Annotated in this window: 52 protein-coding genes and 1 tRNA gene (2 of these 53 only partly in view); 33 read left to right on the top strand and 20 right to left on the bottom strand. The window is 68.3% G+C overall.

Annotation, left to right across the window (positions count from 1 at the left end; all coding sequences use genetic code 11):
• The 3 genes from OG417_RS01765 to OG417_RS01775 form a co-directional block, all read right to left on the bottom strand.
• Window positions 1-1324, bottom strand: partial view of a glycosyltransferase family 87 protein gene (locus tag OG417_RS01765; RefSeq protein ID WP_329248704.1) — the 5' portion only. Its footprint begins 128 nt before the window's first position; only the first 1324 of its 1452 coding nucleotides appear in the window; its start codon is at window positions 1322-1324; its stop codon lies off the left edge, out of view.
• A gap of 11 nt (window positions 1325-1335) precedes the next feature.
• Window positions 1336-3543, bottom strand: a complete 2208-nt coding sequence (locus tag OG417_RS01770) for a transglycosylase domain-containing protein (RefSeq protein ID WP_329248707.1) — start codon at window positions 3541-3543, stop codon at window positions 1336-1338.
• 424 nt (window positions 3544-3967) lie between these two features.
• Window positions 3968-4366, bottom strand: a complete 399-nt coding sequence (locus OG417_RS01775) for a DUF5318 family protein (RefSeq protein WP_329248711.1) — start codon at window positions 4364-4366, stop codon at window positions 3968-3970.
• Window positions 4367-4551: 185 nt separating this feature from the next.
• On the opposite strand from OG417_RS01775, the gene OG417_RS01780 reads away from it, so the two are divergent.
• From OG417_RS01780 to OG417_RS01825, 10 genes are all read left to right on the top strand, one after another.
• A complete protein-coding gene (locus OG417_RS01780; RefSeq protein WP_329248714.1) occupies window positions 4552-5124 on the top strand; it encodes a PadR family transcriptional regulator in 573 nt (190 codons plus the stop codon).
• Window positions 5125-5170: 46 nt separating this feature from the next.
• The gene (locus tag OG417_RS01785; RefSeq protein WP_329248716.1) at window positions 5171-6250 is read left to right on the top strand and encodes an inositol-3-phosphate synthase; all 1080 of its coding nucleotides are present in this window, start codon (window positions 5171-5173) and stop codon (window positions 6248-6250) included.
• Window positions 6251-6949: 699 nt separating this feature from the next.
• A complete protein-coding gene (locus tag OG417_RS01790) occupies window positions 6950-8755 on the top strand; it encodes an ABC transporter substrate-binding protein (protein WP_329248719.1) in 1806 nt (601 codons plus the stop codon).
• Between the two features lie 183 nt (window positions 8756-8938).
• Entirely contained in the window at window positions 8939-10027 is a 1089-nt protein-coding gene (locus OG417_RS01795) for an ABC transporter ATP-binding protein (RefSeq protein ID WP_329248722.1), read from the top strand.
• A complete protein-coding gene (locus OG417_RS01800; RefSeq protein WP_329248725.1) occupies window positions 10024-11094 on the top strand; it encodes an ABC transporter ATP-binding protein in 1071 nt (356 codons plus the stop codon). The genes OG417_RS01795 and OG417_RS01800 overlap by 4 nt, the downstream gene beginning before the upstream one ends.
• Before the next feature lie 9 nt (window positions 11095-11103).
• Entirely contained in the window at window positions 11104-12090 is a 987-nt protein-coding gene (locus tag OG417_RS01805; RefSeq protein ID WP_329248728.1) for an ABC transporter permease, read from the top strand.
• Window positions 12091-12101: 11 nt separating this feature from the next.
• Entirely contained in the window at window positions 12102-13046 is a 945-nt protein-coding gene (locus tag OG417_RS01810) for an ABC transporter permease (RefSeq protein WP_329248730.1), read from the top strand.
• 81 nt (window positions 13047-13127) lie between these two features.
• Complete coding sequence (locus OG417_RS01815) at window positions 13128-14432, top strand: MFS transporter (protein ID WP_329248733.1); 1305 nt, start codon at window positions 13128-13130, stop codon at window positions 14430-14432.
• A 146-nt stretch (window positions 14433-14578) separates the two neighbouring features.
• The gene (locus tag OG417_RS01820) at window positions 14579-14722 is read left to right on the top strand and encodes a hypothetical protein (protein ID WP_329248736.1); all 144 of its coding nucleotides are present in this window, start codon (window positions 14579-14581) and stop codon (window positions 14720-14722) included.
• A 56-nt stretch (window positions 14723-14778) separates the two neighbouring features.
• Complete coding sequence (locus tag OG417_RS01825) at window positions 14779-15114, top strand: type II toxin-antitoxin system VapC family toxin (protein ID WP_329248739.1); 336 nt, start codon at window positions 14779-14781, stop codon at window positions 15112-15114.
• On the opposite strand, the gene OG417_RS01830 is transcribed toward OG417_RS01825, so the two are convergent.
• Together OG417_RS01830 and OG417_RS01835 are read right to left on the bottom strand one after the other, a co-directional pair.
• Complete coding sequence (locus tag OG417_RS01830; protein ID WP_329248741.1) at window positions 15115-16380, bottom strand: adenosylmethionine--8-amino-7-oxononanoate transaminase; 1266 nt, start codon at window positions 16378-16380, stop codon at window positions 15115-15117.
• A 24-nt stretch (window positions 16381-16404) separates the two neighbouring features.
• On the bottom strand, window positions 16405-17829 hold the full coding sequence (locus OG417_RS01835; protein ID WP_442875649.1) for a CCA tRNA nucleotidyltransferase: 1425 nt from the start codon (window positions 17827-17829) through the stop codon (window positions 16405-16407).
• A 245-nt stretch (window positions 17830-18074) separates the two neighbouring features.
• On the opposite strand from OG417_RS01835, the gene OG417_RS01840 reads away from it, so the two are divergent.
• From OG417_RS01840 to trxA, 8 genes are all read left to right on the top strand, one after another.
• Window positions 18075-18575 (top strand): NUDIX domain-containing protein, encoded by a 501-nt coding sequence (locus tag OG417_RS01840; protein WP_329248744.1) that lies wholly within the window; start codon window positions 18075-18077, stop codon window positions 18573-18575.
• Window positions 18572-20659: a DUF6049 family protein gene (locus OG417_RS01845; protein WP_329248746.1), complete on the top strand. Its 2088-nt coding sequence runs from the start codon at window positions 18572-18574 to the stop codon at window positions 20657-20659. The genes OG417_RS01840 and OG417_RS01845 overlap by 4 nt, the downstream gene beginning before the upstream one ends.
• Entirely contained in the window at window positions 20656-22422 is a 1767-nt protein-coding gene (gene murJ / locus OG417_RS01850; RefSeq protein ID WP_329248749.1) for a murein biosynthesis integral membrane protein MurJ, read from the top strand. The genes OG417_RS01845 and murJ overlap by 4 nt, the downstream gene beginning before the upstream one ends.
• Window positions 22423-22606: 184 nt before the next feature.
• Entirely contained in the window at window positions 22607-24178 is a 1572-nt protein-coding gene (locus OG417_RS01855; protein ID WP_329248751.1) for an AMP-binding protein, read from the top strand.
• Window positions 24179-24361: 183 nt separating this feature from the next.
• The gene (gene sigM, locus OG417_RS01860; protein WP_425551022.1) at window positions 24362-24982 is read left to right on the top strand and encodes an RNA polymerase sigma factor SigM; all 621 of its coding nucleotides are present in this window, start codon (window positions 24362-24364) and stop codon (window positions 24980-24982) included.
• Window positions 24979-25722 (top strand): zf-HC2 domain-containing protein, encoded by a 744-nt coding sequence (locus OG417_RS01865; protein WP_329248757.1) that lies wholly within the window; start codon window positions 24979-24981, stop codon window positions 25720-25722. Before sigM ends, OG417_RS01865 begins: the two co-directional genes overlap by 4 nt.
• A gap of 175 nt (window positions 25723-25897) precedes the next feature.
• Window positions 25898-26902, top strand: a complete 1005-nt coding sequence (trxB, locus tag OG417_RS01870) for a thioredoxin-disulfide reductase (protein WP_329248761.1) — start codon at window positions 25898-25900, stop codon at window positions 26900-26902.
• A gap of 41 nt (window positions 26903-26943) precedes the next feature.
• Complete coding sequence (trxA, locus tag OG417_RS01875) at window positions 26944-27264, top strand: thioredoxin (protein ID WP_329248764.1); 321 nt, start codon at window positions 26944-26946, stop codon at window positions 27262-27264.
• A 298-nt stretch (window positions 27265-27562) separates the two neighbouring features.
• Here the strand turns inward: trxA and OG417_RS01880 are convergent, their stop codons facing one another.
• Window positions 27563-28165, bottom strand: coding sequence for a GNAT family N-acetyltransferase (locus OG417_RS01880; RefSeq protein ID WP_425551021.1), 603 nt, complete (start codon window positions 28163-28165; stop codon window positions 27563-27565).
• Window positions 28166-29643: 1478 nt separating this feature from the next.
• Window positions 29644-29793 carry a hypothetical protein gene (locus tag OG417_RS01885; protein WP_329248768.1) on the bottom strand — a complete coding sequence of 50 codons (150 nt, stop codon included), beginning with the start codon at window positions 29791-29793 and terminating at the stop codon, window positions 29644-29646.
• Window positions 29794-31272: 1479 nt separating this feature from the next.
• Between OG417_RS01885 and OG417_RS01890 the strand changes: the two genes are divergently transcribed.
• The gene (locus tag OG417_RS01890; RefSeq protein ID WP_329248770.1) at window positions 31273-31443 is read left to right on the top strand and encodes a 4-hydroxythreonine-4-phosphate dehydrogenase PdxA; all 171 of its coding nucleotides are present in this window, start codon (window positions 31273-31275) and stop codon (window positions 31441-31443) included.
• Between the two features lie 1148 nt (window positions 31444-32591).
• On the opposite strand, the gene OG417_RS01895 is transcribed toward OG417_RS01890, so the two are convergent.
• The 3 genes from OG417_RS01895 to rsmG form a co-directional block, all read right to left on the bottom strand.
• Complete coding sequence (locus OG417_RS01895) at window positions 32592-33554, bottom strand: ParB/RepB/Spo0J family partition protein (RefSeq protein WP_329248773.1); 963 nt, start codon at window positions 33552-33554, stop codon at window positions 32592-32594.
• A 91-nt stretch (window positions 33555-33645) separates the two neighbouring features.
• Window positions 33646-34470 (bottom strand): ParA family protein, encoded by an 825-nt coding sequence (locus OG417_RS01900; protein ID WP_425551020.1) that lies wholly within the window; start codon window positions 34468-34470, stop codon window positions 33646-33648.
• A gap of 270 nt (window positions 34471-34740) precedes the next feature.
• Window positions 34741-35448 carry a 16S rRNA (guanine(527)-N(7))-methyltransferase RsmG gene (gene rsmG / locus OG417_RS01905; RefSeq protein ID WP_329262081.1) on the bottom strand — a complete coding sequence of 236 codons (708 nt, stop codon included), beginning with the start codon at window positions 35446-35448 and terminating at the stop codon, window positions 34741-34743.
• A gap of 227 nt (window positions 35449-35675) precedes the next feature.
• Here rsmG and OG417_RS01910 point away from each other — a divergent pair, with 227 nt between their 5' ends.
• Window positions 35676-36008 (top strand): DUF6458 family protein, encoded by a 333-nt coding sequence (locus OG417_RS01910; RefSeq protein WP_329248776.1) that lies wholly within the window; start codon window positions 35676-35678, stop codon window positions 36006-36008.
• A gap of 76 nt (window positions 36009-36084) precedes the next feature.
• Here OG417_RS01910 and OG417_RS01915 read toward each other — a convergent pair whose 3' ends face one another.
• From OG417_RS01915 to rpmH, 5 genes are read right to left on the bottom strand one after another with little or no spacing between them, the layout of a single operon-like run.
• Complete coding sequence (locus OG417_RS01915; protein ID WP_329248779.1) at window positions 36085-36585, bottom strand: Jag family protein; 501 nt, start codon at window positions 36583-36585, stop codon at window positions 36085-36087.
• Between the two features lie 43 nt (window positions 36586-36628).
• Complete coding sequence (gene yidC, locus OG417_RS01920; RefSeq protein ID WP_329248782.1) at window positions 36629-37693, bottom strand: membrane protein insertase YidC; 1065 nt, start codon at window positions 37691-37693, stop codon at window positions 36629-36631.
• Window positions 37694-37703: 10 nt separating this feature from the next.
• Window positions 37704-38000, bottom strand: coding sequence for a membrane protein insertion efficiency factor YidD (gene yidD, locus OG417_RS01925; RefSeq protein WP_329248787.1), 297 nt, complete (start codon window positions 37998-38000; stop codon window positions 37704-37706).
• On the bottom strand, window positions 37997-38356 hold the full coding sequence (rnpA, locus tag OG417_RS01930) for a ribonuclease P protein component (protein WP_329248790.1): 360 nt from the start codon (window positions 38354-38356) through the stop codon (window positions 37997-37999). The genes yidD and rnpA overlap by 4 nt, the downstream gene beginning before the upstream one ends.
• 12 nt (window positions 38357-38368) lie before the next feature.
• Window positions 38369-38506: a 50S ribosomal protein L34 gene (gene rpmH / locus OG417_RS01935; protein WP_285577321.1), complete on the bottom strand. Its 138-nt coding sequence runs from the start codon at window positions 38504-38506 to the stop codon at window positions 38369-38371.
• 314 nt (window positions 38507-38820) lie between these two features.
• On the opposite strand from rpmH, the gene dnaA reads away from it, so the two are divergent.
• The 9 genes from dnaA (at window position 38821) to OG417_RS01980 (ending at window position 51131) form a co-directional block, all read left to right on the top strand.
• The gene (dnaA, locus tag OG417_RS01940; protein WP_329248792.1) at window positions 38821-40566 is read left to right on the top strand and encodes a chromosomal replication initiator protein DnaA; all 1746 of its coding nucleotides are present in this window, start codon (window positions 38821-38823) and stop codon (window positions 40564-40566) included.
• Window positions 40567-41061: 495 nt separating this feature from the next.
• Window positions 41062-42183, top strand: a complete 1122-nt coding sequence (gene dnaN, locus OG417_RS01945; protein ID WP_329248795.1) for a DNA polymerase III subunit beta — start codon at window positions 41062-41064, stop codon at window positions 42181-42183.
• 55 nt (window positions 42184-42238) lie between these two features.
• Window positions 42239-43156, top strand: a complete 918-nt coding sequence (gene gnd / locus OG417_RS01950) for a phosphogluconate dehydrogenase (NAD(+)-dependent, decarboxylating) (protein ID WP_329248798.1) — start codon at window positions 42239-42241, stop codon at window positions 43154-43156.
• Between the two features lie 172 nt (window positions 43157-43328).
• On the top strand, window positions 43329-44450 hold the full coding sequence (gene recF / locus OG417_RS01955) for a DNA replication/repair protein RecF (protein ID WP_329248801.1): 1122 nt from the start codon (window positions 43329-43331) through the stop codon (window positions 44448-44450).
• Window positions 44440-44964, top strand: a complete 525-nt coding sequence (locus tag OG417_RS01960) for a DUF721 domain-containing protein (RefSeq protein WP_329248804.1) — start codon at window positions 44440-44442, stop codon at window positions 44962-44964. Before recF ends, OG417_RS01960 begins: the two co-directional genes overlap by 11 nt.
• A gap of 378 nt (window positions 44965-45342) precedes the next feature.
• Complete coding sequence (gene gyrB / locus OG417_RS01965) at window positions 45343-47244, top strand: DNA topoisomerase (ATP-hydrolyzing) subunit B (RefSeq protein ID WP_442875735.1); 1902 nt, start codon at window positions 45343-45345, stop codon at window positions 47242-47244.
• A 54-nt stretch (window positions 47245-47298) separates the two neighbouring features.
• Window positions 47299-49815, top strand: a complete 2517-nt coding sequence (gene gyrA / locus OG417_RS01970) for a DNA gyrase subunit A (protein ID WP_329248809.1) — start codon at window positions 47299-47301, stop codon at window positions 49813-49815.
• Between the two features lie 49 nt (window positions 49816-49864).
• Complete coding sequence (locus tag OG417_RS01975) at window positions 49865-50947, top strand: DUF3566 domain-containing protein (protein WP_329248812.1); 1083 nt, start codon at window positions 49865-49867, stop codon at window positions 50945-50947.
• 110 nt (window positions 50948-51057) lie between these two features.
• A tRNA-Ile gene (locus tag OG417_RS01980) sits at window positions 51058-51131 on the top strand.
• A gap of 6 nt (window positions 51132-51137) precedes the next feature.
• Here OG417_RS01980 and OG417_RS01985 read toward each other — a convergent pair.
• Together OG417_RS01985 and OG417_RS01990 are read right to left on the bottom strand one after the other, a co-directional pair.
• Window positions 51138-51479 carry a hypothetical protein gene (locus OG417_RS01985; protein WP_329248814.1) on the bottom strand — a complete coding sequence of 114 codons (342 nt, stop codon included), beginning with the start codon at window positions 51477-51479 and terminating at the stop codon, window positions 51138-51140.
• Between the two features lie 99 nt (window positions 51480-51578).
• The gene (locus OG417_RS01990) at window positions 51579-52514 is read right to left on the bottom strand and encodes a DUF1259 domain-containing protein (protein ID WP_329248817.1); all 936 of its coding nucleotides are present in this window, start codon (window positions 52512-52514) and stop codon (window positions 51579-51581) included.
• Between the two features lie 411 nt (window positions 52515-52925).
• Between OG417_RS01990 and OG417_RS01995 the strand changes: the two genes are divergently transcribed.
• Complete coding sequence (locus OG417_RS01995; protein WP_329248820.1) at window positions 52926-53279, top strand: hypothetical protein; 354 nt, start codon at window positions 52926-52928, stop codon at window positions 53277-53279.
• 196 nt (window positions 53280-53475) lie between these two features.
• Here OG417_RS01995 and OG417_RS02000 read toward each other — a convergent pair whose 3' ends face one another.
• Together OG417_RS02000 and OG417_RS02005 are read right to left on the bottom strand one after the other, a co-directional pair.
• Window positions 53476-53928: a hypothetical protein gene (locus OG417_RS02000; RefSeq protein WP_329248822.1), complete on the bottom strand. Its 453-nt coding sequence runs from the start codon at window positions 53926-53928 to the stop codon at window positions 53476-53478.
• 179 nt (window positions 53929-54107) lie between these two features.
• Window positions 54108-54707: a cation transporter gene (locus tag OG417_RS02005; protein WP_329248826.1), complete on the bottom strand. Its 600-nt coding sequence runs from the start codon at window positions 54705-54707 to the stop codon at window positions 54108-54110.
• A 643-nt stretch (window positions 54708-55350) separates the two neighbouring features.
• Here OG417_RS02005 and OG417_RS02010 point away from each other — a divergent pair.
• Window positions 55351-55932: a GrpB family protein gene (locus tag OG417_RS02010; RefSeq protein WP_329248829.1), complete on the top strand. Its 582-nt coding sequence runs from the start codon at window positions 55351-55353 to the stop codon at window positions 55930-55932.
• Between the two features lie 159 nt (window positions 55933-56091).
• Window positions 56092-56556, top strand: a complete 465-nt coding sequence (locus OG417_RS02015; RefSeq protein WP_329248832.1) for a nucleotidyltransferase domain-containing protein — start codon at window positions 56092-56094, stop codon at window positions 56554-56556.
• Between the two features lie 159 nt (window positions 56557-56715).
• Here the strand turns inward: OG417_RS02015 and OG417_RS02020 are convergent, their stop codons facing one another.
• Window positions 56716-56889, bottom strand: coding sequence for a hypothetical protein (locus OG417_RS02020; protein WP_329248835.1), 174 nt, complete (start codon window positions 56887-56889; stop codon window positions 56716-56718).
• 780 nt (window positions 56890-57669) lie between these two features.
• Between OG417_RS02020 and OG417_RS02025 the strand changes: the two genes are divergently transcribed.
• Window positions 57670-57671, top strand: a 2-nt sliver of a protein-coding gene (locus tag OG417_RS02025; protein WP_329248838.1) for a hypothetical protein. The gene runs 394 nt beyond the window's last position; a 2-nt sliver of its 396-nt coding sequence is all that appears in the window; only part of the start codon is in view: it crosses the right edge, with 2 bases visible at window positions 57670-57671; its stop codon lies beyond the right edge, outside the window.

Consider the following 57671-nt stretch of genomic DNA (forward strand, 5'->3'; position numbering starts at 1 on the left):
CGACGACGAGCGCGGCGAGCATCAGGACGGTGAGGAACCGGGCGAGCAGTGCGATGTAGTAGACGCTGTCGTTGATGCCGCCGACCGGCGCGTGCCCGGACAGCACGGCCGACAGCGTGTCGGACAGGCCACTTCGTGGTGGGGCCGGCCGGCCGCTCTGCTCGGCCGCCTGCTCCAGCGACCCGGCCATCAGGTACCACCAGATGCCGAAGAAATAGACGATCTCTCCGGCCTGCCACAACAGGTAGGCGGGCAGCTTGGGCCGGGCCAGCGCGATCACGGGCAGCAGCCAGAGGACGTACTGCGGCGACCACACCTTGTTGGTCAGCAGGAACGCCGCGAGCACGAGGAACAGCACCTGGGGCAGCCGAGGGCGCCGCGGCGCGAGCAGCACGAGCAGCGCGATGAGCAGCGCCAGCACGGCGAACCCCGCCTCACCCATGAGGTTCAGCGTCGGCACCTTGTCGACCGACGACAGGCCCTCGCGCCCGGCCATGAAGAAGATCGAACCCCAGTCGACCGGACGCTCCTGGTTGAAGGTGTAGAAGCGGCTCCAGCTGTCGAAGGCCGCCAGCATGATCGGCACGTTCACGACGAGCCAGGCGATGACGGCCCCGGCGAGCATGCGGCCGAACTCCCGCCACCGGCCGGCGCGCAGGCACAGCAGGAACAGCGGCCCAAGGAAGAGCAGCGGGTAGAACTTGGCGGCCACGCCGAGGCCGAGCAGCACCCCGGCGGTGGCGTGGTGGCGGCGCGCCCAGGCCGCGACCGCGAGCGCGGACAGCGCGACGGCGAGCAGGTCCCAGTTGATGTACGCGGACAGCAGCAGCGCGGGGGAGGCGGCGACGAGCAGGCCGGCGCGCAGGCCGTGCCGCCCCGAGGAGTACGCGGTGGCGATGACGGTGACGACGGCGCAGAGCATGAGCGCCACGGCCGTCAGGTCGTAGAACCACATGCCGCTCGAGACGGCGTCCGACCCGCCGAACCAGCGGGAGATCACGGCCATGACGTGCATGAACCCGCCCGTGAGCACGGGGTACTCGACCGGCTCAGGGATCTTGTCGAGATAGGGGATCTTGCCGTCGGCGAGGCCGCGCCCGAAGTAGAGCGGATAGATGTCGGTGTAGCAGGCGTTGCGCACCGTCGGCAGGAAGTCGAAACCGACGCCGCGGCAGGGCAGCTTCTGCAGGTACCCCAGGAGCGAGACGACGACGGTGGTGGCGAACAGCGCGGGCACCGCGTGCCAAGGGCCGGTGCGCACGGCGGCGGGGCCGGAGGAGCCCGCGGCTCCTCCGGCCCCGTCGGTGACCTGGGGCTCCTGCATCAACGGTCGGGCTATTCGTCGATCGGCCTCGCGGCGCGGGCGTTCGGCCCCTGTCCTCCGTTGTTGTTCCCGTCCGGCGGCGACTCGCAGCCGACGATGCGCTTGCAGGTCGGCGATGCCGGAGGCGAGGTCTCCGGACAGTTCGGCCGGTTCGGGTGCAGGGTGCAGTTCGGGTTCTGGTTGCCGCCGTCGCTGGGCTTGCAGTTATCCCTCGTCGGGTTCTGGTACGGCAGGCAGGTCGGCGTCGGAGTGTTCTCCGGCGTCGGCTTCGTGGTCGGCGGCGGCGTCTGCGACAGGTCGGTGTTACCCACGTACGCCGGCGGCGGGAAGTGCGTGACCTCGTTGTACTTGCTGAGGCTCAGCGCCTTCGACATGTAGTCGTGCCAGATCGTGGCCGGAAGGTCACCACCGTTGATCGCGGGGTAGCCGCCGACGTTCTGCAGCGGGATCGTCTTGGCCGCGTGTTTCTTGGTGCGGTCCTGGAACCGCCACATGCCGATCGTCGTCACCAGTTGCTTCGGAGTGAAGCCGGAGAACCAGGCGGCGACGTTGTCGTTGGTGGTGCCGGTCTTGCCGGCCACCTCACGCCCGGGGACGGCGGCGTTCTTGCCGGTGCCGCGGGTCACGACCGACTGCATGGCGTACTGCACGTCATGCGCGACCTCCGCGCTGAAGGCGGAGTGACGCTCGATCGTCGGTTGCTTGGTCTTGCCGGTCGTCGGGTCGACGACCCGTCGGATGCTGTGCGGCGTGATGTAGTTACCGTCGTTGGCGATGGTGGAGTAGCCGCTCGCCTGGTAGACCGGCGCGATATCGGACTGGCCGAGGAAGAAACCACCTTCACCGGGATGTCCGTCCTGCAGCCCCTGCTTCGGCAGTCCGGCCGACTTCGCGAGGTTGTAGACGTCCTGCCAGCCCGCCTTGTAGCCCAGTGGCACGTAGACGGTGTTGAGGGAGTCCGCCGTCGCCTGGACGAGGTTGACGTACGGGTTGGGCGCGTTGGCCTCGTCGTTGATGAACCTCGTCGCGCCGGGCGTGCCCGCCGCGACGCTGTCGCCGTCGGTGGTGAAATACTGCGGCGACTTGCCGTTCATGATCGTCTTGAGGCTGATGCCCTTCTTCAGCGCGGTCGCGAGCACGTACGGCTTGAAGGACGATCCGACCTGGGCCGTCGAGTAGTAGGCGTCGTCGACCTGGCGTTTGACGAAGTCCGCACCGCCGTAGGCGGCCAGGATCTCGCCCTTGGTCGGATCCATCGTGACCAGGCCCACACGGGTGTCCTTGGGCATGTGGCGGGCCTTCAGGTCGTTCTCGACGGTCTGCTGCGCCTTTGCCTGCAGCGTCTTGTCCCAGGTGGTGTAGACCTTCAGGCCACCGTTCTCGATCTGCTGATCGGAGTAGCCCATGCCGCTGAGGGCGTTCTTCACACGCTCGTACAGGAAGCCCTTCTGGCCTCCCAGCGCGTTGCCCTTCGACCGCGGCTTGACCTTCGGCAGGTGGTCCTTGTATTTCAGGTAGTCCGTCTGGGAGATCGCGCCGGACCGCACCATGGCCTGGAGGACGATGTCGTACCGGTTCACCGTGTCCTGCAGGTGCGACTTGATCGCCGGGTCGTAGTAACCCGGCTGTTTGGCCTGCGCGGCGAGGATCGCGGCCTCTGGCACGGTGAGCGCGCTGGCGTGCTTGCCGAAGTACGCCTGCGCCGCCGCCTCGACACCGTTCGCCCCACGGCCGAAGAAGATGGTGTTGAGGTAGTTCTGCAGGATTTGGTCCTTGTCCTGCTGCTTACCGACCTTGACCGAGATGAAGATCTCTTTGAACTTCCGGGAGATCGTCTGTTCCTGGTTCAGGTAGGCGTTCTTGACGTACTGCTGGGTGATGGTCGAGCCGCCCTGTGTGGAGCCGCCCTTGAGGTCGTTGATGAGCGCTCGGGTGATACCGGTCGGTGAGACCGCCGACTCGTGGTAGAAGTTCCGGTCTTCGACGGAGACCACGGCCTGCTGCATGGGCTTGGAGATCTGGTTGAGCTGAACGACAGTGCGGGAACTGCCGATCTTCATCATCTGCGACCCGTCGTTCCAGTAGACGGTGGCGCCCTGGTCGGTGCTGGTCTGGTTGACCGTGGGAACCTTCACCATCGCGTAAGCGACGCCGACCATGCAGATGCTGGCGAGCGTACCGATCCCCATGGTGGCGAGCACGAGCTTCCAGGAGGGCATGAAACGGCGCCAGCCGGTCTTGGGCGGCTCGCCGCCGCGCGGGCCGCGCCCGCCTCCGGTGCTGCCGTTGGCGGTGCGCCGCCGTCCCGGGCCACCCGGCCCACCCGGCCCGCCGGGGCGTCCTCCCGGACCGCCGGGGCGGCGCGGTGGTCCGTCACCGCGGCGGGGTGGGCCTCCGTAGCGTTCGAGGCCCCCTGCGGGCGATCCGCTGGGCAGGGATGGCATGTCCGACCGCCCGACCGGCGTCTGCGGTCGGGTCGGCGGGGTGGGCCGTTCTCGTCCCCGCTGCCCGTACTCTGGCCCGTAATCGCTTCCGTAACTCACGCGACCTCGTTCACTGGGGTACGGCGGTCAATCCGTCCGACAGTACTGGGGTGGGCAAGCGACCGAGACCACCACTCGGGGTTTCCGCGTCGGAACGCGGCTACGAGCGTGCGGTTCTGCCCTCGTCGGAGGGGGCCTCCCCATGCCCTAGTACGTACGAGAGAGTCAAGTGGTTCCAGCCACAACTTTGGCACACTTCGACCACATACGCCCGGAACTCCCCAAATTCGTGGGCCATCTGCTGGAGCTCCGGGGTGGCCTTGACGCGTCCGGCGTAGCGGCCCAGCTGGTCACCGTAGACGTACGTCACATGCGTGAGCCGCTCTTTCCGGCAGACGGGGCACACCTTCTCGGTCGGCTCCCCGTGGTACTTGGCGGCCCTCAGGAGGTATGGGTGCGCGTCGCAGGCGTCGTCGACGGTCAGCCCCCCGGAGAACAGGTCGGACAGGGTGGCCCGCCGGGCGAGCCCGTAGTCGACGACCATTCGCTGCGACCACATGCCAGCAGCGTACGACGCAGCGCAAGGCCGGCCCCAGCCCCAGGCTCGCTCCTCTCTCGCCCGAGTGACGGAAACCCCGTCCGCGTGGGCGCTTGCGGCCGCCTACCCGTCGCCGTATCGTTCTGATGTATCGGTTCGATACATTCGAGCGATACATCGAGGCGAGTGGTCGGACGGAGGGGTTCATGAGAGGCAAGGGTGGCGAGCTCGAGCTCGCAGTGCTCGGGCTGCTCCACGAGTCCCCGATGCACGGCTACGAGCTGCGCAAACGGCTCAACGCTCTGCTCGGCATGTTCCGCGCCTTCTCCTATGGCTCGCTCTACCCCTGTCTGAAGCAACTGCTCGAACAGGGGTTGATCACCGAGGACGACCAGGAGCCCGCCGTGGTCCGGCCGGCGGCGACCCGCCGTTCGAAGATCGTGTACAAGCTCACCGCCGAAGGAAAGGAGCGCCTGCAGGAGCTCCTCTCCGAGGCGGGCCCCGCTTCCTGGGAGGACGAGGGCTTCGGGGTGCATTTCGCCTTCTTCGCCCACACCCGCGCCGACGTACGGCTGCGGATTCTCGAAGGTCGGCGCAGCCGCCTCGAGGAACGGCTGGAGGGCGTACGTGCCGCGCTGGCCCGCACTCGGGAGCGAGTCGACAACTACACGCTCGAGCTGCAACAGCACGGGCTGGAGTCGGTCGAGCGCGAGGTCCGGTGGCTCAACGAGCTGATCGGGCGCGAGCGCGCACAGCAACAAGAGGAAGAGAACCGCTGAGAGACGCGAGCGCGTCCCGGCATCAAGAGAAAAAGGAGCACCCCGCATGGGTTCAGTGCGCGTCGCCATCGTCGGTGTCGGCAACTGCGCGAGTTCGCTCGTCCAGGGAGTCGAGTACTACAAGGACGCCTCGCCCGACACTCGTGTTCCCGGCCTGATGCACGTCCAGTTCGGTGACTACCACGTCGGTGACGTGGAGTTCGTCGCCGCGTTCGACGTGGACGCCAAGAAGGTCGGCCGCGACCTGTCCGAGGCGATCGTGGCCAGCGAGAACAACACGATCAAGATCTGCGACGTCCCGCCGTCCGGGGTGACCGTACAGCGCGGCCACACCTTCGACGGCCTCGGCGAGTACTACCGCGAGATCATCCAGGAGTCCGACGAGACCCCGGTGGACGTCGTGCAGGTCCTCAAGGACACCAAGGCCGATGTGCTCGTGTCGTACCTGCCGGTGGGCTCGGAGGAGGCCGACCGCTTCTACGCCCAGGCCGCCCTCGACGCCAAGGTCGCGTTCGTCAACGCGCTGCCGGTGTTCATCGCCAGCGACCCCGCCTGGGCCCAGAAGTTCACCGACGCCGGTGTCCCGATCGTGGGCGACGACATCAAGTCCCAGGTGGGCGCCACCATCACGCACCGCGTGATGGCCCGTCTGTTCGAGGACCGCGGGGTCGAGCTGCTGCGCACGTACCAGCTCAACTTCGGCGGCAACATGGACTTCATGAACATGCTGGAGCGCAAGCGCCTCCAGTCCAAGAAGATCTCCAAGACCCAGTCGGTCACCTCGCAGATCCCGCACGAGATGGCAAAGGCCGACGTGCACATCGGCCCGTCCGACCACGTGCCGTGGCTCGACGACCGCAAGTGGGCCTACGTCCGCCTGGAGGGCAGGTCCTTCGGTGACACGCCGCTGAACCTGGAGTACAAGCTCGAGGTCTGGGACTCCCCGAACTCCGCCGGCGTCATCATCGACGCGGTGCGCGCCGCCAAGATCGCCAAGGACCGCGGCATCGGCGGCCCGATCCTGTCGGCGAGCTCGTACTTCATGAAGTCGCCGCCCGTCCAGTACAACGACGACCAGGCCCACCAGGCGGTCGAAGACTTCATCGCCGGCAAGGTGGAGCGGTAGCGAACGAGCGAGCGGAGTGGGCGGTGAGGTACGAGCCGCCCGCGAAGCGAGTGAGGAGCTACTGCGATCTGGAGCACGAGCGGTAGCGAACGAGCGAGCGGAGTGGGCGGTGAGGTACGAGCCGCCCGCGAAGCGAGTGAGGAGCTACTGCGATCTGGAGCACGAGCGGTAGCGAACGAGCTGCCGCGCCGAGGATACGAACGGTAGCGACGCTAGCGAGCGGATAGTCACCGTCACCGCGGATGTGAGCGGTGGCTTCCGCGACGCCTCAGGAGGCCCGCACGCGATTCCGCGTGCGGGCCTCCTGATGTCGGCGTTCTGGGGCGACCGGCCTACAATCCCCTTGATGGACGGCCGTGACCTGCTAGAACGCCAAGGCCTTATCTCAGGCGCTCCAGCGTCGGCAGTCTGTCGCGACGGGAATGCGAGAGAGGAAAGGGCTCGACCAGAGCGGATACGCCGGCCAGGACTCCCCCAGCTTTTTGCGACACGTAGTGCGATGCCCCATTAACGGTATGTCGTCACGTTGTCACGGGCTTGTCTCGCGATCTGAACGGTTGAGTAACCAGTCCCACTCTTTACCAATCTGAGCTGGACAGTGACTCCGGCTCAGGGTGTTCTCGCACCTTGAGGCGTGCCTGCCCCGGCATGCTTTGACCCCATAGCGTAAGACGGCCGCAAGGCCGGAGGAGGGCGTACATGACTGGTAGAACGACGGGGCTAAAGGCAGCGGCCGCCATCGGCGCGCTCGCTGTCGGCCTTGCCGCCTGCGGCGGCGGCAGCGGCGGCGGCAGCGGCTCTGATGACGGCAAGCCCAAGAAGGGCGGCACGCTGAAGATCGTCGGTGCCGGTGGTCAGGAGAACCTGGACCCGACCAGCGCCTACAGCACGGTCTCGAGCGCCCTCCAGCGGACCTACTCGCGCCAGCTGTTCGCCTACCCCGCGTCGAAGGACCCGAAGGCGGCCAGCACCCCGGTGCCGGACGCCGCGGCCGAGATGCCGACGGTGGACAACGGCGGCATCAGCAAGGACGGCCTGACCTACAAGATCAAGGTCCGTCAGGGCATCATGTGGGACTCGCAGCCGCCGCGGCCGATGGTCGCCGGCGACTTCGTGCGGGCCTTCAAGCACATGTGCAACCCGGCCTCCCCGGTCGGTGCGCCGAACTACTACGTGCCCAACATCAAGGGCATGCAGTCGTACTGCGACCCGTTCCTGAAGGACAAGAAGCTCCAGCAGGACCCCAAGGGCATCGAGAACTACGAGAACAGCCACGACATCTCCGGTGTCAAGGCGCTCGACGACTACACGCTCCAGGTCACGCTGACCAAGCCCGCCTCGGACTTCATCAGCCTGCTGGGCATGACCTTCGCGTCGGCCGTGCCGGTCGAGTACTACAAGTACGTGCCGGGCAGCCCGGACCAGTTCCGTCACCTGGTGTCGGCCGGTCCGTACAAGGTCACGGTGTTCAACCCCGGCAAGCAGATCGTGCTGGAGAAGAACACCAGCTGGAAGCAGGACACCGACCCGCTGCGCCACCAGTACGTGGACCGCATCGAGGTCACCGAGGGCCAGGAGTCGCCCGAGACCGTCCAGCAGCAGCTTGAGGGCGGCAACGCCGACATCTCCCTCGACCAGCCGGTGCCGGCGTCGGCGCTCGGCCGCCTCGCGCAGAAGAACGACCCGAACCTGACGGTCAACGGCCCGCCGGTCTCCAACCCGTACCTGGTGTTCAACTTCCGGAGCCCGAACGCCAACAAGGCGATGTCGAAGCTCAAGGTGCGGCAGGCGATCGAGTACGCCATCAACAAGGTGGCGCTGGCCCGCATCTACGGTGGCCCGAAGTACAACACGCCGCTGAACACCATCATCCCGCCGGACAGCGTCGGCTACCAGGACTACAACCTGTACCCGACGAACGGCAGCCAGGGCGACCCGGCCAAGTGCAAGCAGATGCTCGCCGAGGCCGGCTACCCGAACGGCCTCAAGGTCAAGGCCGCCTACCGCCAGGCGGGCAACCACCCGGCGATCTTCCAGAGCTACGCGCAGGACCTGAAGGCGTGTGGCATCACCGTCGAGGGCGTGCCGGTTCCGCAGGCCGACTTCTACACGCAGTTCCTGCAGAAGACGGACAACACGCTCGCCGGCAAGTGGGACGTCGCGGCTCCGGGCTGGGTGCCGGACTGGTTCGGCAACAACGGCCGTGCGGTCATCTCCCCGCTGTTCGACGGCCGCAACTGGGCCGATGGCACCTCGAACTACGGTGACTACGACAGCCCCACCACCAACGGTCTCATCGACAAGGCCCTCACCGCCAAGACGACGGACGAGGCCGCGAACTACTGGCACCAGGCCGACCAGCAGATCATGAAGGACGCGGCCATCGTGCCCTTCATGGCGCAGAAGACCCCGTGGTACCACTCCTCGCGGGTCAAGGGCGCCACGTGGCTGCCGATCGCTCAGCAGTTCGACTTCACCAACCTGTGGATCAGCTCCAGTAGCTGACGCACCACAGCGAGTATTGGCGGCCGGGCGCGTCGGTGGCGGCGAGCCCGGCCGCAGTGCTGTACGACGGCTCAAGTGAGCCGGGCCGCGTACTCGCTAGACGGTGATGTCGCAGGCAGAGCCGTTATCAGGTAGACATGCTGTGGCTCTTAGATGAGGCGCTAGTTTTTCGAAGGGGAGGACATGAGCCTTCTCGAGGTTCGAGACCTAAAGGTCTCTTTCGACACATCTGACGGATTGGTCCAGGCCGTCCGCGGAGTGTCGTTCACCGTCGAGCGAGGAAAGACACTTGGGATCGTCGGTGAGTCAGGATCCGGGAAAAGCGTCTCGACCCAGACGCTTCTCGGCCTGACGGCAGGCGCTCTGATCGATGGGGAGGCCCTCTTCGAGGGCCAGGACCTTCTGGCCATGACCGACGAGCAGCTTCGTCGCGTCCGTGGCAAGGAGATCGCGATGATCTTCCAGGACCCCCTGTCGAGCCTCCACCCGCTCTACAAGGTGGGCAAGCAGATCGTCGAGATGATCCGGCAGCACGAGCCGGACGTCACCAAGGCCCAGGCCCGCAAGCGGGCGATCGAACTTCTCGGCATGGTCGGCATTCCCGAGCCCGGCCAGCGCGTCGACGACTACCCGCACCAGTTCTCCGGGGGTATGCGTCAGCGCGCGATGATCGCCATGGCGCTCGCGCTCAACCCGAAGCTCATCGTCGCGGACGAACCGACCACCGCGCTCGACGCGACCGTCCAAGCCCAGATCCTCGACCTCATGCTGCGGCTGCAGCGTGAGTTCGACACCGCGCTCATCATGATCACGCACGACCTCGGGGTGATCGCCGACCTCGCCGACGACGTGTTGGTGATGTACGGCGGCAAACCGGTCGAGCACGCGGACCGGCGGTCGCTCTACTACCGCCCCCACCACCCGTACACCAAGGGCCTGCTGGAATCGATCCCCGGTTCGACCGGCGCCAAGACGCGGCTCAAGCCGATCGCCGGGCAGCCGCCCTCGCTCATCAACCTCCCGACGGGATGCGCCTTCCACCCTCGGTGCGAATACGTCATGGACCGTTGTGTTCCGGAGGAGCCGCCGCTGACGGCCGTGGGCGACAAGGACGGCTTCCCCGACCTCGGGCACACCTCCGCGTGCTGGCTGCCCAAGGAGGCCGCCGGTCTCGACGCGGAGACAGACCGCCTGCGGCAGGAGGCCGCCGAGCTCGGCCGGTCGGCGGATTCGCCCGCAGCTACCGTCGTGGACGCCGGGGAGGCGCAGTGAGTCAGGACGCGGACGTCCTCGTCGAGATCGACGACGTCTACAAGCACTTTCCGATCAAGCAAGGGATCATCTTCAAGCGCGAGATCGCCCGCGTACACGCGGTCGACGGCGTCAGCCTGCGGATCCGGCGCGGCGAGACGATCGGCATCGTGGGCGAGAGCGGCTGCGGCAAGTCGACTCTCGCCCGTTGCATCACCGGCCTGCATCCCATCACCAAGGGCCGGATCGTCTTCGACGGCCAGGACATCTCCCAGCTGCGCGGCCGGCAGCTCAAGCCGTTCCGCCGCGACGTGCAGATGATCTTCCAGGACCCGTACGGCTCGCTGAACCCGCGCCGCCGGGTCGGCGCGATCATCGGTGACCCGTTCGACATCCACGGCATCGCGTCGGGCGCCGACCGCAAGAAGCGCGTCCAGGAGCTGATGGAGCTCGTCGGCCTGAACCCCGAGCACTACAACCGGTTCCCGGCGGAGTTCTCCGGCGGACAGCGGCAGCGCATCGGCATCGCGCGGGCGCTGGCCCTCAAGCCGAAGCTCATCGTCTGCGACGAGCCGGTCTCCGCGCTCGACGTCTCGATCCAGGCCCAGGTCATCAACCTGCTGAAGGATCTGCAGGAAGAGCTCGGCCTGACCTACGTCTTCATCGCCCACGACCTGTCGGTCGTGCGCTACGTCAGCGACCGGGTCGCGGTGATGTACCTCGGCAAGATCGCCGAGTACGCCGAAGGCGAGGACCTGTACGAGAAGCCCCGTCACCCGTACACCAACGCGCTGCTCTCCGCGGCCTCGATCGCCGACCCCGACGCCGCCGAGCGCCGGGAGCGCATTGTGCTCACCGGTGACGTGCCCTCGCCGATCCGGCCGCCGTCCGGCTGCCGGTTCCACCCGCGCTGCCCGAAGGCGCAGCCGAACTGCGTCGAGCTCGTGCCTGAGCTGACCGCGCGGGACGGCGACACCGCGGACCACGTGACCGCGTGTCACTACCCCGTCGATCCGGCCGAGAACCTCGCCACCGAGGAAGCGGCGATCGAGCAGCTGTCCACCGAGCCCACGCTCCCGAGCGCATAGGTATCGATCATGAGCCTCACTGATCTCGAAGCCGAGGCCTCGGTCCCGCCCGCGAGCGAGGAGCCCGACGGACGCAAGATCGAAGGCCGCAGCCCCTGGCAGCTCGCCTGGGCCCGCCTCCGCCAGGACAAGGCCGCGATGACCGCCATCGTGGTGATCGTCCTGCTCATCGTCATGGCGCTGATCGCGCCGCTCATCGCCAAGTGGGTGGGCTACGCCCCCGACTTCGGCGACCGCAAGCTGGGCCAGACCGCCGACGGCCTGCCGGTCGGCCCGAACGGCCACCACCCGCTCGGCACCGACCGGCTCGGCCGCGACATCCTCGTCCGCGCCGTGTACGGCGCCCGGATCTCGCTTCTCGTCGGCCTGGTCTCCACGCTCCTCGCCGTCATCTTCGGTGTGATCATCGGCTCGGCGGCCGGCTACTACGGCGGCGCCATCGACACGGTCCTCGCCCGCTTCATGGACGTGACGCTGTCGTTCCCATACCTGCTGTTCGCCATCGCGCTCGCCGCGGCCTTCGGCGCCAGCACCCCGCTGACGATCTTCGTCATCACCTTCTTCTCCTTCGCCTCGATCGGCCGGATCGTGCGAGGGCAGGTGCTGCAGATCAAGGAGCGGGAGTTCATCGAGGCGGCCCGGTCGCTCGGCGCCGGCAGCGTCCGCACGATGTTCATCGACGTGATCCCCAACCTGATCGCGCCGGTGACCGTGCTCGGGTCGATGACGATCCCCACCGCGATCATCTTCGAGTCGACGCTGTCGTTCCTCGGCGCCGGCATCGACCCCCGCACGCCGAGCTGGGGCAACATGCTCTCCGACGCGACCGAGACGTACACGGTCGCGTGGTGGACGCTGTTCATCCCGGCGCTTTTCCTGCTCATCACCACGCTGGCCTTCAACATCCTCGGTGACGCCGTACGGGACGCTCTCGACCCGCGGGCCGAGCGGCTGTTCGCGGCGCAGAAGGCCAATCGGAAGAAGAAGAGGAAGTAGGGAACACCGATATGTTTCGTTTCCTGATCCGACGGATCCTCTTCGGAATCCTGGTCCTGTGGATCGTCACCCTGGGCGTGTTCATACTGTTCTTCGCCACGTCCAAGGACCCGGCGGCCCGTTTCGCCGGCAAGTCCGCGACCCCGGCCACGCTCGCCCTGGTCCGGCACCGGCTGGGTCTGGACGACCCGCTGCCGGTGCAGTACTGGCACTTCCTGACGCGGCTGCTCCACGGCGACCTGGGCTACTCCTTCGCCACGCAGGCCTCGGTCACCAGCATGATCAAGCAGGCGCTGCCGGCCAGCCTGTCCCTGATCCTGGGGGCGGCCGTCCTGTGGCTGGCGGCCGGCCTCGTCGCCGGCGTCATCAGCGCGACACGCGCCCGCACGCTCCTCGACCGTGGCATCACCCTGTCGGTGCTGGTGGGAATCTCGATGCCGGCGTTCATCGTCGGTATGACGCTGCAGTACGTCCTGGCGGTCAAGCTGCAGATCTTCCCGCAGACCCAGTACAAACCGCTCGGGGAGAACCCGGTGCAGTGGTTCGAGCACATGATCATGCCGTGGATCACGCTGGCGCTGCTGCAGTCGGCCATCTACACCCGGCTGACCCGCGGCTCGCTGCTGGACGTGCTCGGTGAGGACTACATCCGCACCGCCCGCGCCAAGGGCCTGCGCGAACGGCGTGTCATCTACCGGCACGGTCTGCGGTCGGCCCTGACGCCGGTCGTCACCCAGGCGGGTGTCGACATCGGCGTCCTGATCGGCGGCACGCTCGTCACCGAGACCGTCTTCGGCCTGCAGGGCATCGGCCAGATGACCGTCCAGTCGCTGACCAACGGCGACCTGCCGGTCATCATGGGCGTCGTGCTGATCGCCTCGTTCTTCGTGGTGCTCGGCAACCTGGTCGTCGACATCGTCTACTCCTTCCTCGACCCGCGCGTCCGGCTCTCCTGACGCCGGTTCCCGCCACGCGGCCGGTCGCCTCCGTACTGGGGCGACCGGCCGCTTCGCGTTCCGCTGCCCTACGCTGTGCTGGTGTCATACGCGTCGGATCTGCGGCTGGTCCTCAAAGGGCGGGACTTTCGCCGACTCTTCGCGACGCGGATCGTCTCCGCGCTCTCCGACGGCGTGTTCCAGGTGGGTGTCGCCGGGTACGTCCTGTTCTCTCCCGAGCAGGAGGCGACGGCGGCGGAGGCGGCCGTCACGGCGGCCGTGCTGCTCCTGCCCTACTCCGTGCTCGGGCCGTTCGTCGGCGTCTTCATCGACCGCTGGCGGCGCCGGCAGATCCTCGTCCACGCGCCGCTGATCCGGGCGCTTCTGCTGGTCGCCACCGCGGCGCTGCTGGTGTACGCGCGCCGCGAGGGGCCGTTCCTGTTCGCCGCGCTCCTGGTACTGGGGGTCAACCGGTTCTTCCTGTCCGCGCTGTCGGCCGCGCTGCCGCACGTGGTGGGCCGCCAAGAGCTGATCACCGCGAACGCCGTGTCGGTCACCTCCGGGACGATGGCCTCGTTCGCCGGCGCGGGTGCCGGCTACCTGCTGCGGCTGGTGTTCGGCGCCGACCGGCACGGCACGGCGCTGATCCTGTTCTGCGCCGCCGCGGCGTACGTCGCGACGTCGGCCATCGCGACGAGGCTCGGCCGCGACCTGCTCGGCCCCGAGCTGCGGACGGCCCGTCCGGAGGCGCGTGAGGCGGTGCGGCGGGTGCTGCGCGGCCTGCTCGACGGCGCGCGGCACGTACGCGACCGCCGTCCCGCCGCGTTCGCCCTCGGGGCGATCGGGGCGCACCGCTTCCTGTACGGCATCACCACGATCATGACGGTGCTGCTGTTCCGCAACTCCTTCACCGGCAGCGCCGAGGCGGGCATGGGCGGCTTCGCGATCGCCCTCGTCGTCTCCGGCGCCGGCTACTTCCTGGCCGCCGTGGTCACGCCGCTGGTCACCGAACGGATCAGCAAGGAAGTGTGGATCACCGTGCAACTGGCCTTCGCGGCCGTGGCCGAGGTGGTGTTCGGCGCGCCGTTCGCGGCGTTCCCGTTCATCGTCGGCGGCTTCCTGCTGGGCCTCGCCGCCCAGGGCGTGAAGCTGTGCGTGGACACGATCGTCCAGACGATCATCTCGGACGCCTACCGGGGCCGCGTGTTCTCGTTCTACGACATGATCTTCAACGGCCTGTACGTGGCGGGCTTCGCGGTCGCCGCGGTCATCCTGCCGCCGAACGGCAAGTCGTACGGTGCCCTGATGCTGATCGGCTGCGGTTACGCCATGGCCGCTGCGGCGTACTGGCTGGGCGCCAGAAATCAGAGGAGTGTTGCTACCGCCGGTAGTAACCTGAGCCCATGAGCAAGTCTTCTCGGGCAGACGGCTCCGAACCTAACGTATCCGACCGAGTGCGGAAAGTTAGCGTTTCGATGCCGGATTCCCTCATCCGTCGGGTCAAGGAGCGTGTAGGTTCCGGATCGTTCAGCCGTTACGTCACGGAGGCAGTGATGCGTCAGATCCAGATGGACAACCTCGACGACCTCATCACCGACTACGTGTCCCGGCACGGTCCCCTGCCCCAAGAGGCACTCGACAAGGCGGAGAAGGCGTGGAGCGAACTCGAAGCAAAGTGGGCAGAAGAGGGGTTCTAGCCCGTACTCTCGTCCTCGACTCTGAAGGCGTGTACAAACTCGCCGTCGATGACCCCATGGTCGTGCCGCACGTTCTCGAAGCGCGGAAGAGACAGGCTCCGGTGGTGGCGAGTGCCGCCACTCTCACCGAAGTTCTTCGTGGCTCGCCGCGAGACGCCGGTGTCCACCGGGTGCTCAAGAAAGTGGACGTGGTACCGCTGACGAAGGAGCTGGGCCGCAGCGCGGGTGAGTTGCTCGGCGCCAGCGGGTTGCCCGCCACGGCGACGGTCGACGCGATGGTCGTCGCCACCGCTCTCGCCCAGCAGCGACCGGTCATGATTCTCACCAGCGACCCAGGCGATGTGTCCGCGCTCGTCGGCGAGGCGACAGGCGTCGGCATCCTGCATGTCTGATCAGGCGTGGGCTGCGGCGACCATGGCGGTGGTGATGCGGTGGACGTCGTCGGGCTCGGTGACGTACGGGGGCATCGTGTAGATGAGGTTGCGGAACGGGCGGAGCCATACGCCCTCGCGCATCACCGTCTCCTGGACGGCCGCGACGTCCACCTCCTCGACCATCTCGATCACCCCGATGGCGCCCAGCACCCGCACGTCGCGCACGCCCGGCAGGGCCCGGGCCGGCGCCAGGCCCTCGGTGAGCCCCTTCTCGATGGCGGCGACCTCGGTCCGCCAGTCGCGCTCGCGCAGCAGCTCGATCGATGCCACCGCGACCGCGCACGCGAGCGGGTTGGCCATGTAGGTCGGTCCGTGCATGAGCACTCCCGCCTCGCCCTCGCTGATCCCCCGCGCCACCCGGTCGGTGCACAGAGCCGCCGCCAGGGTGAGGTATCCGCCGGTCAGCGCCTTGCCCACGCACATGATGTCAGGCGACACGCCCGCGTGTTCGCAGGCGAAGAACGCACCCGTACGGCCGAAGCCGGTGGCGATCTCGTCCAGGATCAGCAGCACGTCGTGCTCGTCCGCGAGCGAGCGCAGCAGCCCGAGCCACGCCGGATCGTAGAACCGCATTCCGCCGGCGCCCTGCACGACCGGCTCCACGATGATCGCGGCCAGCTCGTCCGCGTGCGTCGCCACCAGCCGCGACAGCTCCGCGGCGTACCCCGGCTCGTACGCGCTGGGCGGCGGCGGCGCGAACACGTGGCGCGGCAGCAGGTCCGCGAACACGTGGTGCATCCCGCCGACCGGGTCGCACACCGCCATCGCCCCGAACGTGTCGCCGTGATAGCCGCCGCGCACCGTCAGCAGCCGCGACTTCGACCCGCGTCCGCGCGAACGCTGGTACTGCAACGCCATTTTGATCGCGACCTCCACCGACACCGATCCGGAGTCGGCGAAGAACACCTTCGTGAGCGGCTCCGGCGTGAGCGATATCAGCAGCCGCGCCAGGTGCACCGCGGACGGGTGCGTCAGCCCGCCGAACATCACGTGCGCCATGTCCCGCAGCTGCCCGGTCACCGCCGCGTCGAGGACGGGATGCCGGTAGCCGTGGATCGCCGCCCACCACGACGCCATGCCGTCCACCAGCTCACGGCCGTCGGCCAGCGTCAGGCGTACGCCCTGGGCCGAGACCACCGGATGGACCGGCGTGGTGGCCGGCATGGGGGAGTACGGATGCCAGATGTGCTCACGGTCGAAGGCGAGAAGCTCGTCGGCGGACATGCGTCCCCATGATGGCAGGGCCGATCAGCCCTGGTCACGCCACCACTCGCGCAGCGCCTTCGCGGCCGCCTCCTTGCCGATCGGCCCCTGGTCCAGGCGCAGGTCGAGCAGGAACTTGTAGGCCCGGCCGACGGCCGGTCCCGGCTTCAGGTCGAGGATCTGCTGGATCTCGTGCCCGTCGAGCTCAGGACGGATCTTGGCGAGCTCCTCTTCCTTCTCCAGCCGCGCGATCCGGCGTTCGAGGTCGTCGTAGGTGCGCGCCAGCGCCGCCGCCTTGCGCTTGTTGCGCGTCGTGCAGTCGGCGCGGGTCAGCTTGTGCAGCCGCGACAGCAGGGGGCCCGCGTCGCGTACGTAGCGCCGCACCGCCGAGTCGGTCCACTCGCCCGTGCCGTACCCGTGGAACCGCAGGTGCAGCTCGACCAGCCGCGACACGTCCGCGACGACGTCCTTGGGGTAGCGCAGGGCAGTGAGCCGCGCCTTGGTCATCGAGGCGCCGACGACCTCGTGGTGGTGGAAGGTGACCCGGCCGCCGTCGACGAACGAGCGGGTCTTCGGCTTGCCGATGTCGTGCAGCAGCGCAGCCAGCCGCAGGATCAGGTCCGGGCCGTCCTTCTCCTGCGCGATCGCCTGCTCCAGAACGATCAGCGAGTGCTCGTACACGTCCTTGTGCCGGTGGTGCTCGTCGATCTCCAGCCGGAGCTTGGGCAGCTCCGGCAGCACTCGCGCGGCCAGGCCCGTGTCGACCAGGAGCGTCAGGCCCTGGCGCGGGTGCGCGCCGGTCAGCAGCTTGGACAGCTCGTCGCGGACCCGCTCGGCCGAGACGATCTCGATCCGGCCGGCCATCTCCGTCATGGCCGTCAGGACCCCCGGCTCGACGGTGAAGCCGAGCTGGGAGGCGAACCGGGCCGCACGCATCATCCGCAGCGGGTCGTCGCCGAAGGAGTCCTCCGGGCGGCCGGGCGTGCGGATCATCTTGGCCCGCAGGTCGGCCAGCCCGCCGTACGGGTCGACGAACTCGTGGCCGGGCAGCCGGGTGGCCATGGCGTTCACCGCGAAGTCGCGGCGCGCGAGGTCTTCGATGAGCGACGTGCCGTACGCGACCTCCGGCTTGCGCGACTTCGGGTCGTAGGACTCGCTGCGGTACGTCGTGATCTCGATCTGGTGGTCGCCCTTGCGCAGGCCGATCGTGCCGAACTCGATGCCGATCGTCCACACCGCGTCGGCCCAGCCGTCGACGATCTGGAGGATGCGCTCCGGGTGGGCGTCGGTGGTGAAGTCGAGGTCGCTGACCGGACGCCCCAGCAGAGCATCGCGTACGGGGCCGCCGACCAGCGCCAACTCGTGGCCGGCCGCGGCGAAGACCCGGCCGAGATCGTTGGCGAGGGGGGCCACGCGGCTCAGCAGTTCACTGATCGCGGCGGCCGGCTTGGAGGTCAGTTCGTTCGACACGGCAATCGAGCGTAGATCCTCGCAGGTGGCAGGCAAAACAGGAATCGCTTACCTGCCGGTCCTCATTTGTTCTGATACGGGGGTGCAGGGCGATGAGATGTCAGGCAGCGCGGCCGGCTTGCCGCCGAATCTCCCCCGACCAACCGACCCCGACCGACCTCCCGGGGCGCGGGCTCTCGGTGCGGCCCGGCGAAATCACCCCGAGCAATGACCGATTACGCATGCCTGGCTACTACCATAACGCCGTGCCCCGCCCGCGTAATCGTCGACGGCTCGCCGGTCCGCCCGGTCCTCATCGCGAGGAGACGTCGGCGGGCGGCCTGGTCGTCGACATCGCGGGCGCCGCGCGAGCTGCACTGATCGCCCGGTACGACCGTGATGGCCGGCTGCGGTGGTCACTGCCCAAAGGACACATCGAAGGCGCGGAGACGATCGAGGAGGCGGCGGTGCGCGAGGTGGAGGAGGAGACCGGCATCCGCGGCCGGATCGTCGCTCCCCTGGGCTCCATCGACTACTGGTTCTCCGCGAGTCATGCCCGTCATGCCCCACCGTCCAGAGACCGGCGGGTCCACAAGACCGTGCACCACCACCTGCTGCTGGCGACCGGCGGAATCCTTTCCGACGCCGACCCGGAGGTCGCCGAGGTCGCCTGGGTCCCGCTCGCCGAGGTGGCCGGCCGCCTCGCCCACGCCGACGAGCGCCGGCTCGTCGCCCACGTACCCGAGATCCTCGTGGCCGTCACGTGAGACGACTCATCGCCCTGGTCCTGCCTCTGCTGTTCAGCGGAGCGCCGGCGTTCGCCGCGGCACCGAAGCCGACGCCGTCCTCCGCGCACACTCACGCCTCATCGCACGCCTCGCAGGGGCGCGCCTCACGGGACCGCGAGCCCACGCCCAAGTCCCCCGTCAGCGTGAAGCTGTCCTCGATCCATCCCGCCGGGTACCTCCGGGCGAACTCGACTCTGCACGTGACCGGCCGGATGATCAACCAGTCCGAGAGCGGGTACCAGCGGGTCTCGGTACGGCTGCGGTTCCGCTCGCAGCCGATGGCCAACCGCGGGGAGCTGGAGACGTACGCCGACGGCAAGGGGCTGGACCCGCAGCAGGCCGGGCCGCAGCGGCTCGCCGCGACGAGCCTGCCGGTCGGTGGCCAGCAGCCCTGGTCGGTGTCGCTCAAGGTACGTCAGATGGGTCTGAGCACGTTCGGCGTCTACCCGATCTCGGTGGAGGTGCTCAGCGCCGCGGGCACCGTGCTCGGCCACGTGCGCACGTTCGTCACCTACTACCCCGCGGGCAGCATTCCCCAGAAGACCAAGGTGGCCTGGGTCTGGCCGATCATCGACCAGCCGCACCGCGCCGACGACTCCACGTTCGTCGACGACGGCCTCGAACGCCAGCTCGGCTCCGGAGGCCGCCTGTCGAATCTGGTCGCCGCCGCGGCGCGGACGACCACCCAGGTGAGCTGGCTTCTCGACCCGAGCCTGGTCGAAGACGCGACCCGCATGGGCGACACCGACGGCTACTCCATCAAGGGCACGTCCCGGCCCCAGAGCGTGGCGGCGAACGACTGGCTGCGATCGCTGCACGCGGCGGTCACCGCCCCCGGTGACCGGCTCATCGCCACGCCGTACGCCGATCCCGACGTGATGGCCCTCGCGCAGCACGGCATGAGCGACGACGTCAAGTTCGCCGCCCAGCAGGGCACGCACACGCTCGCGACGGCCGGCCTGAGCGGCGCGACGCCGGAGGTGGCGATGCCCCCGGACGGCCTCGCCGACCAGGCCACGCTCTCCTCGCTCGTCGCCAGTGGCTCCCGCACCATCCTGCTGAGCAGCTCGGTGCTGCCGGACTCGCGCGCCGCGACATACACCGTGGACCCGGTCGCGCACAAGATGGTCTCGGGCACGAACGTCAGGCTCGTCGCCTACGACGACACCCTGCGCAAGATCCTGGCCACCCCCACGACCGAGCCCGGCGGCACGGTCGCCGCCGAGCAGCGGTTCCTGGCCGAGACCGCCATGATCACCGGTGAGGCGCCCCAGAAGTCCCGCACCATCGTCATCACCCCGCCGCGCCGCTGGAACCCCAGCCCGGCCTTTGCCAAGGCGGTGCTGTACTACACCTCCAAGATGCCCTGGATGCAGGCCGTGCCGCTGGGCGCGGCGGAGAACACCCCGGCCGCCGGCCGCGTCTTCCAGGCGCAGAAGGACTCCGGCCTGAGCAAGAACTACCTGCGCCAGGTCCGGGACCTCCGTTCCAGGGTCCGGCAGTTCACCTCGATCTTCACCCCGACCGTCAGCGGCTTCACCCTCGGCATCGCCCGCACCGAGTCCTCGGCGTGGAACGGCCAGTCGCGCAAGGGCGCGAAACTGCGCGACACGCTCACGGATGAGCTCGACCACGACATCGGCAAGATCAAGGTGCTGAACGACGGCATCACGATGGCGGGCAGGTCGGGCCGTACCGCGATCACCATCTCCAACGGGCTCGACCACGGCACCGTCATCGTCACGTTGCGCGCCTACTCACAGAACAAGACACGTCTGCGAGTCGACTCCGTCAACCGCACCCTGAGGCTCGAGCCGGGGCACAAGGACCAGGTCACCCTCGACATGAAGGCGTCCACCAACGGCATCGCCTACGTCAACCTCGAGCTTCTGGCCCCGGACGGCCGCCCGTTCGGCACGGGTCCGCACGTGCTGCACGTACGGACGACCGCGTACGGGCGAACCGCGCTGCTCATCACCGGCGTCTCACTTGCCGTACTCTTCGTCGGCGTCGCCATACGCGTCGTACGCCGCAGAGCCGAGCGAGCGGAGGAGTCCGTTTGAGTGACCTGGAGCCGGGCCGATCGGAGGCGGCGAGCACGCTGCCGGACATCCCGATCGTCGACCCGAGCACACAGATCATGGAAACCGCCGAGGACGTCCGGGCGGAGCAGGCCGGATCCTCCGGCTCCCGCGTCGGCGGCCTGCTGAAGTCCAGCGCCGTCATGGCGCTGGGCACCGTGGCGTCGCGCGCGCTCGGCTTCGTCCGCAACGCCGTCATCGTGATCGCGCTGGGCACCGGGCCGCTCGGCGACGTCTACAACGTCGCGAACACCTTCCCCAACGTCGTCTACGACCTGCTGCTGGGCGGCATCCTCACCGCGGTGCACGTCCCGATGCTGGTCCGCGCCCTGGAGAAGGACCGCAGGTACGGCGAGGAGTACGAGGCGCGGCTGCTGACGATCGTGCTCGGCGGCCTGCTGGCCCTGACCGCGATCGCGATGGTCTGCGCGCCGCTGCTCGTCGACCTGTACGCCAGCGGCTTCACGCCCGCGCAGCACAAGCTGGCCGTGATCTTCGCGCTGTTCTTCCTGCCGCAGATCTTCTTCTACGGCGTCGGTGCACTGGCCGGCGCCTCGCTGAACGCCCGCGGCAGCTTCGCCGCACCGATGTGGACACCGGTGCTCAACAGCGTCGTGGTGATCATCATCGGCGGCGCGTTCCTGCTCGTGGCGGGCCCGGGCGTCACGCCGTCCAGTATCAGCAACAACGAGATCACTCTCCTGGCGGGCGGCACCACGCTGGGCATCGTCGTCCAGACCATCGCGATGTGGCCCTCGCTGCGCAAGGTCGGCTTCCGCTTTCGGCCACGCTTCGACTTCCGCCGCGATGAGCTCGCGCCGGTCGGCGGCATGGCCATGTGGACCCTGCTGTACGTCGCGATCATGCAGGTCGGTTTCGTGGTGAACACCAACATCGCCGTACGCGCTGGGGTGCGGGGGGAGCACGAGCACCTCGGTTACGGCGTCGGGCTCACTCCGTGGAACAACGCCTACCTGCTGTTCCAGCTCCCGTACGCGATCGTCGGCGTCTCGGTGATGACGGCGCTGCTGCCGCGGATGAGCCGGCACGCCGCCGAGAACCGCACGGACCTGGTCCGTGACGACCTGGCATCGGGTCTCAACCTCACCTCGGTGATCATCATCCCGTCGGCGGCGCTGCTGTTCGCGCTCAGCCCTGAGCTGGTCACCGCCTTCTTCGCGCACGGCGCGACCGGCCTGGCCGACGGTCTGATGATCGCCAACGTCGTGCAGGCGTTCGCGCTGACCCTGGTGCCGTTCGCCGTGCAGCAGCTGTTGCTGCGGGTCTTCTACTCCCTGGCCGACACGCGTACGCCGGCGCTGATGGCGATGGGCACCATCGTCATCAGCATCACGCTCGGCCTCGTCGGCTACGCGATCCTGCCGACCGACATGATCGTCGAGGGCATCGCGATCTCGCTCGGCATCTCCTGGACGGTCGGTTGCCTGCTGTCGGCGGCGATCCTTCGGCGGCGGCTGGGCGGGCTCGGCGCGGGGCTGATGGTGCGCACCCACACCAAGATCGCTGTGGCGACCGTGCCGGCGTTCGTGTTCGCTCTCGGAGTCCACGAACTGTTCTTCAAACTTTTCTATTATCGGCTGATCACCTCGGTGGCGGCGCTGGCCATCGGAGGCGCGGGGGCCGCCGTGCTGTATGTGCTGGTTGCCCGCCGACTGCGGATCTCTGAGGTGGAAACGCTCACGGGAACCGTGATGCGCAGGTTGCCCGGACGTGTCTCGAGTTAGGAGAGGGTGCCCGTATGGTGGGAGAGCGCAACCGTCTACGGGTAGTAATCCGAAGACGCTCCTCGAGCGTCCTACCTAAGGGCGGGTGCACGCACAACACCGCCCACGAGGCATCGAGGGAGGGTCGAAGGCGTAAGGGAGCCACGGCACATATGGGACGCGATTACCTGCGCCGGACGCCGCGTTGAGCACGTCCGTCATCGAACCCGGCACCCGCCTCGCCGGTCGTTACCGTCTGGACGACCGTGTCAGCGAAGCGGGTGGTTCCACGTTCTGGAAGGCGACAGACGAGATCCTCGCCCGCCCCGTCGCGGTGCTGACCTTCGCCCCGGGCTTCCCCCGGGTGCACGACGTGGTCACCGCCGCCCGTGCCGCCAGCCGGCTCACCGACCCCCGCCTCACCCAGGTGTTCGACGCGGACGACAGCGGCGAGAACGCCTACGTCGTCAGCGAGTGGGTCACCGGTGAGACGCTGGAGGACCTGCTCGCCGAGGGCCCGATGGAGCCCGGCCGCGCGGCCGCGTTCCTCATGGAGGCCGCCGAGGCGCTCGCGTCGGCGCATAGCGCGGGCCTGGCCCACCTGTGCATCACGCCGCACAACCTGGTCTGGACCAGCGGCGGCACCGTCAAGGTCACCGGCCTGGGCGTCGAGGCCGTGCTCGCCGGCTCCGTCTCCGACACGCCGGCCGCCGACGACACCCAGGGGCTCGGAGAGCTGCTGTACGCCTCGCTCACCGGGCACTGGTGCGGCGCCGAGGGCACCCAGCTGCCGACCGCGCCGAGCGGCCCGGACGGACGCCCGGCGCCGCCCTCCCAGGTCCGCCCCGGCGTGCCGCCCGACCTCGACGACATCGCCTGCCGGGCGCTGCACATCCCCGCACGAGCCGGTCAGGAGCCGCTGAGCGCCCCGTCGGAGTTCGTCTCCGCCCTGAGCCGGGTGCCGCGCTCCCCGCTGCCCTTCGTGCCGCTGGCGGGCTCCACGCCGCCCGGCGTGATCAACCGGCCCGACCAGCCGCGCTCGACGAGCACGACGACCTCGCCGGTCGACCCGCTCTCGCGCACCGTGCCCGACCCGCCGCAGGCCCGCACCCAGGCCACGCCCCGGCCGCAGCGGTCCGCACCGCCGCCGCGCCAGGCGCCGGCCCGGCACGGCTCGGGCGGCGGCTCGATCAGCAGACCTGTGCTCGCCGCGATCGTGGTCGGCGTCCTGATCCTCGTCGCGCTCGGCGGCTGGGGCCTGTCCCAGCTCGGCGGCGGTGACGACAACGGCACGAACCCGAAGGCCGGCACGAAGTCCAGCCCGGCCGCCAAGCCGACGGCCGAAAAGCTCACCGTCTCCAACGTCCTGGCCGACAACCGGTCGCCGCATGTCGACAGCGCGGCCAACAGCGACCGCGGCAAGGCCACCGACGGCAGCAAGTCGAGCTACTGGACCACCCAGCACTACGCCGGGGCCGATTTCGGCGGGTTGCGGTCCGGCGTCGGGCTGGTCCTCGACATGGGCAAGACCGTCACCGTCTCCGACGTCAAGGTGACGATGCCCCCCGCCGGCTCACCGGGCACCGTCGAGATGCACATCGGCGACTCCCCGGACCACAGCACGAAGCAGGTCGACAGCGGTGACGCGGTCGGCACCTTCACACTGAAGGGCAACCAGGCCAAGGGCCGTTATGTCACGCTCTGGTTCACCAAGCTGCCGAACATCGGCGAGTTCAAGGTGCGCGTACGCGACGTCGTCGTATACGGAACCGGCTGATTCCGTCACATCGGGCATGATCGAGCGCAGACGACTACCATCGTGTGCGTGCTGATGACCCCCCGAATGGCCGAGACCGCTCTACACGACCATTTTCACGCTGGCACGGGACGGCCTGGACAGGTCCGGCACACGCTCAGCGACGATGCCCTCGACGGAACGGGCTGACGGACTATGGCGATCATGCGCGGGGGACGCTCGGTCGAGGCTGCTCCGGACAAGGAGCTGCTGCGACGCCACGCCGACGGCGATCCGGACGCTTTCTCAGAACTCGTACAACGGCACCGCGACCGGATGTGGGCGGTGGCGCTGCGCACGCTCGGCGATCAGGAAGAGGCCGCGGACGCGCTGCAGGAGGCGTTCCTGTCGGCCTATCGCGCGGCGGGCCGGTTCCGCGGCGACGCGGCGGTGACGACCTGGCTGCACCGCATCGTCGTCAACGCCTGCCTCGACCGGCTGCGCCGGCGCTCGATCCGCCCGGTCGTCCCCATGGGCGACGACGCCACACTCGACTCGGTCGCCCCCAAGAACCCCGACCCGACGTCGGCGCACGAACTGTCGCTCGACGTCAGCGACGCACTCCAGCGCATACCCTTCGAGCAACGGGCGGCGCTCGTCCTCGTCGACATGATGGGGTACGCCGTCGATGACGCGGCCAAGGTCCTGGAGGTACCCCCGGGCACGATCAAGAGCCGGTGCGCGCGCGGCCGCGCGCGGCTCGCACCGCTTCTTGGTCACCTTCGGAACCAGGGCGCCGGCTCCGACGTCAGATCTGCGGAGGAAGGAGGTGGCAAACCCGCGTGACTGCCGCACACCTTGACTATGAAGCGCTGGCCGACTTCGCCGAGGGAATTCTCGACGACGCCACGGCCACATCCGCTGAGGCCCACCTGGCGGCCTGCGACGACTGCCGCCGACGCGCTGCCGAGGTGGCGGAGGTCTCCCGCGTTCTCGCGCGGGCGCCCGTACCCCCGATGCCCGCGCATCTCGTCGACCGGCTCGACGCGGCGCTGGCCGCCGAAGCGGCCTCGCACGCACCCGTGCACCGGCCTCACCGCCGGTTTCAGTACATCGCCGCGGCTGCCGCGGCGGTCGTGCTGGTAGGCGGGGGAGCCGCCGCCGTCCGTACCGCCGTGGACGACGGAGGCTCCAGCAACGCGACGAGCGCCCGGCCGCCGATCGCCGACCCTACGCACTCGGCACCGGGGCCTGCGGTCGCGCCGGCGGTTCCGTTCACCGTCGTCCATTCCGGCACGAAGTACACCTCCAAAGATCTGCGGTCGCAGGTCGTGCGCGTTCTCGCGAAGCCCGCCACCGGCGGCGCACACGCGTTGAGCGCGCCGGAGGCACTCGGCGCCTGCTTGGCCCGGGTGGGCGGCGGAAAGGTCCCGCTGCTGGTCGACTCGGCGACGTACGAAGGCCGGGCGGCCACCGTCATCGCGCTGCCCGGACAGGACGCCGGACACGCGGACGTGTGGGTCGTGGGCGATCGGTGTTCGGGCTCGAACACCGACGTACTGGCACATCGGTCGGTCGAGCGCTGACCGACCGCTTCACGGGCCGGTCCTTCCCCTCCCGGGGACGGGCCGGCCCTTTCTCATGCTTGTCGGTGCCGGTGACCGGTGCGGGAATCCAGGCCGCCTAGGATCGGTTTACTCGTACTGCGAAGCAAAGTGATCGACACGGGCTTCGACGACAGGATCGGAAAGAGGCGCGACTGTGAGCGACGTGCGTAATGTGATCATCATCGGGTCGGGGCCCGCGGGCTATACGGCCGCGATCTACGCCGCGCGTGGTGACCTCAAGCCCTTGGTCTTCGAAGGCGCCGTCACCGCCGGCGGGGCGCTGATGAACACCACCGAGGTGGAGAACTTCCCCGGCTTCCCCGACGGCATCCAGGGCCCGGAGCTCATGGACAACCTGCGCAAGCAGGCCGAGCGCTTCGGGGCCGAGCTGGTGGCCGACGATGTGACCGAGGTCGACCTGGCGGCGAACCCGAAGGTCGTCAAGGTGGACGGCGAGACCCATCTGGCCCGCGCGGTCATCATCGCGACCGGGTCGAGCTACCGCGAGCTCGGGCTGCCGAACGAGAAGCGGCTGTCCGGGCACGGTGTGTCCTGGTGTGCGACGTGTGACGGGTTCTTCTTCCGCGAGAAGGAGATCGCCGTGGTCGGCGGTGGCGACTCCGCGCTCGAAGAGGCCATCTTCCTGAGCCGCTTCGGCCGCTCGGTCACCGTCATCCACCGTCGCGACCAGCTGCGCGCCAGCAAGATCATGCAGGACCGCGCCTTCTCGAACGAGAAGATCAACTTCTTGTGGGACTCCGAGGTCGTCGACATCCTCGGCGACGACCGTGTCACGGCCGTACGGACCCGCAACGTCAAGACCGGCGAGGAGAGCACGCTCGACGTGTCGGGTGTGTTCATCGCCATCGGGCACGAGCCACGCACGGAGCTGTTCGCGGACCAGCTCGACCTCGATGAGGAGGGCTACCTCCGCGTCAACGCGCCGACGACCGAGACCAAGCTGCCCGGCGTGTTCGGGGCCGGTGATGTGGTCGACCATCGGTACCGTCAAGCCATCACCGCCGCCGGCACCGGCTCGGCGGCCGCGCTCGACGCCGAGCGCTGGCTGCAGGAGCAGGGCACCGCGGAGCTGACGGAGCAGTCACCGGCCGAGCTGCCGGAGCAGCCGCCGGCCGAGGTCAAGCCGCAGCGCGCGTGAGTTCCGCCCAGTCATACCTCAGCACGAGTTAGGAGATCCCCGTGGCAACCAAGGCTGTCACCGACGCCGACTTCGACGTCGAGGTCCTCAAGAGCGACAAGCCGGTGGTGGTGGACTTCTGGGCTGAGTGGTGCGGCCCGTGCCGCCAGGTGAGCCCGATCCTGGAAGAGATCGCCACCGAGCACGCCGACAAGCTCTCCGTCGTGAAGATCAACATCGACGAGAATCCCAAGGTGCCGGCGACCTACGGCATCATGCAGATCCCGACGCTCAACGTCTTCCAGGGCGGTGAGGTCGTCAAGCAGATCATCGGCGCGAAGCCGAAGGCCGCTCTTCTGAAGGACCTCGCCGACTTCATCTGAGCGCTGCCGCGCTTCCGCGGCCCTATCGGCTCCGGCTCCACGTCTCTGACGTGGGGCCGGAGCCGTTTTTACGCCTCTGACCTGGCAAAACTCGCGAGAGCTCCGCTGGCGGGAGAACGCCGGTGTCCTGGTGTGATCGGTTAGAGATGGGGCCTGAGGGGCCTGTGGGCCTTCTGAGACGGCAAAACGGCGTACGTACGGGGTGAGGGGGCGGGGCTGGTCGTACGGCGTCTGTTGATCTTGATTTTGGGCGGCGTGTCGTCTTGCTTTGCCGCTTGGCGGTAGTCGTCAGAGGGTCTCAGACGGGGCGGAGGGCGCCTTCGGGGGACATGGACCCGAGGAGTCGTTCGAGGGCGACCTCGACGTCCTCACGCCAGGAGACGGCGGATTTGAGCTCGAGCCGGAGGCGGGGGTAGCGGTGGTGCGGCCGTACGGTCTTGAAGCCGACGGCGAGCATGTACTCCGCGGGCAGGACGCAGCCGGGCTTCTCCCACTTGAGATCCCCGAACGCCTCGATGGCCCGTACGCCGCGGCGGGTCAGATCCTTGGCGACGCCCTGGACGAGCATGCGCCCGAGCCCACCGCCCTGGAACTCGGGAAGGATGTGAGCGGTCATCATGAGCGCCGCGTCGGCGCTGACCGGACTGGTCGGAAACGCGACCGAACGCGGAACGTAGAGCGGCGGCGCGTACATCACGAATCCGGCCGGCACCCCGTCGACGTAGACGAGCTTGCCGCAGCTTCCCCACTCGAGGAGCGTGGAGGAGATCCAGGCTTCCTTTTCGAGGGCGGGATCCCCGGTGTCCTCGGCGCGCTGCATGCTGACCGGGTCGAGCTCCCAGAACACGCACTTGCGACAGCGGGTCGGCAGATCCTCGACGTTGTCGAGCGTGATATTCACCAGACGACGCGACACCGGCCAGGCCCCCTTCTTGGGCGGAGCGCCTTCATCACCAGGACCTATTCCCGCTACAGGAAGATCTTAGAGCTACTTCTCGAACTCTGTTATCACCAGAGCACAACCCTCAGGCCGCGCATACGCGGAACAGTCCCGGCTCTGACTCCGAGATTAGCCCGGCAACGGGCACGACGACCCGGCTCTCCGAGGACGAACGCGGACGTCTACGTCAGACGCTCGATGACGCCCGGGATACCCGAGGGCTCTGAGGCGGAGCAGGCCCGGACGTTTGTGGAGTGGGCCGAACCGGCCACGGACCGGATTTCGGCATGCGGCGCGGATGGCCGAGGGCCAGGCGGCCGAACAGGCAATGCCGTGGGCCTGCCGGGTGCGTACGGCGCAACGCCGGGGCACCAGTCCATGACCTCGCCGCAGTCGTCCGTGAACGACCCGGTCCCGCCCCCGCAAGGGCATCGACCCGGCCTCGCGCCAAGCGGATCCGATCGTTGCGGCACTGGTGGCTCACCGTGCCCCCGCCCCCACGACAGCGCGGGATCCGAAACACTGGTGCGGTGGGTACGGAGGGCTGGGCAGCGGGGGGTCGCATGCCCGCCGGCGGGATGTGACGCCGCGTGCTTCCGAGGCTCTCACCGGCTGGGCCTTCGACGCCCTGGAGGCCGCCGGGCCGGAGCGTCTGGTCAGCGGAGCTGATGAGGTCTCCCGGTCCGTCGGCAGTGGATGACGAGCCGGTCCGACAGGGCACGGACCTAACGCTCGGCACGCAGAGGGGCCCGCACGTACCGGCCTCCCGGCATGCCAACGACCGCGCGGGCAGGCATTCGTTCCTGCCACCACATGCCTGGCGGGCCAGCGGTGGAGCCCCTGGCGTGGTTGCGACGGACCACCTTCTGGTGCGCTCCGCTGGTCTCCGTGCCTCGCTTGTGGATTCGAGTGCCACCCAGGGCACTGGGCCCAGGCGCTGATCGACGGGTGAGTCACTGAGCCACCGGTGCTCGCTCTCCCCCGCACGTATGAGGACGGCCTGCTGTACTCGCCGAGGGGAAGTCCCGCTCTGGAAGGCTGGCAAATCTTTGTCGGCGGCGATCGACCACCTGGGTTTCACGTGAAACGGGCTACTGACCGAAGGTCTGGTGGCCGACCGAGCCGTGCAATACGCGCTGCGCGCACTCGGCCACGGGGTTGGTTGGTGGTTAGCCGATAAGAGTCTTTGGGCCTACGAACGGGCCCTGTTCCCGGAGCCCGCACCCCAGGGCCTGTACGGCGTTCCGGCATACCCTGGCCCGATTCCTACTGCGGGGTGGCCGAGCCGCTGATGCCACTGGCCCTCTCCGCGGCGGCCACCGAACGCGCCCGGCTGGGCACCAGCGTCTTGGTGGCACCACTGCGCGGACCGTTCAGCACCGGCCGGGTGATCGCGGGCGTCCGCCCCTTGAAGGAGCCCGGTCAAGTGATGGAGAAGGTCATCGAGCTCTGCCGTCGACGCCGGTGGCCACCGGCCCGTCGGCGTGGTCGATGAGCCGGCGCTGCACACGCTTGCCGCTTGCGGCCAGGAGGATCGGAATCGGCCGGGCGGGTTTGGGTCCGACCACGGCGGGAGCGATCCGGGTCATCCCGCCGTCGTAGTCACCGGGCCCGAGCTCCGTCGAACAGGCCACCCCCAATGGCACGAACTACGGGAACTGGCAGCCGAACGCGAGAAGAACTCCGAGCGCGGCGAAGTGAGCCCTCTTCGCCGTCGCGGGGATCTTCAAGGCCCATGCCGCTCATCATTGCGGCGCATCCAGCGGTGCGAGCAGACGGCGGGCATGGAACACCAGCCGGCCGTTAGTGGCCGGGTCAGGCTGGGCCGGACGTTCTTTCTCGCGACATCAAGGCACCCACACCTGGCATCCACCAAAAGGCACCTATGCCGGCTTCCCCAGCGTCGACAGCGGCGCGGGCCGGTGTTCATCTCCGGCGCCAGAGCAGGGTCGTCCTCTCTCCTGAGGCGCAGGGACTACTTCTTGTACGCGGTCGCGGGCCGGTGCTTCAACTGACTAACCCACTCATGCGGGCGCTGCCGGGCTGGAACTCGCCAACCCTGCGCGTGACGCACGGTGAACTCCCGAATGATGAGCCGAAGCTCTGTTGCCCCGGGGCGCGAAGCCCATCTCTTTCGTAGGCCGCGTTCATGCGCCGTTTCACGTGAAACCCGTCGAGCAGACAGTCCTTCGCCAACTCCGCACCAGGGACCGACCTACGACGTGGGTGGCGCGGGACAACAGGTCGCCATAAAAGGAGTTCAGCATTCAGAGGAGCACGCGATTCTCCACCGGACGGATGGCGTCCTGCTTCCCTGGACACGCCGGGAGGCAGACGTCCCCTGCCGGGCACCACCCCCATCGAACCGGAGCAGCCTCGCCGATCGTGCGCTGAATGCGACGCGGCCCGCCTAGCGGTGGCCCCGGTGTCGGCGCTGACGGCCAGCATCGCGGAGGTGTTGCAGGCGGTCGACGGCGCCGGCATCGTGCATCGGCGTCCGCCGTCTCACATAAACAGCGATCGCAGGCTATGGCGTAGCGACCGTAGAAGGAATCTGGCGGGGGCACCGGAGCGGCACCGCATCGGACGGCGCACTGGGCGGTAGGTGCGGACTCTTGGGTCGAGCTGACGCTTCCTCCATCGCGTACGGCCGCTGCACCCGTTCGCTGCGCCGATCGAGCAATCCCCCGCCGGCGTCTTGGAAGTCAACCCGCCATCTAACCGCCGAGAACCAGAAACCCCTCGCGTCGCGCCGACGGCGGGCTGAAGGAGAGCCCTCGAGGTCTGGGCCGAGCCGCGAACTGTCGATGGCCTGCCATGAGCGCGCCCGTTTCACGTGAAACACGGACCGAAGAAGGTGGCTACCGATGGGGCGTAGGAACGAGGCCCGCGCAGCGGCCGACCGCGTACGGGCTCGCAATGAATGTCCGCGCGGGCTCAAGGCGCGTAATCGTGCAGCCAGAAGGTGGGCGCTCGTCATGCTCGAGGGGTGCTGCGGGACTCAGGGCTCGCGTCGCCCGGAGGCCGGCACAGATGCCTTTTGGTGGATGCCAGGTGTGGGTGCCTTGATGTCGCGAGAAGGAACGTCCAGCATCGGCATCGCCGCGCTGAGCCCTCACGCCGGGGAGAGCGGCATGTTCGGCCAGCGCGAGATCGATGAGATCGTCCCTAGCGTCGGGGCCGCCCGCGCCGCCGGGGTCGACGCGCGGGGGTCGTTCCCCGCCGACACCATCTCATGACGGGCCGCGACGGCCACTTCGACGGCATAGTGACGATGTCGCGGTGAAGCTCATGCGCCGCGAGGGCCGTTCTCGTGGCAGTCGAACGCGACCGTATCGCTCCGACAGCGTCGAGCCTGATGCTTCAGCCGACGCCTAACGCCCGACTGCGGCACGTCTCCGTGCGGCACGACTGGCGGGCGGCGGCGCGGCGCGCGCAGGCCGCCCGCGCGCCGACGTGCCCGCGGCGATACGCGGCGGCGGCTCGGCGCCACGAGCGTCCAGACGATGGCGTCGACCACCGCGCGGCACTCGAACCAGCCGGAGCGAGAAGACAGCCAGGCGCACCGCGAACAAGCGCCGGCCGCCCGCTAGGACGACAGTCGGCTTTCCACCGTGACCGGTGGGCTCCCTCCGGCGCATGCGGTCCGGGACCGACACTCCCGATGCGGCTCCAGCCCACCCGGCGTGCAGCGGGGCGCGTACGCCAAACGGGCGGAGAGTTGAGCGCAGATACGCACACTCAGGTCGAGGCGATCGTCCCTTCCGAAGCCGCATCGCAGGCTTCGTCCAGCGGCTGACGGACACTGGCCAGCGCGCCGGATGGCCCTGCACGGACAACGCCGCCTCTGACGCCACCCCGCCGCGGGCTGGGAACGCAACGCCGTACCGGTGAGGCTCGGAGGATGGATGGTCCGCAAGGTCCGGTGGGTCGCCGCTCCACGTGAAACAGCGATGGCCGGCTAAGGCGCAGCCTTCCGCAGAGGTCTGGAGAGCCATCTACGCAAAGTCGCATCGGACGGTGCGAGGGGCCGAGCAGCATGCGCCCTCCAGCCGACACGACCCCCTGGTCGCCGTCTTCCTCGCTCGGCGTTTCACGTGAAACGGGGAGTAGCCGCATGGAGGGGCTCCGACGATTCGCGGCCTGGACTTCGGCAGTTCGCCGTTGGCGCCGGGCGAGGGGTTTCGGGCTCTCGACGGTCAGGCGGTGAATCGTCTTCCGAGACGCTGAGAGGAGTCGGCTCGATAGATGGAAGACCGGTCGCGCGGCGCTGGCTGCGGGCCGGCCATCGGCGGTCCATGACGGCAAGGGCGCGCGGCAGATACTCAAGCCCGCCAGCCGAGACGGCTACCCAGGCGTCGGCTCGACGGACGAGCCACCAGGTGTCCTACTGCGGGTCGGGGCCCGGCCGGGATCCGGGGCTCATCGCGTCGATGATGCGTTCCAGGTCCTCAAGGGACGCGAACTCGACGACGATCTTTCCCTTGCGGTGGCCGAGGTCGACCCTGACCTTGGTCTCGTAACGTTCCGAGAGCTCGGCGGCCAGTTCCTGGATGCGGGGGTTCACCGGCTTGTTCCCCGACTTCCGGCGCGCCGCCTTCTTCGTGTCGCCGGCCTCCCCCAGCGCGATCAGTTCCTCTACCGCGCGCACGGACAGGCCTTCCGCCACGATGCGGGTCGCCAGCCGCTCCTGCATCTCCGCGCTGTCGAGACCCAAGAGCGCCCTCGCGTGGCCCGCGCTCAGCACGCCGGCCGCGACCCGCAGCTGGACCGCCGACGGCAGGTTCAGCAGACGGAGCGTGTTGGTGATGTGCGGCCGGGAGCGGCCGATGCGGGCCGCCAGTTCTTCGTGCGTCGCGCCGAAGTCGTCCAGCAGCTGCTGGTACGCCGCCGCCTCCTCCAGGGCGTTCAGCTGCTGCCGGTGGAGGTTCTCCATGAGCGCGTCGCGCAGCAGGTCGTCGTCGGTCGTGTCCCGTACGATCGCCGGGATCGTGTCGACGCCGGCGAGTTTCGACGCCCGCAGGCGCCGCTCGCCCATGATGAGCTCGTACTCACCCGAGCTCAGCTCGCGGACCACGATCGGCTGTAGCAGGCCCACGATGCTGATCGACGCCGCGAGCTCCTCCAGCGCCTCTTCGTCGAACGTCTTCCGTGGCTGGCGTGGGTTCGGAGTGATCTTCTCGATGGGGAGTTCGGCGAAGTGCGCACCCGCGACGAGGACCGGCTCCTGCGCCTCGCCGTCGCCGGACGGCGGTGCCGGGCGGGTGGCCTCCTGGTCCGCGGACGGCGCGGGCGCCGTCGGGATCAGTGCGCCCAGGCCCTTGCCCAGCCCGCGTCGTTGCTGACTCACTTCGGTCCCTCCATGCCCCCAGCGCCGGGCGACCGCCCTGGCTCACTGACACCGCGAAGGTCAAGCGTACGGGCGGACCGGCGCCGCGTCCTCATTTGCTGTCTTCCGCCCCGCGGTAGGCCATCTCCCGTGCCGCCTCCGTGTACGCGAGCGCACCGCTGGATCCCGGGTCGTACGTCAGGACCGACTCGCCGTAGCTGGGAGCCTCCGACACCCGGACGCTGCGGGGGATCACCGTACCGAGGACGAGATCGCCGAAGTGGCTGCGGACCTCGTCCGCCACCTGGGCCGCCAACCGCGTACGCGCGTCGTACATGGTGAGCAGGATCGTGGAGACCGCGAGGTTCGGGTTCAGGTGCTGCTTGACCAGATCGACGGTGTGGAGCAGCTGGCTCAGGCCTTCGAGCGCGTAGTACTCGGTCTGGATCGGGATCAGTAGTTCGTTCCCGCCCGTGAGCGCGTTGACCGTGAGCAGCCCGAGCGAGGGCGGGCAGTCGATGAGCACATAGTCGAGGTTGCTCAGGTCGTACGACTCGAGCGCCTTCCGCAGCCGCGACTCGCGGGCCACCATCGGAACGAGGTCGACCTCGGCGCCCGCCAGGTGCAGGGTCGCCGGAGCGCAGTAGAGGTTGGGCAGACCCTCCGCCGGCACGACGATGTCCTCGAACGCCCCACCTTCGAGGATCACGTGGTAGACCGACGGGATGTCGCTGTGGTGCTCGACGCCGAGAGCCGTGGAGGCGTTGCCCTGCGGGTCCAGGTCGACCACGAGCACACGGTTGTTGTGCATCGCCAGTGCCGCGGCCAGGTTGACCGCACTCGTCGTCTTGCCGACGCCGCCCTTCTGGTTGGCGATCGTGATGACGCGGCACCGCGGGGGACGGGGCCACTCCTTCTCACCACGCTTCGCCTGCACCCGTAGCGCCGCGGCTGCCGCCTGAGCGATCGGCTGGCTCGTTTCACGTGAAACTTCGGCCGCTTTGAGCGCCTCGCTTACCAACTTCGACTCCCCGTGTGCCGGATCACGCTGCGACGTCTCTTTGACAGGATCAGGAGCGGGCGGCGGCGGACTCTCCGAACTCTCCGAAGGACCCTGCGACGGCCATCCGAGCCCCGTCGCATCGTCCGAAGGCGCCCGCGTGGCTCGGTCCGGCCAGCCCAGTCCCTCTGCCGTGGTCAAGGACCGTCACCTCTTCCGTCCATGCGCTCCACCGCGCCGACGCCCGCCTCGACGGGAACCAGGCCGCCCCTTCGGCGGCTGCGGGACCCTCCCCGCGACCGCGCGAACTACCGTCGTCGGCGGCTCGACCTTACCGTGACCGACGTGGAGTACCTCTGCCACGCGGACCCCGAATTTCTCCAGAACGGGTCGTGCTTCGTCGAGTTCCGCCGCCGCGCGCTCACCTTTCAACGCGAGAAGCTCGCCTTCCGGCCTGAGCAACGGCAGTGCCCACCCGGCGAGTCGCTCAAGGGGAGCGACGGCCCGGGCCGTGACGACGTCCACGGCGTACTCACCGGCGACCTCCTCGGCACGCGCCCGGCGTACGGTGACGTGAGGGAGCGACAGGAGATCAACGCATTCCTGAAGAAAGACAGTACGCCGCAAAAGCGGCTCCAGGAGCGTTACCGACAGATCCGGGCGCATGATCGCGAGAACGATGCCCGGCAGGCCGGCGCCCGAGCCCACATCAATGACATTCGCCGACTCGGGCACCAGTTCGGTCAGCACGGCACAGTTGAGCACATGCCGGTCCCAGAGACGCTCGACCTCGCGAGGTCCGATGAGACCGCGCTCGACGCCGGGACCGGCCAGGAAGGCGGTGTACCGCTCGGCGAGGGGAAGCGCGTCACCGAAGATCTCGCGGGCGGCCGACGGCGCAGGAAGTGAAGGCATAGTCACAGGCTCTGGAAGCGACTCGGGAACGGTTGGGGATTCCCACCGACATCGAATGCTTCCACACGTGAGCGACCTCGCGAACGCCGACCCGGCAACGCCTCCGATTCGACGCCTCCCACCAGGGCGGATGTCCGTCATACGGAACGAAGACGCCGCGACACGCATATCCCCCGAGCCAGGGGTATCCCTCCGATGGATGTTCCGTCGAAGGAGAGGTAGCAACCATGGGTATCGGCTCAGCGTTGGTGTTGATCGCACTGGGTGCGATCCTCGCGTTCGCGACCCATTTCCACGTCAGCGGGATCGACGTCCAGATGATCGGCTGGATTCTCATCTTCGTAGGCATCGCGATGTTGGTCATCACGCTCGCCTACACGAGGCCGCGCGCCCGGCGCCGCGCCGCCGTGGTGCAGGACGTCGACGTCATCGACGGCGAACCTCAGCCCGGGGCGTACATGAGGGGGACCACAGACGAGCCGACCGTGGTCGAGCCGGTCGACCCCGCGGGTCACTCCCAGGTACGCCGCACCGTCCACGAACGCCGGGACGTCCGGTGACACCCACGAAGACCACAAAAAGACGGTCCCGTCACAGGTGACTGTGACGGGACCGTCGATGGCCGAAGGGTGCCGGCTACTCCACGTGGACCACGACGTAGCGGCTGGGCTCCTCGCCCTCTGACTCGCTGCGCAGCCCGGCCGCGGCGACGGCGTCGTGCACGACCTTGCGCTCGAACGGGGTCATCGGCGCCAGCGGCTTGGGCTCGCCGGTGCGCTTGACCTCCTCGGCCGCCTCGCGGCCCAGCTTGGTCAGCTCCGCGCGGCGCCGCTCGCGGAAGCCGCTCACGTCGAGCATCAGCCGGCTGCGTTCGCCCGTACGGCGGTGGACCGCCAGGCGGGTGAGCTCCTGCAGGGCCTCGAGCACCTCGCCGTTCTTGCCGACGAGCTCATCGAGGGTGGCGCCGACGACGGAGACCATCGCGCGCTCGCCCTCGACGTCCATGTCGATGTCGCCGTCGAGGTCCGCGATGTCCAGCAGGCCCTCGATGTAGTCGGCCGCGATCTCACCCTCTTGCTCCAGCGCCTGGACGTCGACCGTCCTGGGCTCGGTGGTCTCGGCTTCGGCTTGGCTCACACCGGGCTCCTCGTGGGTACTCGGACTGGACTGAGAAGTCACGCTACCGCTTCCTCTTGCTGCGGGACTGCCGTGTCGGCTGCTGTCGCGCGACCTTCGGCACCGGAGGGGTGTCCTCCGGCTCCGGTTCGGCGTCCGCCTTCTTTCTGGTCTTGCCGCCGGCCACGGAGCTGCCGGCCCGCACGCTCGCCTTCGCACCGGTCTTGGTCGCGCCCGCCTTGGCGGCACCCGCCTTCGCCGTACCCGCCTTGGCCGTGCCGGTACGCGAGGCACCCGTCTTGGAGGTACCCGTCTTGGCCGTGCCCGCCTTGCCGTCGGCCGTGGTCTGCCCCTGCGCCGTGGACATCGGGTACTTCTTGTAGACGTAGTGCGACTGGGCCAGGGTCCAGGAGTTGGTGGTCACCCAGTAGATCAGCACACCGAGCGGCAGCGTGAGGCCGAAGAGGCCGAACAGCGGCGAGAGGTACACCAGGAACTTCTGCGACTGCATCATCGGGTTGTCGGCCGTCATCGTCTGCATCGAACGGCCGACGCTCGACCTCATCGTGAAGAACGTCGTGGTGGAGCTGATCAGCACCGCCAGCAGCGTCACGATCATCGCGCCGACGTGCTTGTCGTGGAACGACTCGACGAACGTCGTGGGGATGGAGGCGCTGAAGATGTGCGCGTGCTGGGCGCTCTGGATCAGGTCGGCCGACATGCCGTACTTCGACTGGCCCGGCTTGGTGGTCGAGATGGCCCGCAGCACGTTGTACAGCGAGATGAAGATCGGGAACTGCACGACCAGCGGCAGACACCCGGAGAGCGGGTTGGCGCCCGCCTCCTGGTAGAGCTTCATCATCTCCTGGTTGAGACGCTGCTTGTCCTTCTTGTACTTCTTGCGCAGCGCCTGAACCTGGGGGTTCAACTCCTGCATCTTCCGCGACGCGTGAATCTGCTTCACGAACAGCGGGAAGATGATGAGCCGCATGAGGACGGTCAGGAGGAAGATCGACAGACCCCACGCCCAGCCGCTGTCCGCGGGGAAGATCAAGCTGAGGCCGGCGTGGATCTGGACGATGACCCACGCGACCGCCTCGAACAGCGGATCGAGGAAGCTGAAACTCACCGACTGGCTCCTAGTGCTCTCCGATTGCGGTGCCGCTCTGCCGCGGCGTGAGGTCAGGGGGTGCCTCGTCCTTGCGCGGCGGCACGGGGTCGTACCCACCGGGGTTGAACGGGTGGCAGCGGGCGATGCGGCGTACGGCCAGCCAGCCTCCACGCAGCGCGCCGTGCCGCCGCAACGCGACGAGTGCGTACGTACTGCAGCTGGGCTGGAAGCGACAGACGGGCCCGAAGAGGGGGCTGATGAATCGACGGTAGAAGACGATCGGCAGCATCAATGCCCGGGCGACGGGCGTCGGCTTCCCTGTCATCTCCGCCTCTTGACCTCTCGCCGAAGGAGCCGGTCGAGTGCCGCGTCGACATCCGCGGCGAGTTCGTCGTTTCGTGCGGTCGCCGCCTTCGGATTGGCGCGCACCACAAGCAGGCTACCCGCTGGCAGCCGGTAGAGGCGCTCACGCACGATATGCCGGAGTCTGCGGCGAACCTTGTTGCGGGTCACCGCGTCACCGACCGGCCGACCGACGGTGAAACCGACTCGTACCGGCTCGTCGGCGTCGTCGCGATGCTGCAGATGCAGGACCAGACGCGGCCGTCCGGCACGATCACCGCGCCGGACGGCCGAAGTGAACTCTTCTCGCCGCCGCATCCGGTTTCCGGACGGCAGCATGACTGCCGCTGGTCAGACCGCGACGCGGGCGCGCCCCTTGCGACGGCGCGAGGAAAGGATCGCGCGCCCCGCCCGGGTGCGCATGCGGAGCCGGAAGCCGTGCTTCTTGTGCCGGCGACGGTTGTTCGGCTGGTAAGTACGCTTGCTCACTCGAGACTCCAGAGGGGTGCTGCGGTCAACGTTGGTATAGGTCGCATCACGGGCGCATAGACCCCGCCTGCGGGAGTCGGCGACCTGCGGGCGTGCAGCACCGCCGTCGATGCGACTCGACCGTCGTACGTTACGGTCTGACCTGCCTCCCGGTCAAACCGGCGGGAGTTATCCACCGCCTTCCCCCGCCCCGTGCACAACTTGTGGACAACCCTGTGGATGACGCATGAGAGAGTGGTCCACTGCAGGTGCACGCGGTACGCCGGGGAAGTGACGTGTCGCCGCACACCTGGCGAGGGAGGGGAGAACAAAGGATGGACGGTCTGGATCTCGCCCTGGTATGGACCAGGGCGCTCGAGGCCCTTCCGGGTGATCTCCCGCCCCAGCACCGGGCATGGCTGGCCATGACCCGGCCGCTGGCCCTGGTCGAGGACACCGCCCTGCTGGCGACCCCCAACGACTTCGCCAAGGACGTGCTGGAGAACCGCCTGCGGCCGCTGATCACCCAGGTGCTGTCCAACCAGCTCGGCCGCGACATCCGGGTCGCCGTCACCGTACAGCCCGACCAGCCGCCACCCGCCGACCGGCCGCTGCCGGCCGAGCCGGAGTCCGACCACGAGCAGCCCCGGCCGTACCCACCTGAGCCGCAGGCATACTCCGGCCAGACGCTGCGCGGCCCGGCCGCCGACCCGCGCCCGTACACCCCGGAGCACTACGGCGAGTACACCGACCGGTACGCCGGCCGCTACGGCGGAGGCTCCGAGGGCAACCGTGACTACACGGGGGGCTCGGGGAACGGCCAGGACTATCCACAGGACTACGGCGCGGGCTCTCCCCGGAACGGCCAGGACTACGGCGGCCACTACCGCCAGGACCAGCAGCCCGCGGGCCAGAACCCCACCGACCAGAAGGGCCCGCAGCGCGACCCGTTCGTCCCCACGCCCGGGTCGGCGCCCGGCGGGGGCTGGCAGCCGCGCCCGTCCGCGGCGCCCGCCGAGAGCAAGGGCACCGGCGAGCACGCGCGGCTCAATCCCAAGTACACCTTCGACACGTTCGTGATCGGCTCGTCCAACCGGTTCGCGCACGCCGCCGCGGTCGCGGTCGCCGAGGCGCCGGCCAAGGCCTACAACCCGCTGTTCATCTACGGCGACTCGGGCCTGGGCAAGACGCACATGCTGCACGCCATCGGCCACTACGCGCAGAGCCTGTTCAACGGCGCGCGGGTGCGCTACGTGAGCTCGGAGGAGTTCACCAACGACTTCATCAACGCGATCCGCGACGGCAAGGCCGACAACTTCCGCCGGCGCTACCGCGACATGGACATCCTCCTGGTCGACGACATCCAGTTCCTGGAGAACAAGGAGCAGACGCAGGAGGAGTTCTTCCACACCTTCAACACCCTCCACAACGCCAACAAGCAGATCGTGATCTCCAGCGACCGCGCGCCCAAGCAGCTCGTGACGCTGGAAGACCGGCTGCGCAACCGGTTCGAGTGGGGGCTGATCACCGACGTGCAGCCGCCCGAGCTCGAGACGCGCATCGCGATCCTGCGCAAGAAGGCCGTGCAGGAGGGCCTGGTCGCGCCGCCCGAGGTGCTCGAGTACATCGCCTCGAAGATCTCCACCAACATCCGTGAGCTGGAGGGCGCGCTCATCCGGGTGAGCGCGTTCGCGAGCCTCAACCGGCAGTCGGTGGACCTCCAGCTCGCCGAGATCGTGCTGAAGGACCTCATCCCCAACGACACCGGCCCGGAGATCACCGCGGCGACGATCATGGCGCAGACCGCGACGTACTTCGGCATCGACATGGAGCAGCTGTGCGGTCCGTCGCGCTCGCGGGTGCTGGTGACGGCCCGGCAGATCGCGATGTACCTGTGCCGCGAGCTGACCGAGCTGTCGCTGCCCAAGATCGGCCAGCAGTTCGGGGGACGCGACCACACGACCGTCATGCACGCGGAGAAGAAGATCCGCAAGCTGATGGCCGAGAAGCGCCCGATCTACAACCAGGTCACCGAGCTGACGAACCGCATCAAGCAGCAGGCGCGCAACGGCGGGGCCTGAGCCGCCTCGGAGTCCCTGAACAGCCGTCCCGGAGTTGTCCCGATGCCGTCCCGGAGTTCTCCACAGCCGTCCACAGGCGTCCACAGAGTCTCCACACCGGTTATCCAGAGACGGTGGATTACACAGGGTGGGGAAAACTCTGTGGATCAATCCGGTGGACAACCATGTGGACGGCGGGGCCGATCCGGTGGACGAGATGGGGATGAACGGTGGACCGTCGGTGGATGAGATGGGGACGCTTCGCGACTGTCCTCAGGCATCCACGGAGTCCACAGGCTCGATACACAGCAGCGGTGGACAGAGATTCGGGGGTTGACCTGCGAAGACTAAGGTTTTCCCCAGTATCCACGGCCCCTAAGACTGTGACTGTTGTTCTATCTACTGAAGAGAAAGACAAGAACTAGGGGCTCGCTCGGGGCCACGATTGGATGGACCCCGTACGGTCTCTTCTGTTCCACGACCCCAGGTGATCAAAACCTCAGGAGACGGTCCAAAGTGAAATTCCGCATCGACAGAGACGTCCTCGCCGACGCCGTTGCCTGGACCGCGCGCACACTGCCGGTCCGCCCGCCCGTCCCGGTGCTCGCCGGCATGCTCATCGAGGCCGGGGAGACGCTCAAGCTGTCCTCGTTCGACTACGAGGTCTCCGCGCAGATGACGATGGACATCGACGCGGACGAGCCGGGCACCGCGCTGGTGTCGGGCCGGCTCCTCGCCGAGATCTCCCGCAGCCTGCCCGCGCATCCGGTCGAGATCACCACCGACGGGGCCAAGGTCACCCTCAAGTGCGGCACGGCGAAGTTCACACTGCTGACCATGCCTGTGGAGGACTACCCGAGCCTCCCGGCGATGCCACCCGCCGCCGGCACGGTCGGCAGCGACGAGTTCGCCGCGGCGGTGTCGCAGGTGGCCATCGCCGCCGGCCGCGACGACACCCTGCCGATGCTCACCGGCGTGCGGGTGGAGATCGAGGGCGAGACCGTCACACTCGCCTCCACCGACCGCTACCGTCTCGCCGTACGCCAGTTCCGGTGGAAGCCCGAGCAGCCCGACATCTCCGCCGTCGCCCTGGTGCCCGCCAAGACGCTGTCGGACACCGCCAAGTCGCTGACCTCCGGCGCCGAGGTGTCGATCGCGCTCGCGTCCGGCGGCAGCGGCGAGGGCATGATCGGCTTCGACGGCGGCGGCCGACGTACGACCACGCGGCTCCTCGACGCGGAGTTCGTCAAGTACCAGTCGCTGTGGCCGAAGGAGACCTCCTCGGTCGCCGAGGTCGAGACCGGTCCGTTCGCCGAGGCCGTCAAGCGCGTCGGTCTCGTCGCCGAGAAGAACACCCCCGTGCGCCTGTCGTTCCGGCAGGGCGAGGTGGTGCTGGAGGCGGGCAGCGGTGACGATGCACAGGCTGTGGAAGTTCTCGGCGCCTCGCTGGAGGGCCAGGACATCGACGTCGCCTTCAACCCGCACTTCCTGCTCGACGGGCTCAGCGCGATCGGCTCCGACGTCGCGCGGCTGGCCATGACCACCTCGACCAAGCCGGCCGTCATGACCGGCAAGCCGGCCGACGACGCCGACCCGGACTACCGTTACCTGATCATGCCCATCCGCCTGTCGAGCTGATCCACAGGTTCACTACGCTCATAAGGGACAGGGATCCCTTCTGAGGAGAACTCACATGGAACTGGGGATGATCGGCCTTGGCCGCATGGGCGGCAACATGGCCGAGCGCCTGCGCCAAGCCGGCCACACGGTCGTCGGTTACGACCGCGACCCGAAGGTCAGCGACGTCGGCTCGCTCCAGGAGCTCGCCGACCGGCTCAGCGCGCCACGTGCGGTGTGGGTCATGGTCCCGGCCGGTGAGGCCACCCGAGCGACCGTGGAGAGCCTCGCGGACCTCCTCGAGCCCGGTGACCTGGTCATCGACGGTGGCAACTCGCACTACATCGACGACCAGGAACACGCGAAGCTGCTCGATCAGAAGGGCATCGGCTTCGTTGACGTCGGGGTCAGCGGCGGCGTCTGGGGTCTGAAGAACGGTTACGCCCTCATGGTCGGCGGCAGTGACGAGCACGTGAAGCGCCTCATGCCGATCTTCGAGGCGCTCAAGCCCGAGGGTGACTTCGGCTTCGTGCACTCCGGCGAGGTCGGCGCCGGCCACTTCGCCAAGATGGTCCACAACGGCATCGAGTACGGCATGATGCAGGCCTACGCCGAGGGCTGGGAGCTGCTCGAGGCCACCGACCTGGTCAAGAACGTGCCCGAGACCTTCCGCAGCTGGCGCGAGGGCACGGTCATCCGCTCCTGGCTGCTCGACCTGGCCGACCGGGCGCTGCAGGACGACCCGGATCTGCACAAGCTCAAGGGTTATGCACAGGACTCCGGCGAGGGCCGGTGGACGGTGCAGGCGGCGGTCGACCACGCCGTCCCGCTGCCGGTGATCACGGCCGCGCTCTTCGCGCGGTTCGCCTCGCGGCAGGACGAGTCGCCGGCCATGAAGATGGTCGCGGCGCTGCGCAACCAGTTCGGCGGCCACGCGGTGGAGACGGCGAAGGGCGCCGACTCGCCCGGCGCCGACGTCACCCCGCCGGCCTGATCCACGTACGACGCGGGCGGTCTCCACAGTCGGCGACCGCCCGTGCTCGGTGGCTTTCGGGTCTCCCTGGAACCCCGCAACGTCGTTTCCACAGACCGGCCCGGGTTGTACACAGCCTGGGGACAACGCGTCGGTGCGGCGAGCGCGTCGCACAGGCCCTACTCTCGTCTGGGTGTACGTCGCCCACCTGACGCTGCGGGACTTCCGGTCCTATGAGTCCGCCGAGATCGCCCTGGATCCGGGGATCAGCGCGTTCATCGGGCCGAACGGCCACGGCAAAACCAACCTCGTCGAGGCCGTCGGCTATGTCGCGCTGCACGGCAGCCACCGGGTTTCCACAGACGCTCCCCTGGTCAGGCAGGGCGCGCCGCGGGCGATCGTCCGGGCCGGGGTGGTCCGCGACGAGCGCCGCGCGCTGATCGAGCTGGAGATCAACCCCGGCCGCGCGAACCGCGCCCGCCTGAACCGCTCGCCGGTGCAGCGGCCCCGCGAGGTGCTGGGGATGCTGCGGACCGTACTGTTCGCCCCCGAGGACCTCGTGCTGGTCAAGGGCGACCCCGGCGACCGGCGACGCTTCATGGACGAGCTGCTGACCGTACGCGCGCCCAGGTTCGCGGGCGTGCGCTCCGACTACGACCGTGTCCTCAAGCAGCGCAACGCCCTGTTGAAATCGGCCGCCCAGCACCGGCGGGCGCCCGGCCCGGAGGTCATCAGCACGCTGGACGTGTGGGACACGCACCTGGCGCGTACGGGCGCGGAACTGCTCGGCGCGCGGCTGGACCTGGTCGCCGCGCTGCGCCCGCTGGTGGCCAAGGCGTACGCCGCGCTGGCGCCGGGCGGCGCCGCGGACCTGGAATACCGCTCGTCGGCCGGCGCGGAGTTGTCCACAGACCGTGCCGAGCTGGGGGAAAAGCTGCTGGCCGCGATGGCCGAGGCGCGGCGGGGCGAGCTGGAGCGCGGCGTGAGCCTCGTCGGTCCGCACCGCGACGAGCTCCTGCTGAAGCTGGGCGACCTGCCGGCCCGGGGATACGCGAGCCACGGGGAGTCCTGGTCGTTCGCGCTGGCGCTGCGGCTGGCCGCGTTCGAGCTGCTCCGCGCGGACGGCGACGACCCGGTGCTGATCCTCGACGACGTGTTCGCCGAGCTGGACACCGGGCGCCGTGAGCGCCTGGCGGAGCTGGTCGCGCCCGCCGAGCAGGTGCTGATCACCGCGGCCGTGCCCGCCGACGTGCCCGAGCGGCTGACCGGCGCGGCCTACGACGTCGCCGAGGGGGAGGTCACCCGTGTCCGATGAGTCTCGCGATCCACAGCCTGTGGAAAACCCGGGTGAGGAGAAGTCCGGCATCGAGCTCGCCCGTGAGGCCCTGGCCCAGGCCAAGGCGGACGCCCGCGAGCGCGGGGCGTTGCCGGGCCAGACGCGGAAGAAGCGGCGCCGGCCGGTGCGCGAGTCCGGCCGCGGCGGCGACCCCACGGCGTTCGGGCCCGCGATCCGCGAGCTCCTGGCCGCTCGCGGCTGGCAGGAGCGCGCGGCCGTCGGCGGCGTGTTCGGCCGCTGGCCGCAGATCGTCGGTCCCGAACTGGCCGAACACACCAGACCCGAGACGTTCGAGGACGGCGTCCTGGTGATCGCCGCCGACTCGGCCAACTGGGCCACCCAGGTGCGCCTGCTCGCGGCCAACCTCGTCAAGCGCCTCAATGAGGACCTCGGCCACGGCACCGTGCAGCGGGTCAAGGTCGTCGGTCCTTCGGGCGGGCAGCACGGCGGAGGGCGACTGCGCGTGACCGGCGGGCGACGGCCGCGCTCCTGACACGGGGCCGCGCGGGAGCCTCGGCGCGCTGCTTCCTGACGAGTTGTCCACAGCTTGTGCGTAGCACTTGACAGCGGCGCGGAAGCGAGAAGCTCGACACGATTTCGCCGTCCGTACGCCTCGTGACCCCCCAGACCCAATAGGGGGATCCCCAAGGGGTCGGTTTCAGGGCTCACACGGGCTTACAACGCGCTTCATGGCCCAGGAACGGGGCTGGTCTGGGTAGAATAGGAGCGGATACAGGACACGATCGCCGTTGCGGGCCGCCCGTGGATCGGGCGCCCCGCTTGTTGTACGGGGAGCTGCGCGGCGAGTGTCCTCCGGCAGGAGGATCTCCACTTGGCGTACGACGCTAGCTCGATCACCGTCCTTGAAGGCCTGGAGGCGGTCCGTAAGCGCCCCGGGATGTACATCGGTTCCACCGGCGAACGTGGTCTGCACCACCTCGTCTACGAGATCGTGGACAACTCGGTCGACGAGGCTCTCGCCGGTTACGCCGACACCATCACGGTGACACTGCTCGCCGATGGTGGGGTCCGCGTCACCGACAACGGCCGCGGTATCCCCGTGGGCCTGCATCCCGTCGAAAAGCGTCCGGCGATCGAACTCGTCCTCACGACCCTGCACGCCGGCGGCAAGTTCGACAGCAAGTCCTACGCCGTCTCCGGCGGCCTGCACGGTGTCGGCTCCGCAGTGGTGAACGCACTGTCCACCCGGCTGGAGGCCGAGGTGCGGGTTGACGGCCACGTGTGGCGTCAGTCCTACACCTGGCGGGGTGCCGATGGTCCGCTGGCAAAGGGCGAGGCGACCGACGAGACCGGCACCGTCATCAGCTTCTGGCCCGACGGCTCGATCTTCGAGACGCTCGAATGGAACTTCGAGACCCTCAGCCGGCGCATGCAGGAGATGGCCTTCCTCAACCGAGGGCTGTCGATCACGCTGACCGACGAGCGGCCCGAGCACATCAACGGCGAGCCCAAGACCGTCACGTATCACTACGAGGGCGGCATCGAGGACTTCGTCCGCTACCTCAACGCCAAGAAGGAAGTCGTCCACCAGTCGGTGATCGCGTTCAGCGACGAGGTCGACGGCATGTCGGTCGAGGTCGCCATGCAGTGGAGCGGGTCCTACTCCGAGTCCGTCCACACCTTCGCCAACACGATCAACACGGCGGAGGGCGGCACCCACGAGGAGGGCTTCCGCGCCGCGCTGACGACCGTCGTCAACAAGTACGCGCGCGAGCAGAAGCTCCTGCGCGAGGGCAAGGACGACAACCTCGCCGGTGAGGACGTACGCGAGGGTCTGACCGCGATCATCTCGATCAAGCTGGCCGACCCGCAGTTCGAGGGCCAGACCAAGACCAAGCTCGGCAACACCGAGGCCAAGTCGTTCGTCCAGCGCGCGATGTACGAGAACCTGCGCGGCTGGCTCGACGCCAACCCCGGCGAGGCCAAGGAGGTCATCAACAAGGCCACGCAGGCGGCACGCGCGCGCATCGCCGCCCGGCAGGCCCGCGACCTGACCCGCCGCAAGAGCCTGCTGGAGTCGACCTCGCTGCCCGGCAAGCTGTCGGACTGCCAGTCGACCGACCCGGGCAAGTGCGAGATCTACGTCGTGGAGGGCGACTCGGCCGGCGGCTCGGCCAAGGGCGGCCGCAACCCGCAGTACCAGGCGATCCTCCCGATCCGCGGCAAGATCCTCAACGTGGAGAAGGCCCGCATCGACCGGGTCCTGAAGAACAACGAGGTCCAGGCGATGATCACCGCCCTGGGCACCGGCATCCACGACGAGTTCGACATCGAGAAGCTGCGGTACCACAAGATCATCCTGATGGCCGACGCCGACGTCGACGGCCAGCACATCCGCACGCTGCTGCTGACCCTGCTGTTCCGCTTCATGAAGCCCCTGGTCGAGGCCGGCCACGTCTACCTCGCCCAGCCCCCGCTCTACAAGATCAAGTGGGACGCCCGCGGTCAGGACTCCGACTACGCCTACTCCGACCGCGAGCGCGACGCGATCATCGAGCAGGGCATCGCGGCGGGCAAACGCGACCCGCGCCCCCGCGACGGCGTGCAGCGCTTCAAGGGCCTCGGCGAGATGAACGCCACGGAGCTGTGGGACACCACCATGGACCCGGAGAACCGCATCCTGCTGCAGGTCACCCTCGACGACGCCGCCCAGGCCGACGAGCTGTTCACCGTGCTCATGGGTGAAGACGTCGAGGCCCGGCGCTCGTTCATCCAGCGCAACGCCAAGGACGTGCGCTTCCTCGACATCTGACGGCGGCGCGGGCCCGCCCGCGCCCCGTACACCACAAGCTGGAAGAGGTCTTTCGTGACGGACGTTACGCTGCCGCCCGACGGTCCACAGGACCGCGTCGAGCCGGTCGACATCCAGGTCGAGATGCAGCGCAGCTACCTCGACTACGCGATGTCGGTCATCGTGTCCCGCGCGCTGCCCGAGGTCCGCGACGGCCTCAAGCCGGTGCACCGCCGCGTGCTGTACGCCATGTACGACGGCGGATACCGCCCCGACCGCGGCTACTTCAAGTGCGCCCGCGTCGTCGGCGACGTCATGGGCAACTACCACCCGCACGGCGACAGCGCGATCTACGACGCGCTCGTGCGGCTCGCCCAGCCCTGGGCGCTGCGCTACCCGCTGGTCGACGGCAACGGCAACTTCGGCTCGCCGGGCAATGACCCGGCCGCCGCCATGCGGTACACCGAGTGCCGCATGGCGCCGCTGGCCATGGAGATGCTGCGCGACATCGAGAAGGAGACCGTCGACTTCGCGCCGAACTACGACGGTCGCTCGCAGGAGCCCGAGGTCCTGCCGAGCCGCTTCCCGAACCTCCTGGTCAACGGCTCGGCCGGCATCGCGGTCGGTATGGCGACCAACATCCCGCCGCACAACCTGCGCGAGGTGGCCGCCGGCGTCCAGTGGTACCTGGAGAACTACGAGTCCTCCGACGAGGAGCTGCTCGACGCGCTGATCGAGCGCATCAAGGGCCCCGACTTCCCCACCTACGGCCTGATCGTCGGCCGCCGGGGCATCGAGGACGCCTACCGTACGGGCCGCGGCCTGATCACCATGCGGGCCGTCGTCGAGGTGGAGGAGATCCAGGGCCGCACCTGCCTGGTCGTCAGCGAGCTGCCCTACCAGGTCAACCCCGACAACCTCGCGCTGAAGATCGCCGAGCAGGTCAAGGAAGGCAAGATCACCGGCGTCGCCGACGTCCGTGACGAGACCTCCGGCCGTACGGGCCAGCGCCTGGTGATCGTGCTCAAGCGCGACGCGGTCGCCAAGGTGGTCCTCAACAACCTCTACAAGCACACGCAGCTCCAGGAGACCTTCGGCGCGAACATGCTCGCGCTGGTCGACGGCGTGCCGCGCACGCTGCGCCTCGACCAGTTCGTCCGCTACTGGGTCGCCCACCAGGTCGACGTCATCGTCCGGCGCACCCGGTTCCTGCTGCGCAAGGCCGAAGAGCGCGCCCACATCCTGCGCGGCCTGCTCAAGGCGCTCGACCGCATCGACGAGGTCATCGCGCTGATCCGCCGGTCGCCGTCGGCGGCCGAGGCCCAGACCGGCCTGATGCAGCTCCTGGAGATCGACGAGATCCAGGCGCAGGCCATCCTCGACATGCAGCTCCGCAAGCTGGCCGCCCTGGAGCGTCAGCAGATCACCGATGAGTACGACAAGCTCATGGCGGAGATCGCGGACTACAACGACATCCTGGCCTCGCCGGAGCGGCAGCGCGCGATCGTCGGCGAGGAGCTCGGCGCGATCGTGGAGAAGTACGGCGACGAGCGCCGTACGCAGATCATCCCCTTCGACGGCGACGTGTCCATGGAGGACCTGATCGCCGAAGAGGACATCGTCGTCACGATCACCCGCGGTGGTTACGCCAAGCGCACCAAGACCGACCTGTACCGGGAGCAGAAGCGCGGCGGCAAGGGCGTACGCGGAGCGCAGCTCAAGCAGGACGACATCGTCGACCACTTCTTCGTCACGACGACGCACCACTGGATCCTGTTCTTCACCAACAAGGGCCGCGTCTACCGGGCGAAGGCCTACGAACTACCCGAGGGCGGACGCGACGGACGCGGCCAGCACGTCGCGAACCTCCTGGCGTTCCAGCCGGACGAGCAGATCGCCGAGGTCATGGACCTGCGTGACTACGACGTCGCGCCGTACCTCGTCCTGGGCACCAAGCAGGGCCGGGTCAAGAAGACCTCGCTGTCGGCGTACGACTCGCCGCGCTCGGCCGGCCTGATCGCGATCAACCTCGAAGAGGGCGACGAGGTGATCGCCGCCCGTCTGGTCTCCCCCGAGGACGACCTGCTCATGGTCAGCAGCGGCGCCCAGGCCATCCGCTTCCCCGCCCGCGACGACGTCCTGCGGCCCATGGGCCGGGCGACCGCGGGCGTGATCGGCATGCGTTTCGACGACGGTCAGGAAGTTCTCGACATGCATGTCGTCCGCGAGGGCGAGGATGTGCTGGTCGCGACGGAGGGCGGCTACGCCAAGCGCACTCCGGCGGACCAGTACCCCCTCCATGGCCGTGGGGGTAAGGGCGTTCTGACCGCTAAGATCGTGGAGACCCGCGGCCGGTTGGTGGGCGCTCTCATGGTCAGGCCTGACGATGAGGTCTACGCCATCACCGCGAGCGGCGGCGTAATCCGTACGCGAGCCTCCGGTGTGAAACAGTCTGGACGCTCGACCATGGGGGTACGTCTAATGAACCTCGCCGATGGTGACAGCGTCGTAGCCATCGCGAGGAACGTAGAGTCCATCGAGGACGCGGACGCAGAGCCGGACACAGGGTCCGGGGAAGGGAGCGACGCGTGATCAACCTGGTCGTAAACCAGGCGATGCGTCGCCTTCCCGGGGAGGTCATATGACGGCCAACGCCGGCAAGGGCGCAGACGGCAAGCCCGGACAGCGCTCGACCGGGTCGGACGCCAAGAGCGGCCGGACGCGCAAGAAGACGAGCGCGGCCAAGCCGCCGAGCGACGAGGTGACCGTTCGGACGGACGCCAAGGACGACACCAACGGCTCCGCGTCGGACGAGGCGGAGAAGACGGTCATCGACAAGGCGAAGAAGAAGAGCAACGAGGACACCGTACGCGACGTCCCTCCGGCCGACCCGGAGCCGGACAACGACGCGACGGTGGTGGACGCCCTTCCGTCGTTGTCCTCGTCTTCGTCCTCCTCTGAGGACGCGAGTAACCGTACGGCGACGTTCGGCCTGCCGAAGGACGCCGACTCGGACCGGTCGAAAAAGGATGGCTCGGGCGCGAGCAAGCGGGCGATCGAGCCGGCGAGCCGGGACGACGCCGCGAAGAAGCCACAGGAAAGTGGGGAGTCCTTGCCGACTTCGGGTAGGGGCGCGGGCATGGGATCTTCGACGTCCGGTTACGGCGGCGGCACGGGGGCCGGCACGCCGTCGTACGCGCCGAGCGGCTCTCTGTCGGCCTCGGCCATGCCGGGCGGCGGCCCGGGCGACGGCTCCGGCCCGGCGGCGATCGAGGCCCCCTCCTCACGGGCCGCGAAGCTGACCGGCGCGCTGCGCAAGGCGGACAAGGCCGGCGGCCGCAAGGCGCCGCGGAAGGCGCACCTCCAGGTGGCCCGGTTCGAGCCGTGGTCGGTGATGAAGTTCAGCTTCATCATGTCGCTGGTGTGCTTCCTGGTGCTGTTCGTCGCCGTCGCGGTGCTGTACGTGATCCTGTCGTGGCTGGGCGTCTTCGACGCGTTGTCCAACACGATCCGCGACCTGACCTCCAACGACCAGGGCAAGAGCGGCGGCCTCAACCCGGCGAGCTGGTTCTCGGCGGCGCGCATCCTCGGCTACACCGCCCTGATCGGCACGCTGAACGTCCTCCTCATCACGGCCCTGGCCACGGTGTGGTCGGTGATCTACAACATGGCCGCCGATCTGGTCGGCGGTGTCGAGGTCACCCTGAAGGAGGCCGACCAGTAACCGCGACTGCCCACCGCCGGGAGGACCAAACGATTACCGGTTTGGGGCGCCGATCGGGTACTGTTTCTCGACGTCGCCTCCTGGTCTTTCCGACTCGGGAGCAGCTGCACGGGCCTATAGCTCAGTCGGTTAGAGCGCATCCCTGATAAGGATGAGGCCGGTGGTTCAAGTCCACCTAGGCCCACACAGGTCAAAGCCCCCATCGGATCTCCGGTGGGGGCTTTTGACGGCAACGGCTGGCTTTCCGCGTCTCTGAACAGCTCTCCGGCCACCCTCCCGAGTCCCTCGCGGTGACTGGCGTTGTCGCCGTGCGTGTAGATCTCCAGTCCACGTCGTCGTCCAGGTCCACGTCGTCCCAGCTGATGCCCAGCACTTCGCCGCGACGCAGCCCGTAGACGAGGAGCAGGACGAACGCCGGGTAGAGCGGTTCGCTGCGAGCGGCGGCGAGGAAGGCCCGCGCCTCGTCGGCCGTCCAGGGCTTGACCTTCTTGGGCGGAGGAGCGGACAGGGTGGTCAATCGGGCGACGTTCACCGGGATCAGCTCTTCCCGCCTCGCACGCGTTAGCGCCGCTCCCAGCGACGCCCTACCGACATCCGGAAAACGTCGCATCGCGTGTGGTGATGGCCATCGTTAGGCCGCCGGGGTGACGGCTTGCTGAGTGATGGCCTTGTGCAGGGTCTTGGCAAGTTCGACGGCATCGTCGTTGGCCCAAAAGTGCATGTAGAACAGGCGCGGCTCGTCATGTAGAGCGTGGTTGTGGATTTCGACGATGCTGATGCCGCCGGAGCGTAGGGCTTGGATGACGTGTTGGACCTCGTCGGCGGTCATGGCGAAGTCGCCGTTGATGGCGGCCTTGCCGCCACCGGTGGGCTGGAAGTTCATCGCGGTGGTCACGCCCATTCCAGGCGGGATGACGCGGCCGTGCTCAGTGACGGGGCTGGTGCGTTTGAAGGTGAACTTGTAGATGCCGCCATCGTTGGTGCCCTTGGCCCCCATGGCCCGGTCGATCGCCGCAGTATCGATTCGCGGAGTCGGGGCAGGACTTGAGGCCGTTGGAGCCGGCGGCGTGGCGGTGACATCCAGAGCAGCCCGAAGCGAACGCGCGATGGTTCCCGCGTCGTGCCCGGTGGCGTGAACGTGGGCCCACCAAACCTCAGGCTGATGGGACAGCAGGTGCTTGTGCACGGCCGTCTGCTCGATCCCCTGGCGTTGCAGAACGTCGGTGACCTTTTGCAGCTCCGGCTCAGTGACCACAAGATCACCCATCATCAAGATGAGGCCGTCGGGGTAGCGGGTGAAAGCGGTATAACCCCCCAGAGCAAGGCCCGGCTTGATACTCACCCCATAGGAGGTCACCTTCAAGTCCGAGCGAGGGAACGAGACACGGTAGACCTTCTTGTCCGCCGACAGCTTCCCAGATCGGCCCAGAGCCCGCGCGACGTCCTCCCACCCGGCATTACTGGTAGCCGACAGCGTCGGGACGGGATCGGCATCGCGCTGGATGGAGCCGGGTCGGGCGACGGTCCGCGCATCACCTCCGGTGAGAGAGCAGCCAGCCGCGAGCACTACAGCCGCTCCCGCTACCACTATCGAATTCGCAGGCAGCACTAGTCATCCTCAAGGTCCTGTTATCACCACACCCGGCAGTCCAATACTGCTGTCCCCGTCTGGACACGATCTGTAACCGCGACTGATCGTTGCGGCCCGCTGGTCCTTCGGGGCGGGGAGCGCTGACGGCAGCGACGGCAACGGCTAGCTCTCGGTGTCTCCGAACAGCTCTCCGGCGACTTTCCCCCCGCGTGGCGCTGCGCCAGGCGCAGAGGAAGCGACGTGTCCCAGCCTCAGCGCTCACGAACACGGGCACACCTGCGACCGCTCACATGGATCTTGATGTCGGCGGAATGAGCACCGGATTGCTGCGATGCTTTGGCCGTGTCAGATAGCGATCTCTTCGAAAGACTTCGCCGACGGGGGCGCTTGTACACCGAGGTAGCCAACGGCGGCTTCGGACCCATGTACGGAATCCTGGGCATCACGCCAAGCGGACAGCACGATCAACCCGGCATCACCGCGGTCGAGGAGTACCTGCAGAATCCGCAACTCAACGAGCCCGTGGGCTTCCCGCTGATCGCCGCCGGGTGCAGCGTTTGGTGGTACGTATCGCTGACGAAGCCGGGAAACCCTGTCTGCCTGTTCGATTGGGACGGCTGGGACTGGCCCGAGCGAGACTCGCCCGAAGTCGCCGTCAGCCACACCGTTCCGACCTTGGCTGAATGGCTCGTACGTTGGGCGGACGGGCATGATGTCTGGCCCCCGTTGGATCATGAGTAACCGGGATCACGGGACGTTCATCCCGAGCGACCAGGCCCCGGAGTGTTCCCCCGTTGGGCGGGACGACAGCGGACGCGATGACCAGGTAGGGGCAGAGGATGCGCGAAAGCGCCGAGCTGAGGAGCGCAAATGAAGGGCAGGGCGCGTGATCTGGATTGATCCGCTGCAATGTCCATCGATCGCAGGCGCTGCGCGCTCATCTAATGCCGCTGTCGAAGCCCACCGTCACCGACGTGTAGGCATGCGCGCGAACCCTCACCGGAATCGCGGACTGCCTCAGGTACGGCAAGGGCGGATGCCAAGGGCTCCGAAGCACATGAAGCGTGTACCGACCAGGCGCAAGCCGCACCCGGAAGCGCCCGCCGGCGCCGGTATGTACGACCGCCGCAACGCCAGGCCAGCCACGACGGGTCATGACCGCTGAGATCGCGATGTGCCCAGGAGGACAGACCTCACCCACACGTCCGACCGGACAGGCCGGAGTCGGGCCGACAGTGGCTTCTCCCACGACCCCACTGTCCTCCGAAGCCAGATACAGCCAGGTCGGTTCACCGGCACCGATGACCAGCAGTCCCAACAGCACGCCTGACGCGATCTTCAGGGCCTTGTGCATCCCGGTTCGACGGAAGCGACCGATGTTCGGTTCCATCCACAGCAGCAGCTCGCTGAGTCACCGGGAACGTCCGGTGGGGGCCTCAGGTTCGGGGAGTGGGTCCAGACCGCAGGCGCCGCAAGGGCGGTCACTGGTTGAGGTGGAAGCGGGGGCACGCATCGCCTCCTCGGCCGACCACAGCGCGTGATGAGACCGGCTTGGACGACGAGCGCTGCTCACTCCTCGGCGAAGAAGATCTCTCGTGCTTCGCGCACGGCGTAGAACACGAGAACGTATCCGGCGAGGGGGTCAGACCACCACCAGCCAAGTCCGGCGTTGAGGACTAGGCCGACAAGGACCGCAGCCGCAAGGACGCCATCGATCAAGGTGACGCGCCCCTCAGTGCGAAGCACCGGGTTGTCCAGTGCGGCTCCGATACGGGTTTTCCCAGCGGCGAGGGCGAACATCACCACCGCGGTGATGGCAGTCCAGGCGATCCCCGGCAGTGAGTGATGAGGGTGGTAGCCAGTTACCAGCACCCAGGAGGATTGGATGAGCAGGTAGATCGCCAGCGCGGCGAATGCGCCGCCGATCAAGTGCAGCGCCCGCCGCCGGCGGGCCTCACCGGTGCCCGACAGCTCCCAGATCACGACGATCGATGCGCCGATCTCGATGAGGGAGTCCAGCCCGAACCCAGCGAGTGCGACCGATCGGGCCGACCATGCCGCAACCGCAAGCACGACGATGCCGATCACATTCCAGCACAGCGTGGCGTACTCCAGGGCGAAGCCACGGCGAATCAATGCGGTGCGAACCGAGTCATGCAGAGCGGTCACGAACGGATTCTCTCAGGGGCGGTTCCTGCGCAACGTCGACGGCAGTGACGACAACACGGTCAGACGGACACAGATCATTTCGATCAGGGAGGGGCTGACGGATCTCGGTGAAGCCTTGATGACCATGAAGAGATCGAACTGATAAGGATGAGGCCGGTGGTTCAAGTCCACCTAGGCCCATGGGCCGGCCCCGGCTACTCGTCGTCCTTTGGTCGGCGAGCAAGGCCGATCCCAGAGCAGATCACTCTGGTCGGTCGCCGGTGAAGTGCAACTCGTTCTCGGCGTATCGCCAGTGGCCGTCACGGCCGCGCGAGGTCCACGTTTCGGCCGCGGTCTGCGTGCCTTCCACCCACTCACGAAGCTGTGGAACTCCGCGCGAGCGCAGGAGTGAACGTACGGCGACCCGGTCGGTGCTCCGTTCGCGACGAACTTTCGTGGGGCTCTCGACCGATGGGATTGGACACCACGATCGGTGCCGAGGGCGTTGCAGAAGCTCCCACCGTGGAGGTGGGACGACCCCGATGACAGGCCAGACCAGCGAGCGGATGATCAGGCGTGGGATCGCCATGCGTACGGTGCGGGGCGTAGTGAGCTGCCGATTTGTTACGCTGCTGGGCTGCCTTCCGGATGGGAGGGAATGGCGATGCCATCAACGGCAGATGGACCGAGCCCGGATCCGATCAGCGACGAGGAACTCCAAAGGCTCACGGTCGGTGAGCTCATACCCCACGACGCCCCGATTGTCCTCGCTACGTACGACCCCGAGTGGCCACGGCTCTTCGCGCGCGAAGCCGAGCGGATTCGCGCGGTGCTTGACGACAGGGCGCTGCGTGTCGAGCACGTAGGTTCGACCTCGGTGCCTGGACTGGCCGCCAAGCCCATCATCGACATCGTGCTCGTCGTGTCGGACTCCGCCGACGAGCCATCGTATGTGCCGGCCTTGGAAGCAGCCGGGTACGTGGTGAGGATCCGTGAGCCGGACTGGTTCGAACACCGCCTTTTCAAGGGCCCGGACACTGACATCAACCTACATGTGTTCAGCGTTGGCGCTGCTGAGATCGACCGGATGGTGCGATTTCGGGACCGGTTGCGCGCCAGCGACACCGACCGGGAATACTACGCGCGCACCAAGCGCGAGCTCGCCCAGCGGACGTGGCGGCACGTGCAGCACTATGCCGACGCCAAGACCGCCGTAGTGCAGGAGATCATGAGCCGGGCGGTGTGAGGCGGTCGCTTACGGGGAGGCCGTCGACGGGCGTGGCCTTGGTGCGGCAGCCCGGGCAATGACAACAACACCGGTAGGCGGTCCCTGACCGCCGCAGCCATCGGCGGACGGCCAGGCGCTCAACCTGACCCCTGTGCGATGACGGCAGAAGGAGCCAAGGTGACCCACCGCGATGAACACCTGGCGACTCACGCGGCCGCCATCCCGCCGCGGCAAGCCACTGACGTCGAGGACCTGATCGTACGGGTCACCCGCTGGTCGGCTGATCGTGACGACGTTCTGGGCCTGCTCCTGGTCGGCTCCCGCGCCCGGGACGCGGCCCGACCCGACTCCGATATCGATCTCGTGTTGCTCACCAAGGAGACCGCCCGCTACGCCGATGACACATGGGCTGACGAGCTCGGCATCGGCGAACCGACCAGAGTCCGGTCATGGGGCCCGATCACCGAGCGACGGTTTCTCACCGAGACCGGGCTCGAGGTCGAAATCAACATCGGCTCCCCCGACTGGGCGAACGCCGACCCTGTGGATCCCGGCACCCGCCGGGTGGTGACCGACGGTGTCCGGATCCTGTACGACCCCGACGGCGTCCTGACCGAACTGCGGCGAGCGTGCCGCCGCTGAGCCTGGCCCCTGACCACACTGAACCATTCGGTCGCCGACCAGGTGCGATACGGCTCGCTTGATCGTCAGCCTTGCCCGCGAGCAGGACGCGCCGGGCTTCGTCGAGCCCGAGACCCAGCCGGGTTGCTCGAGGCCGCTGATCGCCTCCCACAGGTTCAGTCACGCGAGTGCGACCGCACCTGCGAACGTGGTGCAGAGGTCGCGCAGTGTCCTGTCGGCGGCCAAGGCTCTTCCCTGGCGCGTGTAGCAGCCGCTCTTCTCGACCGACTTGTACGACCGCTGAAGGTCGGCCACCGCGCCGGAGACCTTCTTGTACTCGGCGGTCTTCGGCATGTCCTTCAGCGCGGCAGCCCCATACTCGACCAGTTTCGCCGTCGAGGCGAGCAAGCGACCACAAACGCGGTTGCCGGGGAGCGCCTCATGGCAGTCCGGCGGCGTCGGACCCAGTACCGACAACAGCAGTTCTGCGTCCGATGCCGGATTCCTAGGAGTCATCGACGTCCGACGCGCAGGGGTCGGTGACGAGCCGGCACGGGAGCGTCGTCGTCCGCACCGCAAGAGGAGGACAAGGCGACCACGAGCATCAGAAGCACCACACGCCCACGGCGTCTCATCGTCGTTCACCTCACGTGTCGGGGAAGGGGTTCGCCGGAGCCGGTAGACGACCGGCACGCCGCGACCGGTCCCGATCACGGCTTGTTCGTTCAGCGGTCCTCCGGTCCCCGATGCTCGGCTTCGCCCGGCGGTCGAACCGGTCACCCGCCACGCCGACGACCGTCGACGCCAGGCAGACCCTGGAACGAGAGTCATCCGTGCGGTGGGGCGCCGTACCCGCCGCAGGCGAGTCCGACCCGCCGCAGAGATCGTGGATACTGCCTCCACGCGGCGGAGCCCTCGGCACTTCGGCACGGCATCGACACTGATCGCGTCCGGCACGCGGACGACACGGACGGCGGCCAGGCCGGCCATTGCCGAGGTTTCGGCGTGGATCCTCTCAGTCCAGAGAGTTGTCCACAGGGTGTGGATATCTGCGATGCTCGGCGTGCAGGACCGTGCCGGGGCGTCGTGAACTCCAAGAGCGGTTGGAACGTCTCCTTCGATATGTATTCGCTCGT

Source organism: Actinoallomurus sp. NBC_01490 (assembly GCF_036227085.1).
Taxonomy (GTDB): domain Bacteria; phylum Actinomycetota; class Actinomycetes; order Streptosporangiales; family Streptosporangiaceae; genus Actinoallomurus; species Actinoallomurus oryzae.

Coding starts and splice junctions, on each gene's coding strand:
- yidD (WP_329248787.1), bottom strand. CDS start 38,000: ATGACAGGGAAGCCGACGCCCGTCGCCCGGGCATTGATGCTGCCGATC.
- OG417_RS01820 (WP_329248736.1), top strand. CDS start 14,579: ATGCGTCAGATCCAGATGGACAACCTCGACGACCTCATCACCGACTAC.
- OG417_RS02000 (WP_329248822.1), bottom strand. CDS start 53,928: ATGGAACCGAACATCGGTCGCTTCCGTCGAACCGGGATGCACAAGGCC.
- gnd (WP_329248798.1), top strand. CDS start 42,239: ATGGAACTGGGGATGATCGGCCTTGGCCGCATGGGCGGCAACATGGCC.
- OG417_RS01785 (WP_329248716.1), top strand. CDS start 5,171: ATGGGTTCAGTGCGCGTCGCCATCGTCGGTGTCGGCAACTGCGCGAGT.
- OG417_RS01795 (WP_329248722.1), top strand. CDS start 8,939: ATGAGCCTTCTCGAGGTTCGAGACCTAAAGGTCTCTTTCGACACATCT.
- dnaA (WP_329248792.1), top strand. CDS start 38,821: ATGGACGGTCTGGATCTCGCCCTGGTATGGACCAGGGCGCTCGAGGCC.
- rsmG (WP_329262081.1), bottom strand. CDS start 35,448: ATGCCTTCACTTCCTGCGCCGTCGGCCGCCCGCGAGATCTTCGGTGAC.
- OG417_RS02020 (WP_329248835.1), bottom strand. CDS start 56,889: ATGCCGAAGACCGCCGAGTACAAGAAGGTCTCCGGCGCGGTGGCCGAC.
- OG417_RS01975 (WP_329248812.1), top strand. CDS start 49,865: ATGACGGCCAACGCCGGCAAGGGCGCAGACGGCAAGCCCGGACAGCGC.
- OG417_RS01770 (WP_329248707.1), bottom strand. CDS start 3,543: ATGCCCTCCTGGAAGCTCGTGCTCGCCACCATGGGGATCGGTACGCTC.
- rnpA (WP_329248790.1), bottom strand. CDS start 38,356: ATGCTGCCGTCCGGAAACCGGATGCGGCGGCGAGAAGAGTTCACTTCG.
- OG417_RS01910 (WP_329248776.1), top strand. CDS start 35,676: ATGGGTATCGGCTCAGCGTTGGTGTTGATCGCACTGGGTGCGATCCTC.
- OG417_RS01780 (WP_329248714.1), top strand. CDS start 4,552: ATGAGAGGCAAGGGTGGCGAGCTCGAGCTCGCAGTGCTCGGGCTGCTC.
- OG417_RS01825 (WP_329248739.1), top strand. CDS start 14,779: ATGGTCGTGCCGCACGTTCTCGAAGCGCGGAAGAGACAGGCTCCGGTG.
- OG417_RS01830 (WP_329248741.1), bottom strand. CDS start 16,380: ATGTCCGCCGACGAGCTTCTCGCCTTCGACCGTGAGCACATCTGGCAT.
- OG417_RS01775 (WP_329248711.1), bottom strand. CDS start 4,366: ATGTGGTCGCAGCGAATGGTCGTCGACTACGGGCTCGCCCGGCGGGCC.
- sigM (WP_425551022.1), top strand. CDS start 24,362: ATGCGCGGGGGACGCTCGGTCGAGGCTGCTCCGGACAAGGAGCTGCTG.
- OG417_RS01885 (WP_329248768.1), bottom strand. CDS start 29,793: ATGACCCGGATCGCTCCCGCCGTGGTCGGACCCAAACCCGCCCGGCCG.
- OG417_RS01805 (WP_329248728.1), top strand. CDS start 11,104: ATGAGCCTCACTGATCTCGAAGCCGAGGCCTCGGTCCCGCCCGCGAGC.
- OG417_RS01890 (WP_329248770.1), top strand. CDS start 31,273: ATGTCGCGAGAAGGAACGTCCAGCATCGGCATCGCCGCGCTGAGCCCT.
- OG417_RS01790 (WP_329248719.1), top strand. CDS start 6,950: ATGACTGGTAGAACGACGGGGCTAAAGGCAGCGGCCGCCATCGGCGCG.
- OG417_RS01810 (WP_329248730.1), top strand. CDS start 12,102: ATGTTTCGTTTCCTGATCCGACGGATCCTCTTCGGAATCCTGGTCCTG.
- OG417_RS02010 (WP_329248829.1), top strand. CDS start 55,351: ATGCCATCAACGGCAGATGGACCGAGCCCGGATCCGATCAGCGACGAG.